Annotated in this window: 53 protein-coding genes, 1 other RNA gene and 1 pseudogene (1 of these 55 running past the window's edge); 15 read left to right on the top strand and 40 right to left on the bottom strand. The window is 60.4% G+C overall.

Going from position 1 to position 56510, the window contains the following annotated elements:
- Positions 1 to 666: the 3' portion of a polyprenyl synthetase family protein gene (locus MLC59_RS06860; RefSeq protein ID WP_248232509.1), read on the top strand. The gene continues 234 nt to the left of window position 1, outside the view; the window shows 666 of its 900 coding nt (coding positions 235-900); its start codon lies off the left edge, out of view; the stop codon is at positions 664 to 666.
- Positions 667 to 773: 107 nt separating this feature from the next.
- Entirely contained in the window at positions 774 to 2702 is a 1929-nt protein-coding gene (dxs, locus tag MLC59_RS06855; RefSeq protein WP_248232506.1) for a 1-deoxy-D-xylulose-5-phosphate synthase, read from the top strand.
- Positions 2703 to 2838: 136 nt separating this feature from the next.
- Here dxs and ribA read toward each other — a convergent pair whose 3' ends face one another.
- The 6 genes from ribA to MLC59_RS06825 all read right to left on the bottom strand — a co-directional run bounded on the left by ribA (position 2839) and on the right by MLC59_RS06825 (position 10348).
- A complete protein-coding gene (ribA, locus tag MLC59_RS06850; RefSeq protein WP_248232504.1) occupies positions 2839 to 3450 on the bottom strand; it encodes a GTP cyclohydrolase II in 612 nt (203 codons plus the stop codon).
- A gap of 229 nt (positions 3451 to 3679) precedes the next feature.
- Positions 3680 to 4156: a cyclic pyranopterin monophosphate synthase MoaC gene (moaC, locus tag MLC59_RS06845; RefSeq protein ID WP_248232497.1), complete on the bottom strand. Its 477-nt coding sequence runs from the start codon at positions 4154 to 4156 to the stop codon at positions 3680 to 3682.
- On the bottom strand, positions 4153 to 5130 hold the full coding sequence (locus tag MLC59_RS06840) for a Nudix family hydrolase (RefSeq protein WP_248232494.1): 978 nt from the start codon (positions 5128 to 5130) through the stop codon (positions 4153 to 4155). The genes moaC and MLC59_RS06840 overlap by 4 nt, the downstream gene beginning before the upstream one ends.
- Before the next feature lies 1 nt (position 5131).
- Positions 5132 to 6352 carry a bifunctional glutamate N-acetyltransferase/amino-acid acetyltransferase ArgJ gene (argJ, locus tag MLC59_RS06835; RefSeq protein WP_248232492.1) on the bottom strand — a complete coding sequence of 407 codons (1221 nt, stop codon included), beginning with the start codon at positions 6350 to 6352 and terminating at the stop codon, positions 5132 to 5134.
- 118 nt (positions 6353 to 6470) lie between these two features.
- Complete coding sequence (gene secA / locus MLC59_RS06830; protein ID WP_248232491.1) at positions 6471 to 9215, bottom strand: preprotein translocase subunit SecA; 2745 nt, start codon at positions 9213 to 9215, stop codon at positions 6471 to 6473.
- A 194-nt stretch (positions 9216 to 9409) separates the two neighbouring features.
- Positions 9410 to 10348 carry a M23 family metallopeptidase gene (locus MLC59_RS06825; RefSeq protein ID WP_248232489.1) on the bottom strand — a complete coding sequence of 313 codons (939 nt, stop codon included), beginning with the start codon at positions 10346 to 10348 and terminating at the stop codon, positions 9410 to 9412.
- Positions 10349 to 10628: 280 nt separating this feature from the next.
- On the opposite strand from MLC59_RS06825, the gene MLC59_RS06820 reads away from it, so the two are divergent.
- Positions 10629 to 11084, top strand: a complete 456-nt coding sequence (locus tag MLC59_RS06820) for a DciA family protein (RefSeq protein ID WP_248232488.1) — start codon at positions 10629 to 10631, stop codon at positions 11082 to 11084.
- 11 nt (positions 11085 to 11095) lie between these two features.
- On the opposite strand, the gene lpxC is transcribed toward MLC59_RS06820, so the two are convergent.
- The 18 genes from lpxC to rsmI form a co-directional block, all read right to left on the bottom strand.
- Positions 11096 to 12013: a UDP-3-O-acyl-N-acetylglucosamine deacetylase gene (gene lpxC, locus MLC59_RS06815; RefSeq protein ID WP_248232487.1), complete on the bottom strand. Its 918-nt coding sequence runs from the start codon at positions 12011 to 12013 to the stop codon at positions 11096 to 11098.
- A gap of 193 nt (positions 12014 to 12206) precedes the next feature.
- Positions 12207 to 13364 (bottom strand): cell division protein FtsZ, encoded by a 1158-nt coding sequence (gene ftsZ / locus MLC59_RS06810; protein WP_248232485.1) that lies wholly within the window; start codon positions 13362 to 13364, stop codon positions 12207 to 12209.
- An 80-nt stretch (positions 13365 to 13444) separates the two neighbouring features.
- Positions 13445 to 14680, bottom strand: a complete 1236-nt coding sequence (ftsA, locus tag MLC59_RS06805; RefSeq protein WP_248232484.1) for a cell division protein FtsA — start codon at positions 14678 to 14680, stop codon at positions 13445 to 13447.
- Positions 14681 to 14700: 20 nt separating this feature from the next.
- Positions 14701 to 15540, bottom strand: a complete 840-nt coding sequence (locus MLC59_RS06800) for a cell division protein FtsQ/DivIB (protein WP_248232480.1) — start codon at positions 15538 to 15540, stop codon at positions 14701 to 14703.
- Positions 15533 to 16507, bottom strand: a complete 975-nt coding sequence (locus MLC59_RS06795) for a D-alanine--D-alanine ligase (RefSeq protein ID WP_345799756.1) — start codon at positions 16505 to 16507, stop codon at positions 15533 to 15535. Before MLC59_RS06795 ends, MLC59_RS06800 begins: the two co-directional genes overlap by 8 nt.
- Complete coding sequence (gene murC / locus MLC59_RS06790; RefSeq protein ID WP_248232474.1) at positions 16500 to 17945, bottom strand: UDP-N-acetylmuramate--L-alanine ligase; 1446 nt, start codon at positions 17943 to 17945, stop codon at positions 16500 to 16502. Before murC ends, MLC59_RS06795 begins: the two co-directional genes overlap by 8 nt.
- Positions 17938 to 19017 carry an undecaprenyldiphospho-muramoylpentapeptide beta-N-acetylglucosaminyltransferase gene (gene murG / locus MLC59_RS06785; RefSeq protein WP_248232473.1) on the bottom strand — a complete coding sequence of 360 codons (1080 nt, stop codon included), beginning with the start codon at positions 19015 to 19017 and terminating at the stop codon, positions 17938 to 17940. The genes murC and murG overlap by 8 nt, the downstream gene beginning before the upstream one ends.
- A complete protein-coding gene (gene ftsW / locus MLC59_RS06780; RefSeq protein WP_345799755.1) occupies positions 19014 to 20210 on the bottom strand; it encodes a putative lipid II flippase FtsW in 1197 nt (398 codons plus the stop codon). The genes murG and ftsW overlap by 4 nt, the downstream gene beginning before the upstream one ends.
- Positions 20210 to 21550 (bottom strand): UDP-N-acetylmuramoyl-L-alanine--D-glutamate ligase, encoded by a 1341-nt coding sequence (murD, locus tag MLC59_RS06775; protein ID WP_248232471.1) that lies wholly within the window; start codon positions 21548 to 21550, stop codon positions 20210 to 20212. The genes ftsW and murD overlap by 1 nt, the downstream gene beginning before the upstream one ends.
- 14 nt (positions 21551 to 21564) lie before the next feature.
- The gene (gene mraY / locus MLC59_RS06770) at positions 21565 to 22650 is read right to left on the bottom strand and encodes a phospho-N-acetylmuramoyl-pentapeptide-transferase (RefSeq protein WP_248232467.1); all 1086 of its coding nucleotides are present in this window, start codon (positions 22648 to 22650) and stop codon (positions 21565 to 21567) included.
- A complete protein-coding gene (locus tag MLC59_RS06765; protein WP_248232461.1) occupies positions 22635 to 24020 on the bottom strand; it encodes a UDP-N-acetylmuramoyl-tripeptide--D-alanyl-D-alanine ligase in 1386 nt (461 codons plus the stop codon). Before MLC59_RS06765 ends, mraY begins: the two co-directional genes overlap by 16 nt.
- On the bottom strand, positions 24017 to 25501 hold the full coding sequence (locus tag MLC59_RS06760) for a UDP-N-acetylmuramoyl-L-alanyl-D-glutamate--2,6-diaminopimelate ligase (protein ID WP_248232459.1): 1485 nt from the start codon (positions 25499 to 25501) through the stop codon (positions 24017 to 24019). Before MLC59_RS06760 ends, MLC59_RS06765 begins: the two co-directional genes overlap by 4 nt.
- 3 nt (positions 25502 to 25504) lie before the next feature.
- Complete coding sequence (locus MLC59_RS06755) at positions 25505 to 27247, bottom strand: peptidoglycan D,D-transpeptidase FtsI family protein (RefSeq protein WP_248232456.1); 1743 nt, start codon at positions 27245 to 27247, stop codon at positions 25505 to 25507.
- Positions 27248 to 27256: 9 nt separating this feature from the next.
- Positions 27257 to 27673: a cell division protein FtsL gene (ftsL, locus tag MLC59_RS06750; RefSeq protein WP_248232450.1), complete on the bottom strand. Its 417-nt coding sequence runs from the start codon at positions 27671 to 27673 to the stop codon at positions 27257 to 27259.
- Positions 27670 to 28650: a 16S rRNA (cytosine(1402)-N(4))-methyltransferase RsmH gene (rsmH, locus tag MLC59_RS06745; protein ID WP_248232657.1), complete on the bottom strand. Its 981-nt coding sequence runs from the start codon at positions 28648 to 28650 to the stop codon at positions 27670 to 27672. The genes ftsL and rsmH overlap by 4 nt, the downstream gene beginning before the upstream one ends.
- Complete coding sequence (mraZ, locus tag MLC59_RS06740; protein ID WP_248232443.1) at positions 28650 to 29102, bottom strand: division/cell wall cluster transcriptional repressor MraZ; 453 nt, start codon at positions 29100 to 29102, stop codon at positions 28650 to 28652. The genes rsmH and mraZ overlap by 1 nt, the downstream gene beginning before the upstream one ends.
- A 397-nt stretch (positions 29103 to 29499) precedes the next feature.
- An RNA gene (rnpB, locus tag MLC59_RS06735) (RNase P RNA component class A) lies at positions 29500 to 29849 on the bottom strand.
- A 90-nt stretch (positions 29850 to 29939) separates the two neighbouring features.
- Positions 29940 to 30806 carry a 16S rRNA (cytidine(1402)-2'-O)-methyltransferase gene (gene rsmI, locus MLC59_RS06730; RefSeq protein ID WP_248232437.1) on the bottom strand — a complete coding sequence of 289 codons (867 nt, stop codon included), beginning with the start codon at positions 30804 to 30806 and terminating at the stop codon, positions 29940 to 29942.
- Positions 30807 to 30929: 123 nt separating this feature from the next.
- Between rsmI and MLC59_RS06725 the strand changes: the two genes are divergently transcribed.
- Genes MLC59_RS06725 through MLC59_RS06715 form a run of 3 tightly spaced genes read left to right on the top strand, consistent with a single transcriptional unit; the run spans position 30930 to position 33911 of the window.
- Positions 30930 to 32915 (top strand): penicillin-binding protein activator, encoded by a 1986-nt coding sequence (locus tag MLC59_RS06725; protein ID WP_248232435.1) that lies wholly within the window; start codon positions 30930 to 30932, stop codon positions 32913 to 32915.
- Between the two features lie 40 nt (positions 32916 to 32955).
- Positions 32956 to 33324: a YraN family protein gene (locus tag MLC59_RS06720; RefSeq protein WP_248232656.1), complete on the top strand. Its 369-nt coding sequence runs from the start codon at positions 32956 to 32958 to the stop codon at positions 33322 to 33324.
- A complete protein-coding gene (locus MLC59_RS06715) occupies positions 33321 to 33911 on the top strand; it encodes a D-sedoheptulose-7-phosphate isomerase (protein WP_248232427.1) in 591 nt (196 codons plus the stop codon). The genes MLC59_RS06720 and MLC59_RS06715 overlap by 4 nt, the downstream gene beginning before the upstream one ends.
- Positions 33912 to 34003: 92 nt before the next feature.
- On the opposite strand, the gene MLC59_RS06710 is transcribed toward MLC59_RS06715, so the two are convergent.
- The 11 genes from MLC59_RS06710 to MLC59_RS06660 form a co-directional block, all read right to left on the bottom strand.
- Positions 34004 to 34420 (bottom strand): ClpXP protease specificity-enhancing factor, encoded by a 417-nt coding sequence (locus MLC59_RS06710; protein ID WP_248232655.1) that lies wholly within the window; start codon positions 34418 to 34420, stop codon positions 34004 to 34006.
- A 69-nt stretch (positions 34421 to 34489) separates the two neighbouring features.
- On the bottom strand, positions 34490 to 35119 hold the full coding sequence (locus MLC59_RS06705) for a glutathione S-transferase N-terminal domain-containing protein (protein WP_248232419.1): 630 nt from the start codon (positions 35117 to 35119) through the stop codon (positions 34490 to 34492).
- Between the two features lie 109 nt (positions 35120 to 35228).
- Positions 35229 to 35984, bottom strand: coding sequence for a cytochrome c1 (locus MLC59_RS06700; RefSeq protein ID WP_248232417.1), 756 nt, complete (start codon positions 35982 to 35984; stop codon positions 35229 to 35231).
- On the bottom strand, positions 35981 to 37213 hold the full coding sequence (locus tag MLC59_RS06695) for a cytochrome b (protein ID WP_248232415.1): 1233 nt from the start codon (positions 37211 to 37213) through the stop codon (positions 35981 to 35983). The genes MLC59_RS06700 and MLC59_RS06695 overlap by 4 nt, the downstream gene beginning before the upstream one ends.
- Positions 37213 to 37809, bottom strand: a complete 597-nt coding sequence (petA, locus tag MLC59_RS06690) for a ubiquinol-cytochrome c reductase iron-sulfur subunit (protein WP_091853407.1) — start codon at positions 37807 to 37809, stop codon at positions 37213 to 37215. Before petA ends, MLC59_RS06695 begins: the two co-directional genes overlap by 1 nt.
- A gap of 243 nt (positions 37810 to 38052) precedes the next feature.
- Complete coding sequence (gene rpsI, locus MLC59_RS06685; protein WP_248232414.1) at positions 38053 to 38445, bottom strand: 30S ribosomal protein S9; 393 nt, start codon at positions 38443 to 38445, stop codon at positions 38053 to 38055.
- Between the two features lie 12 nt (positions 38446 to 38457).
- Complete coding sequence (rplM, locus tag MLC59_RS06680) at positions 38458 to 38886, bottom strand: 50S ribosomal protein L13 (protein WP_248232413.1); 429 nt, start codon at positions 38884 to 38886, stop codon at positions 38458 to 38460.
- 225 nt (positions 38887 to 39111) lie between these two features.
- Positions 39112 to 39885 carry a TatD family hydrolase gene (locus MLC59_RS06675; protein WP_248232405.1) on the bottom strand — a complete coding sequence of 258 codons (774 nt, stop codon included), beginning with the start codon at positions 39883 to 39885 and terminating at the stop codon, positions 39112 to 39114.
- A gap of 26 nt (positions 39886 to 39911) precedes the next feature.
- Complete coding sequence (gene prfC / locus MLC59_RS06670; protein WP_248232403.1) at positions 39912 to 41498, bottom strand: peptide chain release factor 3; 1587 nt, start codon at positions 41496 to 41498, stop codon at positions 39912 to 39914.
- 117 nt (positions 41499 to 41615) lie between these two features.
- The gene (rimI, locus tag MLC59_RS06665) at positions 41616 to 42116 is read right to left on the bottom strand and encodes a ribosomal protein S18-alanine N-acetyltransferase (RefSeq protein ID WP_248232397.1); all 501 of its coding nucleotides are present in this window, start codon (positions 42114 to 42116) and stop codon (positions 41616 to 41618) included.
- A complete protein-coding gene (locus MLC59_RS06660) occupies positions 42116 to 42946 on the bottom strand; it encodes a hypothetical protein (protein ID WP_248232390.1) in 831 nt (276 codons plus the stop codon). Before MLC59_RS06660 ends, rimI begins: the two co-directional genes overlap by 1 nt.
- A gap of 454 nt (positions 42947 to 43400) precedes the next feature.
- Here MLC59_RS06660 and paaG point away from each other — a divergent pair, with 454 nt between their 5' ends.
- The 9 genes from paaG to paaZ all read left to right on the top strand — a co-directional run bounded on the left by paaG (position 43401) and on the right by paaZ (position 52326).
- Entirely contained in the window at positions 43401 to 44192 is a 792-nt protein-coding gene (paaG, locus tag MLC59_RS06655; protein ID WP_248232387.1) for a 2-(1,2-epoxy-1,2-dihydrophenyl)acetyl-CoA isomerase PaaG, read from the top strand.
- A gap of 65 nt (positions 44193 to 44257) precedes the next feature.
- Complete coding sequence (gene paaI, locus MLC59_RS06650) at positions 44258 to 44704, top strand: hydroxyphenylacetyl-CoA thioesterase PaaI (protein WP_248232385.1); 447 nt, start codon at positions 44258 to 44260, stop codon at positions 44702 to 44704.
- A gap of 54 nt (positions 44705 to 44758) precedes the next feature.
- The gene (gene paaK, locus MLC59_RS06645; RefSeq protein ID WP_248232384.1) at positions 44759 to 46066 is read left to right on the top strand and encodes a phenylacetate--CoA ligase PaaK; all 1308 of its coding nucleotides are present in this window, start codon (positions 44759 to 44761) and stop codon (positions 46064 to 46066) included.
- A 393-nt stretch (positions 46067 to 46459) separates the two neighbouring features.
- Complete coding sequence (paaA, locus tag MLC59_RS06640; protein ID WP_248232383.1) at positions 46460 to 47455, top strand: 1,2-phenylacetyl-CoA epoxidase subunit PaaA; 996 nt, start codon at positions 46460 to 46462, stop codon at positions 47453 to 47455.
- Between the two features lie 13 nt (positions 47456 to 47468).
- Entirely contained in the window at positions 47469 to 47750 is a 282-nt protein-coding gene (gene paaB, locus MLC59_RS06635; protein WP_091853431.1) for a 1,2-phenylacetyl-CoA epoxidase subunit PaaB, read from the top strand.
- A gap of 23 nt (positions 47751 to 47773) precedes the next feature.
- Positions 47774 to 48538, top strand: coding sequence for a 1,2-phenylacetyl-CoA epoxidase subunit PaaC (paaC, locus tag MLC59_RS06630; RefSeq protein ID WP_248232654.1), 765 nt, complete (start codon positions 47774 to 47776; stop codon positions 48536 to 48538).
- Positions 48522 to 49097 carry a 1,2-phenylacetyl-CoA epoxidase subunit PaaD gene (gene paaD / locus MLC59_RS06625; RefSeq protein ID WP_248232381.1) on the top strand — a complete coding sequence of 192 codons (576 nt, stop codon included), beginning with the start codon at positions 48522 to 48524 and terminating at the stop codon, positions 49095 to 49097. Before paaC ends, paaD begins: the two co-directional genes overlap by 17 nt.
- A 12-nt stretch (positions 49098 to 49109) precedes the next feature.
- A complete protein-coding gene (gene paaE, locus MLC59_RS06620) occupies positions 49110 to 50189 on the top strand; it encodes a 1,2-phenylacetyl-CoA epoxidase subunit PaaE (RefSeq protein ID WP_248232375.1) in 1080 nt (359 codons plus the stop codon).
- 94 nt (positions 50190 to 50283) lie between these two features.
- Entirely contained in the window at positions 50284 to 52326 is a 2043-nt protein-coding gene (gene paaZ, locus MLC59_RS06615) for a phenylacetic acid degradation bifunctional protein PaaZ (protein ID WP_248232368.1), read from the top strand.
- Between the two features lie 258 nt (positions 52327 to 52584).
- Here the strand turns inward: paaZ and MLC59_RS06610 are convergent, their stop codons facing one another.
- The 5 genes and pseudogenes from MLC59_RS06610 to MLC59_RS06590 form a co-directional block, all read right to left on the bottom strand.
- Positions 52585 to 53289: an ABC transporter ATP-binding protein gene (locus MLC59_RS06610; protein WP_248232653.1), complete on the bottom strand. Its 705-nt coding sequence runs from the start codon at positions 53287 to 53289 to the stop codon at positions 52585 to 52587.
- A 204-nt stretch (positions 53290 to 53493) separates the two neighbouring features.
- Positions 53494 to 53943: pseudogene (locus tag MLC59_RS06605) on the bottom strand (hemerythrin domain-containing protein); the annotation flags it as partial.
- A 17-nt stretch (positions 53944 to 53960) separates the two neighbouring features.
- Positions 53961 to 54719 (bottom strand): ABC transporter ATP-binding protein, encoded by a 759-nt coding sequence (locus MLC59_RS06600; RefSeq protein WP_248232359.1) that lies wholly within the window; start codon positions 54717 to 54719, stop codon positions 53961 to 53963.
- A complete protein-coding gene (locus tag MLC59_RS06595) occupies positions 54716 to 55723 on the bottom strand; it encodes a branched-chain amino acid ABC transporter permease (RefSeq protein ID WP_248232356.1) in 1008 nt (335 codons plus the stop codon). The genes MLC59_RS06600 and MLC59_RS06595 overlap by 4 nt, the downstream gene beginning before the upstream one ends.
- Positions 55723 to 56510 (bottom strand): branched-chain amino acid ABC transporter permease (locus MLC59_RS06590; RefSeq protein WP_248232354.1); only part of this gene is annotated, 788 nt, incomplete at its 5' end. The genes MLC59_RS06590 and MLC59_RS06595, both read right to left, overlap by 1 nt.

The following is a 56510-nucleotide window of genomic DNA, read 5'->3' as shown; positions in this document are numbered from 1 at the left end:
ATCCATGCCTACTCCCTGATCCATGACGACCTGCCCGCCATGGATGACGATGACCTTCGTCGTGGGCGCCCCACCACCCACATCCGCTTCGACCAGGCGACCGCTATCCTGGCAGGCGATGCCCTGCAGGCCCTGGCGTTCGAGTGGCTGGCCGGCGCCCACTCACTGACCGCAGACACCCGCCTGGCAATGGTTCAGAAACTCGCCGCGGCCAGTGGCACTGGTGGCATGGTAGGTGGCCAGGCAATTGACCTGGGGGCTGTAGGAAGGGACCTGTCACTGGAACAACTCGAGCAGATGCACCGACGCAAAACCGGGGCACTGATCGAGGCCAGCGTCCGGCTGGGGGTTCTGTCAGTGCCGGCCGCAGCGGGAGGACCCTCGCACCATGATTCACTGGACCACTACGCCCGGGCTATCGGCCTGGCGTTCCAGGTTCAGGACGATCTACTGGACATCGAGGGCGACACCAGCATCATCGGCAAGCCCCAGGGCTCGGATGCTGCCCGCAGCAAACCCACCTACCCAGCGTTGATGGGGGTTGACGGCGCCCGGGCCTACCTTGCCACACTGTTGGAGCAGTGCCGGGACAGTCTGTCAGGGTTCGGTCCCGAGGCAGACGCCCTCAGGGGCATGGCGGAGTTCGTAGTGTCAAGGCGCTACTGACCCCCCGCTGCCCCATGGCCTATAATGCCCCTTTTATAGCCAGAAGGACTGCCGGCCGCTGAACCATGCCGAACAGCCCTGAAGTCACCGACACAAGACCCGGACGGATGCAGGACACATATATTTTCAAGGAAATCCCCGCTCAGCGGCCCCACACCCCGCTGCTGGACCGCATTGATGCACCGGACCAGCTGCGCCTGCTGTCGGATGATGAATTACCGACCCTGGCCCGGGAACTGCGGGCATTCCTGCTGTGGACCGTCGGTCAGACCGGCGGTCATTTCGGGGCCGGGCTCGGGGTGCTGGAACTGACCCTTGCCCTGCACTACGTCTTCAATACCCCGGAAGACCGCCTGGTCTGGGATGTAGGTCACCAGGCCTACCCCCACAAGATCCTGACCGGCCGTCGCGAACGGATGGGCAGTATCCGCCAGAAAGGCGGCCTCGCCGGCTTCCCCAAGCGCTCGGAAAGCCAGTACGACACCTTCGGCGTGGGCCACTCCAGCACTTCCATCAGCGCTGCCCTGGGCATGGCGCTGGCTGCACGGCAGCAGCAGAGTGGTCGTCACAGTATCGCGGTTATCGGTGACGGCGCCATGACAGCCGGTATGGCGTTCGAGGCGCTGAACCATGCCGGCCACCTGGACGCGGACATGCTCGTCATCCTCAATGACAACGACATGTCCATCTCCAAGAATGTCGGCGGGCTGTCCAACTATTTCGCCCGCCTGCTTTCCAGCCGCACCTACAACCAGATGCGGGACAGCAGCAAGCGCGTGCTGCAGGCAGCCCCGCCCCTGATGGCCCTGGCCCGCAAGACCGAGGAACACTTCAAGGGCATGATCGCCCCCGGCACCCTGTTCGAAGAACTGGGCTTCAACTACATCGGCCCCATTGATGGCCACGACCTGCCATTGCTGGTGGAAACCCTGGAGAATATCCGCGAGCTGGGCGGCCCCCAGTTCCTCCATGTGGTGACCCGCAAGGGCAAGGGCTTCGCCCCGGCCGAGGAAGATCCCATTGGCTACCACGCCATCAACAAGATCGAGCCGGTGCCTGCCAGCAAGCCGGAGCCGGTAAAGCCGAAACCCAAGCTTCCCAAGTACGCCAACGTCTTCGGCCAGTGGCTCTGTGACGCTGCTGAACAGGACGAGCGCATTGTCGGCATTACCCCCGCCATGTGCGAAGGGTCCGACCTGCTGGCGTTCTCAGAGCGCTTCCCGGACCGTTACCATGACGTGGCCATCGCCGAACAGCACGCGGTTACCCTGGCGGCCGGCCTGGCCTGCGACGGCGCCAAGCCGGTAGTGGCCATCTATTCCACCTTCCTGCAGCGGGCCTACGACCAGCTGATACACGATGTGGCAATCCAGAACCTGGACGTACTCTTCGCCATTGACCGGGCAGGCCTGGTGGGCGAAGACGGCCCCACCCACGCCGGCGCGTTTGACCTGAGTTACCTTCGCTGTATTCCGAACATGGTGGTCATGACACCCTCTGATGAAAACGAGACCCGCCAGTTGCTGCAGACCGGGCTGATGCACGAGGGCCCAGCAGCCGTTCGCTACCCACGGGGCACGGGCCCGGGCGCAGTCATTGAACAGCAACTCCAGCCTCTGCCTGTCGGTCGTGGTCGTGTTGTGCGCGAGGGGGAGTCGATAGCTATCCTGAACTTCGGCACCCGCCTGCCAGCCGCCCTGGAGGCCGCTGACAAGCTCAATGCGACGGTTGCCGACATGCGCTTTGTGAAGCCACTGGACGAAGCCCTGGTGAAGGAGTTGGTGAGCACCCATGAGGTGGTGGTTACCCTGGAGGAGAATGCCATTGCCGGGGGCGCCGGCAGTGCGGTGACCGAATTCCTGAACCGGGAAGGTATCGCGAAGGCGGTATTGCAATTGGGCCTGCCGGATCGCTATGTGGACCATGGCAAGCACGGCGAGCTATTGGCGGAAGTGGGACTGGGTGCTGCGGGTATTGAGGCGTCGATTCGCAAGCGGCTGGTTGGGCGTGAGCCTGACCTCAAGGCTGCTCCCTGATAAGCCGCCTCGGTGCTTCCCTCGCCCCACTACCGGCAAACTATTGAGTTAACGCTTACTGACCGCATATGGCGGGGTGAAATCGGCTAGTCAGGTCCTGGAGTCTGCGCGGCAGAAAGTCCCCCGGATTCCCATACTACTGGGGATCGTCGTCCTGATGGGTCTCCAGCCAGTGGCCCAGCTTGCTCTGCTTGGTGTTGAGGTAATGCTCGTTGTGGGGGTTGCGCCCCACATGGAGCGGGACCCTCTCAGCGATATCGATGCCCAGCGAACGCAACGCATCCACCTTGCGGGGATTGTTGGTCATTAGTTTCAGGCTACTGATGCCAAGATGACCCAGCATGTCCTTGCACATGGTGTAGTCCCGCAGGTCAGCGGCAAAGCCCAGGCGCTCATTGGCCTCCACCGTATCGGCCCCTTCGTCCTGCAACTTGTACGCCCGGATCTTGTTCAACAGACCGATGCCACGGCCTTCCTGGCGCAGGTACATCAGAATACCACGCCCCTCCCGGGCGATGCTCCGCAAGGCTTCCTCGAGTTGGTAGCCGCAGTCACAACGCATGCTGTACAAGGCATCGCCGGTCAGGCATTCAGAATGGGTACGGGCCAGCATGGGCTCGTCACTGTTCAAATCACCCAGGGTCAGGGCAATATGCTCCTTGCCGGTATCCGGTTCCTCGAAACCGTGCATGTCAAAGACACCGAAAGGGGTAGGCAGGCGACAGGTCTGGATGTAGCGAACAGCCACAGTGGTTCCTCATGAGTGCTGGTTCAGTAAGCGGGGCATTCTAGCAGATGGCGGCCACCCGGCGTAGTTCCAGATAGCCGATATCCTCTAACACCACCTGCGGAGATACGAACGCCCTCTGATACGCGAGACAGGGAGGTTCGGATGACCTACTCGGACTTCGAGGCCGGGTGCCGGGTAGGGCTTTCCGGCACCTGCCCTCCCCCAAGGCCAATTGCACGTAGCGAAATCATTCAGCTTGCCAATGCCCACTGCGGCCGCCCTTCTTCTCCAGCAACCGCACCCCGGTAATCTCCATGCCCTTGTCCACGGCCTTGCACATATCGTACAGCGTCAACGCGGCCACACTCACTGCGGTAAGGGCCTCCATCTCCACCCCGGTCTGACCGGACAACTTGCAACGGGCCTCGATGTGAACCGAGGAAGGATCCTGCTCCGGCGTAAACGCCAGTTTTACAGAGGAGAGATTCAGCGCATGGCACAGCGGAATCAGCTCATGGGTTTTCTTGGCCGCCATAATGCCCGCAACCCGGGCCACCGCCAGCACATCCCCCTTGGGATGCTCACCATCCAGAATCATGGCAAGGGTTCTCGGGTCCATCAGGATACGCCCCTCCGCAACCGCTTCCCGTTGCGTGACCGACTTGTCACCCACATCCACCATGCGAGCTGCGCCCTGGTCATCCAGGTGGGTCAGTTTGCTCATCGTGCCTCCGAATCAGTTGTGCGTGCCGGCCACCACCAGGAAATCCCCGCGATGCCCTGCCCCCCGGCCTGTAAGGCCGTTTGTAGATGCCCTGGCCCAACCCCACCCAGGGCATAGACCGGGATGACCGCATGGGCAGCCATGTCTGCGAAATGTTCCCAGCCTGTGCCGGCATTTCCCGGGTGGGACGGTGTCGGCAACACCGGCCCCAGGGTCGCATAGTCCGCACCTACCGCCGCCGCATGGGCCAGCTCCTCGCTGCTATGGCATGAAACGCCAAACCAGCAATCCGCCGGTACAGGGCGCTCCTTCAATGCGGCAGCCCGGCGCCAACTCAGGTGCACGCCTGCGACCGGCAGGTCTGCCAGCAACTCCGGGCGATCATGGACCATCAGCGAGGCTCCAGGCAAACGCCTAAGGCACTGCCTGACGGTGTCAGCGTAGTCCCGGGCAGACATGGACGGCAGCCTCAGAATCGCCAGCGGCGTATCCGTATGGCTCCAGCGATCCAGAAGGCGCCCAACCACCGCTTCGGGTGACACCTCATCGCCGCTGATGGCAAGCCTGCCTGGCAGGCGGACGGCGGAGATAATGGGCCGGTTGGCGGCTGGAAAATCCCCTGCCTGCAACTGCCCGGGAGCCATCCAGAATACCGGTTGGCCCTCCAGGCCCCGGGGCTCACCTGTGGATATTTCCGCCGCCCAGACATCCAGGAAGACCTCCTTGTCGCCGTAATCGTGGCGAATGCCAATCAGTGGCTGCAGGTTTTCAGCGCACACCGTAATGGCAGTTTCCTCGAGGAGCTCCCGAACCAGCGCCTGCTGCACAGTCTCGCCTGGCTCCACCTTGCCGCCGGGGAACTCCAGCAGACCACCCTGGTGGGCCGCCTCCGGGCGGCGGGCGATCAGAACGCAACCGTCGCGCCAGATCACCCCGACAGCGACATGGATCACCTTGCGGTCAGCTGACGTCATATCAGGTGCGGTATTCGGCATTGATGGTGACGTAGTCATGGGAAAAATCACAGGTCCATACCCGCTCTTCGATACGGCCCCGCTTAAGGTCAATGCGAATGGTGATCTCCTGCTGGTCCATGACGGCCTGGCCCCGCTCTTCCGTATAGTCATCAGCCCGGCCGCCACTTCTCACCAGGCACACATCGCCCAGGAATATCTCAATAGCGTCCAGGTCGAGCCCTTCCACACCTGCTCGTCCGACGGCGGCGAGGATTCGCCCCCAGTTCGGGTCCGAGGCGAACAGGGCCGTCTTTACCAGCGGGGAATGGGCCACGGTGTACGCCACGTCCAGAGCCTCTTTCTGGCCAGCAGCGCCAGCTACCTCAATGGTGACAAACTTGGTTGCCCCCTCACCGTCTTTCACAATGGCGTGGGCCAGTTCCATATAGACCTCCCGCAGGGCCTCCCTGAGAACCGGGTAGTGTTCACCCTCGACTGTGGCCACACCCGCCCCGGCCTCGCCGGTGGCAATCAGCATACAGGCGTCGTTGGTGGACGTATCGCCATCGATCGTAATCCTGTTAAAGGACTCCTCTCCCAGCTCGCTGGCCAGTTTCTGCAACACCCGCGGGGAGATCGACGCATCGGTGGCGATAAAACCCAGCATGGTGGCCATGTTGGGACGGATCATCCCGGCGCCCTTGCTGATACCCGAAATATTGATGGTCTTGCCGTCAATCTCGACCTGCCGCGAGGCCCCCTTTGGGCGCGTGTCCGTGGTCATGATGCCGGCTGCGGCCTCGGCCCAGTGACTCTCGGAAAGGTCCTCCAGTGCCGCAGGCAGTGCCTTGACGATCTTGTCTACCGGCAGGGGTTCGCCGATAACCCCGGTCGAAAATGGCAACACTGAGTGCGCCTTGCTGCCTGCCTCTCGGGCCAGGGCCTCACAGCAGGCACTGGCATCACGCATGCCGGTCTCCCCGGTACCCGCGTTGGCATTACCGGTATTGATCAGCAGGTAGCGGGGTTCCCCTTCCTCAAGGTGAGCCCGGGCAACATGTACCGGGGCAGCACAGAACTGGTTGGTGGTGAAGATACCAGCCACCCGGCTGCCCTTGGACAGTTCAATAACCACCACATCCTTGCGACCGGGCTTCTTGATACCCGCGCTGCTGATACCCAGCCGGACGCCGGCTACCGGAAAAAAACGCTCGGGCAATGTTGCGGGACCAACCGCCATACTCTCCTCCTTGGGCGTCGCCGGTAGCGACCGCCGGAATAACATGAGTCACTATCAAAAAACCCGCAGCCCCGTCTTCACGGAGGTGCGGGCTTGTCGTTTTGCAAACTGCGTGTCGTCAGGCGACCTTACCGCAGCACTGCTTGTACTTCTTGCCAGACCCGCACGGACAGGGCTCATTGCGCCCCACCTTTCGGTCCTGGCGGACAAAGGTTTCCGGTATCGGCCCCTGGCGCTCTTCGCTCTCGTCTCGCTCGGCCTGTTCCGCCTGGGTAGCGCTGGTCTGTTCGTGGCGCATACGGGCGGCCGCCAGCTCTTTCTCAAGCTGCTCACGGCGCTGGCGTTCCAGCTCTTCCATTTCCTCACGGGTCTGCACCTTCACATGGCACAGCACGCGGGTGATGTCGCGCTTCATGGTGTCGAGCATAGACTCAAACAGGTTAAACGCCTCACGCTTGTATTCCTGCTTGGGGTTCTTCTGGGCATAGCCCCTCAGGTGGATACCACGGCGCAGGTGGTCCATGTTCGACAGGTGCTCTTTCCAAAGGGTATCGAGAACCTGGAGGAAGACCTGCTTCTCGAACTTGCGCATGGATTCTGCGCCAACAACTTCTTCCTTGGTGCGGTAAGCCGCAACAATCTCTTCCAGGATCCGCTCTCGGAGCTTTTCTTCGTAGAGCTTCTTGTCCTCATCCAGCCATTGCTGGACAGGCAGCTCGATGGCCATTTCCGAAGCCAGGTGCGACTCCAGGCCCGGGACATCCCACTGCTCGGGCATACTCTGGGGCGGGATGAACTCGCTGACGGTTTCTTCCACCACGTCAGCACGGATGCCATCAATGATTTCCGAGATGTTTTCCGATGCCATGACCTCGTTGCGCTGCTCGTAGATCACCGTACGCTGGTCGTTGGCCACATCATCGTATTCCAGCAACGTCTTCCGCATATCAAAGTTGCGGCCCTCTACCTTGCGCTGGGACTTCTCGATGGCGTTGGTGACCATGCGATGCTCGATGGCCTCGCCCTTCTTCATACCCATGGCCTGCATCAGCTTCTTCACCCGGTCGGGGGCGAAGATGCGCATCAGGTTATCTTCCAGGGACAGGAAGAAGCGGGACGAACCCGGGTCACCCTGACGACCAGCCCGACCACGGAGCTGGTTATCGATGCGACGGGATTCGTGGCGCTCGGTACCAATGATGTGCAGGCCGCCCGAGGCGAGTACCTGCTGGTGGCGCTCTTCCCACTCGGCCTTGACGGCAGCAAGCTGTTCCTGGGTGGGGCTCTCCAGGGCGGCAACCTCGGTCTCCCAGTTACCACCCAGCATGATGTCAGTGCCGCGGCCAGCCATGTTGGTCGCAATGGTGACTGCGCCGGGGCGACCAGCCTGGGCGATGACCTGGGCCTCGCTTTCGTGGTGCTTGGCGTTGAGTATCTTGTGGTCGATCCGTGCCTTCTGGAGCAGTGTCGACAGCACTTCCGAGGCCTCCACCGACGCCGTACCTACCAGGACCGGACGTTTCTCTGCCGTTACGTCCTTGATTTCATCGATAATGGCGTGGAATTTCTCTTCCTGGGTCAGGTAGATCAGGTCGTTATAGTCGGTCCTCTGAATCGGCTTGTTGGGCGGAATGACCACCACGTCGAGACCGTAGATCTGACGAAACTCGAACGCTTCCGTGTCTGCCGTACCGGTCATGCCAGCGAGCTTGTCGTACATGCGGAAGTAGTTCTGGAAGGTGGTCGATGCCAGGGTCTGGCTCTCGGCCTTGATCTCAACGCCTTCCTTCGCCTCGATCGCCTGGTGCAGGCCTTCACTCCAACGGCGCCCCGGCATGGTCCGCCCGGTGTGCTCGTCCACAATCACCACCTGGCCGTTCTGTACCAGGTAGTCTATCTCCCGGTGGAACAGGTGGTGTGCCCGCAGGCCGGAGTGGATATGGTGCAACAACGCCAGGTTTGCGGCGGAGTAGAGGTTCTCGCCTTCTTTCAGCAGCCCGCGGCTGAGAAGCAGCTGCTCTACCTTTTCATGGCCGGCCTCCGTCAACTCTACCTGGCGGGACTTTTCATCAAGGGTGAAGTCGCCGCTGGGTTCGCCCTCTTCTTCGGACACTTCGCCCTTCTCCAGGGAGGGGATGAGCGCGTTGATTTCCCGGTAAAGCTTCGAGCTGTCTTCTGCAGCCCCAGATATGATGAGCGGTGTACGCGCCTCATCGATAAGGATGGAGTCTACCTCATCCACGATGGCGTAGTTCAGCGGTCGCTGAACCTTGTCCTGCATGCTGAACGCCATGTTGTCACGCAGGTAGTCAAAGCCAAATTCGTTGTTGGTGCCATAGGTGATGTCTGCCTGGTAGGCCGCCCGCTTCTCTTCCGGTGGCTGACCAGAAACTACCACACCCACGGTCATGCCCAGGAACCGGTAGAGCTTGCCCATCCACTCCGAGTCACGGCTGGCCAGGTAGTCGTTCACTGTCACCACGTGCACACCACGACCGGCAAGGGCATTCAGGTAGACTGCCGCCGTTGCGACGAGGGTTTTGCCTTCCCCGGTTTTCATCTCGGCGATATGCCCCTCATGCAGGGTCATGGCACCGATAAGCTGGACGTCGAAATGACGCATCCCCATGACGCGGCGGCTGGCTTCACGCACCGTGGCAAAGGCTTCCGGTAAAAGCTGGTCGAGGGTTTCGCCTTTCCCGAGCCTGTCACGGAACTCGGTGGTCCGTGCCTGCAACTGTTCGTCGGTCAGTGCGATGAGCGACTCTTCGAGCTCGTTGATGCGATTCACAACTTTTCGCATCCTTTTGATCTCGCGGGCGTTTTTACTGCCGAACATCTTCGTTGCAAGCTTCGTGAACATAGACCACTGCTTCTTTGATTAAACGGAGGAAGCCGGCATTCTAACCTTATTTTGCAAGAGGACAAAAGGCGGTCAGGCTCTGCCGGGCAGGTAAACGCCCCGGAAACCGGGGCTGGGTCACAGGGATGGTGGCGGGAACGGGCTCCGGAGGTCGCCGGCGAAACCTTGCAGGCCAGGCAATCTAGACATGGTGCCTAGGAGTCTGCGCGCTGGATATATCTGACCGGGTCCTGCGCCTTGCCACCCTGCAAGACTTCAAAGTGCACATGGGGCCCCGTCGAGCGCCCGGTCGAGCCCATGCGGGCAACCGCCTGTCCCTTTTGCACCAGCTGACCGACGCTCACTTCGACGGTCTTGGCGTGGGCATACCGTGTCATCAATCCGTCGCCGTGATCAATCTCCACCAGGTTGCCATAGCCGGGACGCTCACCGGCAAAGGTCACAACTCCGGCAGCCACCGCAATAATATCGCTGTCTTCCTTGCCGGCCAGATCAACACCATTGTGCCAGGTACGCTTACCGGTAAAGGGATCGGAGCGGTAACCGAAGCGGGAGGACAACCAGCCCCAGGTGATAGGCCGCCCCGCGACAAAGCGCTCCTCTTCCAGGCGCTCATTGGAAATCAGCGTATCCAGCAGGCGTAGCTGCTTTTCCCGGTCGCGGATTTTCTGGTCCAGCTCATCAATCATGGCTGTCAGCTCCGGGGTGCTGAAAGACTCAGCATTTGCGGCTTCGTCTTCGGGCCCGCCCACCGCAGGGGCTTGATCGAAGTTGAACTCATCACTGGCGACGGCCCCGGTTTCAATGAAGCGCTGACCAAGGGCATCCAGCCGAAGCAGGCGCCCTTGCATTTCGCCCAGCCGCAGGGTCAGGGCATCCACCTGCTCGCTGGCATCTCGCTCCAGTAGTGCCAGCTGCTGTTGCTGCTCTTCAATGGTGTCCTGCCACTGGGCCAGCAGGTAGGGCGGCACCACAGGGCGGTCCCCAACCTGGTTCATGGCCGCGCGATATCCCGCCCAGGCAGAGAGCGCCACCAACAGCAGGGCAACCAATCCAGCCACCACCAAAACACGGGGACTTAGCCTGAAGACCCTCCGGCGGCTGTGTTTTCGACCGATAACAATGGTATTCATAATGTCTGACCAATTTGACTGTAACCGACACCCCTGTCCTGACAATGGGCGTCCTGTGGTTAACAAAAAAACAAAGATCTGCGCGATTACAAACCAGCCCGGACCGTTAAAAGGAGGCAGCCTACTTCCTTTTTTCCCACAGGCTGTTACGCTTTGTTAAAGTCGTACCCGCCCTGGTACGGCTACGGTTCACGTGAGGCTGCCTGAAGCGGCGGCCGGTGAGTGTATAAAATGCCGACCCGTTTCGTCGAGTTACACACCCATTGCATTCAATACAACTATGAAAGCCCGCCCCTCACTGTCCCTGTCCGCCGAAGATCGCGATCATCCCAGGCACCTTCGCGACCTCATGGCCAGGGCTGCCCTGCACCACAAGGCCGAGCAACACATACTCGCAGCGGTCCCGGATCGCCTGGTGTCCGGTGTGCGCTTCGTGAGCTACCACGATGGTGAACTGGTTCTGCAATGCGATAACGCCACCCAGGCCAGTCAGCTTCGATACCAGCAACGGGAGATCATGGCGAAGCTAAGGGAAGAGGAGGCGTTCGAGTTTGCCTGGAAACTGAAGGTCAAGGTCCAACCCCGGCGCTACTCCCTGAAAAAACCGACCGAACCCATGACGCTCAGTAAAGAAAATGCCCGGCTCCTCCAGGAAGAGGCCGGGCACACGAAGGATAAAGCTTTACGCGAGGTTCTCGAAAAACTCGCCAGTCACGCCAGCGACCGGTCGGACTGAGGATTCCTGTCTCAGGCCGGCGCCGCCAGCACAGGCTTCATGTAGGAGATCGGGGCAGTGGCTTCGTCATCAAAGGTCACCACTTCCCAGGCATCTTCCTCAGCCCGCAGCTTGCGTAACAGCTTGTTGTTCAGGTCATGACCGGATTTCACACCACGGAACTCACCAATCAGGCTGTTCCCCAGCAGGTACAGATCACCGATGGCATCCAACACCTTGTGCTTGACGAACTCGTCATCATAGCGCAGACCATCCTCGTTGAGGATCTTGTAGTCATCCACCACAATGGCGTTGTCAACACTGCCACCCAGGGCCAGGTTCATGGCGCGCAGCTTTTCGATATCACGCATGAAACCGAAAGTACGCGCCCGGCTGACCTCCTTCACAAAGGAAGTGCTGGAGAAATCCACCGTGGCGGTCTGGGCGCGGCCCTTGAACACCGGGTGGTCGAAGTCGATGCCGAAGCTCACCTTGAAACCTTCGAAAGGCAGGAAGGTCGCCTTCTTGTCGCCTTCTTCCAGCGTCACTTCACGTTTGATCCGGATGAAGCGCTTGGCCGCGTCCTGCTCCGCGATGCCGGCTGACTGTAGCAGGAACACAAAGGGACCGGCGCTGCCATCCATGATGGGCACTTCAGCCGCGCTGAGCTCGACGTAGCAATTATCGATGCCCAGGCCAGCCATGGCCGACAGCAGGTGCTCGATCGTAGCAACACGGACGCCATCCTTGACCAGCGTCGTCGACAGCATGGTTTCGCCCACGTTTTCCGCACAGGCCCGGATCTCGACCGCCGGGTCGAGGTCGGTACGACGGAAAACAATCCCCGTTTCCACGGGTGCAGGCTTCAGGGTGAGATACACCTTTTCACCGGAATGAAGGCCCACGCCAGTGGCTCGAATGGTGTTTTTAAGCGTCCGTTGTCTGATCATCGGTACATATATCCGTCACAAAAGAACGATATCATCGTGCAAAAAACTGCGCGGATGATACCAAATAACGAAAGTGAATACCATTTAACCAATGGCCTCGTGACAAAATCGTCACATCTTTCGCTGGTCGCGTGTGTCAGGTTACAGGGCGGGCCGTAGCCCGCACCCTGTCAACTGCATTTGCGACAGATTATCAGTCAGCCTGACGACGCAGGAATGCGGGAATATCGAGATAGTCCACGTCCTGCTCATCTGAGTCATGGCTCTGATCGACTGCCACATTGCCCTGGGATACAGCGCGACGGCGCAATACCGCCGGGCGGTCTAGCTGGTTGTAATCGGTCGTGCCGTCCAGGGTACGGGTATTGTCCACTACCTTGGTGGGCTTCTCCCGCTCGCCCCCCAGGCCGGTAGCCACAACGGTCACCTTCAGCTCATCGGTCATTTCCGGGTCGATCACAGTACCCACAACCACCGTGGCAGAGTCGGAGGCAAACTCGCGAACGATGTCACCCACTTCGGAGAACTCGCCCAGGTTCAGGTCCATGCCAGCAGTAATGTTGACCAGGATACCCTTCGCGCCCTGCAGGTTGATATCTTCCAGCAGCGGGCTGCGAACAGCCGCCTCGGCCGCCTCGCGGGCACGGTTTTCGCCGGTGGCGCGGGCAGTACCCATCATCGCCATACCCATCTCCGACATCACGGTCTTCACGTCGGCAAAGTCGACGTTGATCATGCCGTTGCGGGTGATCAGGTCAGCAATACCCTGAACCGCACCGAGCAGTACATCATTCGCAGAGCCGAAAGCCTCCAACAGGCTGGTCTTCTTGCCAAGGACCGCCAGCAGTTTCTCGTTCGGAATGGTGATCAGCGAGTCAACGCTTTCTTCCAGGTCCTTGAGGCCGGACTCGGCCACGCTCATGCGCTTGCCACCCTCGAACTGGAACGGCTTGGTGACTACCGCCACCGTAAGGATGCCCATTTCACGGGCCACCTCGGCGACAATCGGCGCAGCACCGGTTCCGGTACCACCACCCATGCCGGCGGTAATAAAGACCATGTCGGCACCCTTGATGGCATCGGCGATACGGTCGCGGTCTTCCATCGCGGCCTGGCGACCAATCTCCGGGTTTGCACCGGCACCAAGACCCTTGGTGATGTTGCCACCGAGCTGGATCACCTGCCTGGCATCCAGGTCGTGCAGGGCCTGCGCATCCGTATTGGCGCAGATAAACTCAACGCCTTCCACATCGCTGTTAAGCATGTGCCGCACGGCATTACCGCCGCCACCGCCAACACCGATTACCTTGATCACAGCGTTTTGCTGGACATTATCGACTAGTTCAAACATTCCCCTTCTCCTTCGTGCTGTTTTCAGCCAGTTCCCGGCCGATTATTTTCTCGAGATACCTTCGTATGATGCGTCGTTATTCAGAAATGCCCGGTAAACCAGGCTTTCATACGCTCCAGCAAGGAGGGCGCATCTTCCCCCTTGAGAACGGGTCCCTGACCCAGATCCATCTGGCGGAAACCATGGATCAGCAACCCCACGCCAGTGGCGTAGATCGGGTTGTTGACCACCTCCGTCATCCCGGACACCGCCTGCGGTGATGCAAGCCGTACCGGCATGTGGAAGATCTCCTCGGCCAGCTCCACCACCCCTTCCATGGTGGAAGAGCCGCCGGTGACGACGATGCCTGCCGGAACCATGTCCTCGAACCCGCTGCGGCGCAGTTCTGACTGCACCAGGGTAAAAAGCTCCTCGTACCGGGGCTCCACCACCTCCGCCAGGGCCTGGCGGGAGAGGTTCCGGGGTGCGCGGTCGCCCACACTGGGCACCTTGATGGTTTCTTCTGCCCCGGCCAGCTGGGTCAGGGCGCAGGCATACTTGGTCTTGATGTCTTCGGCATTCTGCGTCGGTGTACGCAGGGCCATGGCAATGTCATTGGTGACCTGGTCGCCGGCAATGGGGATCACCGAGGTGTGACGGATAGCACCGCCGGTAAAGACAGCGATATCGGTTGTCCCACCGCCCATGTCCACCAGGCAGACACCCAGCTCCTTTTCGTCTTCCGTCAGGACGGAATGGGCCGAGGCGAGCTGCTCGAGGATGATGTCATCCGCTTCCAGGCCACAGCGACGGATACATTTCTCGATATTCTGGGCCGCGTTGACCGCACAGGTGACCAGGTGCACCTTGGCTTCCAGGCGCACACCAGACATGCCCAGGGGCTCCTTGATGCCTTCCTGGTTATCGATCACGAACTCCTGGGGCAGGATGTGCAGAATCTTCTGGTCCGCCGGAATAGCTACTGCCTGCGCCGCATCGATTACCCGGTCAATGTCCGCCTGGGTCACTTCCCGGTCACGGATGGCCACGATGCCGTGGGAGTTCAGGCTCTTGATGTGACTGCCTGCGATACCCGCATAGACCGAATGGATACGGCAGCCGGCCATCAGCTCGGCTTCCTCCACCGCCCGCTGGATGGCCTGCACAGTGGTCTCAATATTGACCACCACACCACGCTTGAGCCCACGGGACGCATGGGAGCCGATGCCGACCACTTCGATGGTTCCGTCCAGTTTGCGCTTGCCGACAATGGCCACCACCTTGGAGGTGCCAATATCCAGTCCGACAATCATGTTTTCCGTATCAACCGATGACATGCAGTTCACCAATAGCCATTCTATGAATTGTTGTCGGAAGCCCCGGCCAGGGGCTTCCACCGCACCGCCACGCCGTTGGTATAGCGGGCATCAATCCGTTCGACCTGGTCTGCGCGGTTCGCCAGCTGTTCGCCATAAACCGTCAGAAACCGTTCAAATCGTTGCTCAACCTGGTCACGGCCCAGCGCTACCTCGATACCGTTGGCGAGCTTCAGGGTCCAGGCGCCGCGCTCTTCAAGCCCGATACCGGCAAACCCGATACCCCGGGCGTCCAGCCTGTCGGCCATAAGGCGTCCCATATCGATCACTTCCCGAACGCGCCCCTCCGGGCCCTTCAACCTGGGCAGCAAACCAGCCACTTCCCGGTTGGGCGGCGAGAATACCTCGCCGGTACGGCTGATCAGCTGGGTGTCATTCCAGTACGCCAGCGGCCTGTGTTCACGGACCTCCAACACCAGTCCGTCCGGCCAGGCCCGCCGGACCGCAGCACTCTCGATCCAGGGGCGCTGCTCCAGGGATCGCTTGATATCCGCAAGGTCGGTTGTAAAAAAGCTTTCCCCCAGCCAACGGGCCGCGTGGCGTTCCAGCGCGTTCTGGCTCTCGCCCTTGAGAGAACCCTGCACCTCCACATGCATAAACTGCCGGTCCATGGCCGCCAGCAACTGCCCGGTGCCCCAGGGCAGCAAGGCCGCCACGAACAGCACCACGGCACCGATACCGATTTTCCCCCAGGGTATGCTGGCCAGCACCTGCACCAGCACATCCAGCAGATTCTGCTCAGGCGCGGACGAAGTCGCCCCGCGCCGCCTTGGCGGCTCGGACGGCACGAACCGGCCTTTCAGCAGCATCTGCTCAAGCATCAGCCCCCTCCCCGGTCGGCAACGTATCCTGCAGGATCCTGACTACCAGCTCTGACATGCCAATACCAGCAGCCTGGGCGGCCATTGGCACGAGGCTGTGGTCAGTCATTCCCGGAACCGTATTCACTTCCAGCAACCAGAACCGGCCCTCCTGGTCCTCCATGATGTCCACCCGTCCCCAGGTACGCCCTCCGACCACCCGGAAAGCTTCCACGGCGAGGTTCTGGAGCAGTGCTTCCTGCCACTCATCAAGGCCACAAGGCACCTGGTAGTGGGTATCATTGGCCAGGTACTTGGCGTCATAGTCATAAAAATCATGGTCCGTGCTCAGGCCGATCACCGGCAAGGCCTGGCCCTGCAGGAGACTCACTGTGTACTCCGGCCCTTCGACCCATTCTTCCACCAGCACCAGGGGGTCGTGGCTGGCCGCATCCCGGTAGGCAGCGACCAGCTCATCCCGGGTACGCACCTTGCGAACCCCGATACTGGAACCTTCCCGGGCTGGCTTGACACTGAGGGGAAACTTCAAATCAGCAACAATGGCCCCGACCTCGTCTTCACTGTTCATGGCGCGAAATGCCGGCGTTGGCAGCCCGCAGCCAGCAAACACAAATTTGGTGCGCAACTTGTCCATGGCCAGGGCGGAGGCCAGCATTTCGCTACCGGTGTAGGGAATACCCGCCTGGGACAGGATCGCCTGCAGCGTACCGTCTTCACCGCCACGCCCGTGGAGGGCAATGAACACCCGGTCGAAATCCGGGTTCTTGATGGTGTCCAGCAGGCAGCCGGTAATGTCCCGGGCAAAGGCATCCACACCCGCTTCCTGCAGCGCGAGGGTTACCGCCTGTCCGCTTTTGAGGGAAACTTCACGCTCGGCGGAATCCCCCCCCATGAAGACGGCCACGCGGCCCAGTGCCGCCCGGGTCTGCGGGTCTACCTGAAAAGTCCTGTTTCTGGCCTCAGCCACGTCCAATAACTCCATTCGCTGCAAGTTTTGCGGCCACGCCGCCGATATCGCCGGCACCCTGGGTCAGCAGAAGGTCCCCCTCCTGCAGTATGTTGGCCAGCAGGTTTTCAAGGTTGCCGGCGTCTTCCACGAACACCGGGTCGACCTGGCCACGCTGACGAATACTGCGGCACAGGGCCCTGCCGTCGGCACCGGGGACCGGTGCTTCGCCGGCGGGATAGACGTCCATCATCAGCAGGGTGTCCACCTCGGACAGCACCCGCACAAAGTCTTCGTACAAATCCCGGGTACGGGAGTACCGGTGGGGCTGGTACAACATGACGATCCGCCGCCCAGGCCAGGCGTCCCTCGCTGCACGGATAACCGCTTCCACCTCGGTGGGGTGATGGCCATAGTCATCCACCAGGGTCACGGCGCCCTTGCCCACCGGGTAGTCCCCATAAACCTGGAAGCGGCGGCCGACACCGGCGAACCCGGCCAGTCCACGACAAATGGCGGCATCTGCCACGCCTTCGTCGGTTGCCACGGCAATGGCTGCCAGGGCATTGAGAACGTTGTGGCGACCGGGCATCCGCAGCTCCACCGGCAGATCGCTTCGACCGCCCGGGCGCTTGACGACAAAGCGGGTACTCAGGCCATCGGACTGGATAGCCGTGGCGCGATAATCCGCATCTTCCCGCTCGATTCCGTAGGTGATGATGGCCCGGGAAATACGCGGCAGGATCTCTGCCACATAGGGATCATCCAGGCACATGACCGCGACACCGTAGAACGGCAGGTTGTGGAGGAATTCCACAAAGGTCTTCTTCAGCTGCGCCACATCGCCACCATAGGTGTCCATGTGGTCAGCTTCGATATTGGTCACCACGGAAATTACCGGGGTGAGGTGCAGGAACGAGGCATCACTCTCGTCCGCCTCTGCCACCAGGTAACGGGATCCGCCGAGCTGGGCGTTGGTACCCGCACTGTTAAGCTTGCCACCGATCACAAAGGTGGGATCCAGGCCAGCCTCGCCAAGCACCGACGCAATCAGACTGGTTGTGGTCGTCTTGCCGTGGGTACCGGCAACCGCGATGCCATGGCGGTAACGCATGATCTCCGCCAGCATTTCCGCTCGCGGCACGATGGGAACGCGACGGGACCTGGCCGCAGCGACTTCCGGGTTGTCCGCATTCACCGCCGACGAAACGACCACCACGTCAGCCACGTCGCTGTTGCTCTCCCGGTGGCCAACATGAATGGTCACCCCGAGCCCCTTGAGACGCTCGGTGACCGGACTTTCTTTCAGGTCAGAACCGGACACCTCATAGCCCTGGTTCTTGAGGACCTCCGCAATGCCACACATGCCGGCACCGCCGATACCCACAAAGTGGATATGGCGGATACGGCGCATTTCGGGCACCTGGTATACCAGCGGCGGATTGGTGAGCTCAGACATCGGCAGCCTCCAGACAGTAATTCACAACTCGCTCCGTTGCATCGGGGCGCGCCAGCGTACGGGCTGCACGGGCCATGTCAACCAGGCGTTGCGGCTTTGTCAGCAGGTCCGCCAGGGTATCCGCCAACAGGGTTTCAGTGAGTTTGTGCTGCGGCATCAGCAATGCGGCACCCGCCTTGACCATGTAGTCAGCATTTCGGGTCTGGTGGTCGTCTACCGCATGGGGGAAAGGCACCAGCAGTGCGCCCACACCCGCAGCACAGAGTTCAGAAATGGTCAGCGCACCAGCGCGGCAAATCACCAGGTCTGCCCAGCCGTAGGCCTCGGCCATATCCTTGATAAAGGGTTCGACCGAAGCATTCAAACCCGCTTCCCCGTATGCCGCCAGGGCGGTTTCGTGGTTCCTTTCGCCACACTGATGGCGAATCTCCGGCCGCAGGGCTTCCGGCAACAGCGCAATCGCGGCCGGCACTTTCTCGTTGATGGCGGTAGCCCCCAGGCTGCCCCCCAGAACCAGCAGTCGGCGTGGTGCCTCGCGATCACCCATGCGCTGGTCCGGTTCCGGTAACTCTGCCACATCGGCTCGTACCGGATTCCCCGTGCAACGGGTAATGGCAGCAGGTCCGAAGCTGCCGGGAAATGCCTCCATCACGGTTTCAGCAAAGCGGGCAAGGATGCGGTTGGTCATCCCGGCGATGGCGTTCTGTTCATGGACCAGCAGGGGCCGCCGGGTCAGCCAGGCCGCCATGCCACCGGGCCCTGTGACAAAGCCGCCCATTCCAATCACACAGTCCGGCTTTACCCGCATAACCACGCGTAAGGCCTGCCACAGTGCCCTGGCAAGCCGGAACGGAGCCAGCACCAATGCCAGCGGACCCTTGCCCCGAAGCCCGGACACACTGATGGTCGACAACGGGATATCGGTTTCGCCGATCAGTCGCTCCTCCATACCACCGGCAGAGCCCAGCCAGTGCACCTCATGGCCCTTGTCCTGCAGCTTCCGGGCTGTAGCCAGGGCCGGGAATACATGGCCACCGGTTCCGCCGGCCATGACCAGGAATCGCTTCGTCATGATGCCCCCCTTACCCGGCGGGCGGGGTTCTGATCTGCGCCAGCGGCTGCCAGCTGCTGTTGCCGCTCCATTTCAATGCGGACCAGGATGCCGATGCTGACGCAGACCACCAGGAGGCTTGAACCGCCGTAGCTCATCAGCGGCAGGGTCAGCCCCTTGGTGGGCAGCAGGCCGGTATTAACGGCCATATTGATCATGGCCTGCAGGCCGAGCAGGAGCGTCAGCCCGTAGGCGAAGCAGGCCGCAAAGCCCATGCCCTGACGCTCGGACTTGCGGGCAATCACGAACCCGGACAGCACCAGGATGGCGAACAGGGCCAGGACCATCATTGAACCCAACAGACCAAACTCTTCCGCGGTAATCGCGAAGATGAAATCAGTGTGCGCCTCGGGCAGATAGAACAGTTTCTGGATCGAGTTACCCAGCCCGACCCCGGACCACTCACCACGGCCGAAAGCAATCAACGACTGCGTGAGCTGGTAGCCTGTGTTGTACTGGTCCTGCCAGGGATCGAGATAACTCACCACCCGCTTCAGTCGGTAGGGCTGGGTAACAATCAGGACGGCACCAAGCACCACGCACACGGCGATCAGGGGCACGAAACGTGTCAGCCGTACGCCACTGAGAAAAATCATGCCCAGCGCCGCCGTCATCAGCACCACGGTGGCACCAAAGTCCGGCTGGGTCACCAGCAGCGCAGAGGCCACACCCAGTACCAGAACCGGCTTGCCAAACCCCCACCAGGTATTGACCAGTTCCTCCCGGCGACGAACCACGTAACCGGCCAGGTAGGCGATCAGGCACAGCTTGGCAACTTCCGATACCTGAACGTTAAACAGACCCAGGGGAATCCACCGGGTGGAACCGTTCACCGTCTTGCCAAGCGGTGTCAATACCAGCACCAGCGAGGCCATGCCCAGGGCAAGCAGCAGCCAGCCACTGCGGTACCACCAGGAAACGGGCACATTGGCAGCGGCAATCGCCAGCGCACACCCCAGGCCGGCAAAGATCAGCTGTCGAATGGCGTAGTGGTAGCTGTTGCCCAGGTTGGCCGCCGCCATGTCCATGGACGCTGAGGCGATCATGACAATACCGATCATCAGCAACGCGGCCGCACTTACCACCAGCCAGGGCAGCGGCTGGGACAGAAGTCCTTGGGGCAGACGAGGCTGGGCGACGCTGGATACCTGCATCACAAGCCCTCCACTGCCTGGCGGAACTGGTTGCCCCGGTCTTCATAGCCGGAGAACATGTCGAAACTGGCGCACGCCGGGGACAACAGCACCCGGTCTCCACTGCACGCCAGTTTTGCTGCCAGTCCGACGGCTTGCGCCATCGAGTCAGCCTTTTCCACGGGCACCGAACCGTCCAGGGCCCCTGCGATAAGATCGGCATCCCGGCCGATAAGCACCACCGCCCGACAATGTTCGGCAACGGGCCTGGCCAGTGGCTCAAAGTCGGCGCCCTTACCGTCACCCCCCGCGATGAGAACGATGCGCTCACAGCCCGGAGCGAGGCTGTCCAGTGCGGCGACGGTCGCCCCTACGTTGGTGCCCTTGGAGTCGTTGATGAACTCCACGCCGTCAATCGTTTCCACCGGCTCGCAGCGATGTGGCAGGCCACGAAACTCACAGGCGGCGCCGAGCATGACATCCAGGGGCCAGCCCGCTGCGTGCCCGATTGCCAGTGCGGCCATAACATTGCTCACATTGTGCAGGCCCGCCAGCTTCAGGTTCTTTGTATTCAGGAGGTTATCCAGCCCCCATGTAATCCAGAGGCCCTCGTCGTCCTCACGGGTACTGAACGTTTCCGGGTTGATCCGGTTAAACCCGTAACAGATGAAGTTCAGGGTATCCCGGGCCATCGGCGTACTCAGGGCGTCATCCAGGTTGACCACGGCATTGCGCGCACCCCGGAAGATCCGTTGCTTGGCCTGGTAGTAGGCCATTTTCGACGGATAACGATCCATATGGTCGTCCGAAACGTTCAGCACGGTGGCCACATCCGCATTCAGTTCCCGGGTGGTTTCCAACTGGAAACTGGACAGCTCGAGGATGTAGACCTCCGGCTGCGCCTCCAGCAAGTCAAGGACCGGTGTGCCAATATTGCCGCCGACAGCCGCGTTAATGCCGCAGGCCTGCGCCAGCTCGCCCACCAGCGTGGTGACGGTGGTCTTGCCGTTGGAGCCGGTAATTCCGATGATCGGGGCATCGGCGGCCTCTGCGAACAGGTCGATGTCGCCCCGGATAACGGCGCCGAGCTCAGCCGCTGCGGCAATGGCCGGCTCACTGACGGCAATGCCCGGACTGACCACCAGCTCGTTAAAGCTGCAGAACCACTCCGGCTCGAAACCACCGGTACGCACGTCCACCTCCGGCCATTGCTGCTGCAGCTCTTCAAGGCCGGGTGGCCGGGCACGGCTGTCCGCCACCGACACCTCGCGCCCGAGGCCGGTCAGATAGCGCACGCAGGAGAGCCCGGTCTTACCCAGGCCTACTACCAGTGTGCGACGATCCGAAGCGATAACAGCCATGCTCTATTCGTTCCTTAACGCAGTTTCAGGCTTGAGAGCCCGATCAATACCAGGATCACGGTGATCACCCAGAAACGGACGATAACCCTCGGCTCCGGCCAGCCTTTAAGCTCAAAATGGTGGTGCAGCGGAGCCATCCGGAAAATCCTCCGCCCGGTGAGACGAAACGAACCCACCTGCAGAATGACCGAGATGGTCTCCATCACGAACACCCCACCCATGATGAACAGCACGATTTCCTGGCGCACGATCACGGCCACCACGCCCAGGGCCGCACCCAGCGCCAGGGCACCCACATCCCCCATGAAGACCTGGGCCGGATAGGTGTTGAACCAGAGGAACCCGAGTCCGGCCCCCACCAGGGCGCCGCAGAAAACAATCAGTTCACCGCTGCCAGGCAAATGCGGGATCAGCAGGTAATTGGCAAATTGCGCATGGCCTGACAGGTAGGCAAATACAGCCAGCGCCCCGGCCACCATCACCGTCGGCATAATGGCGAGGCCATCGAGGCCGTCCGTCAGGTTGACCGCGTTACTGCTGCCAACAATCACGAAGTAAGTCAGCAGGATAAAGAGCACCGGGCCCAGGGTGATCGATACGTTCTTGAAGAACGGCAAATACAGGGACGTCTCCTGAGGCAATGCAGAACTGTAGAACAGCCCTACGGCAGCTATCGCTCCAATCACTGATTGCCAGAAATACTTCCAGCGTGCCGGCAGCCCCTTCGGATTACGCTCAACCACTTTACGGTAATCATCCACCCAGCCGATGGCACCGAACCCGAGGGTGACCAACAAAGTGACCCAGACATAGCGGTTGCCCAGGTCTGCCCACAACAGGGTGCTGACTGCGATCGCCACCAGGATCAGGGCGCCCCCCATAGTCGGCGTCCCGGCCTTGCTCAGGTGGGTTTGCGGACCATCATCCCGCACCGCCTGGCCGATCTGGTACTGACTCAGCTTGCGAATCATCATGGGCCCGATCAGCAGCGAGATCAGCAAGGCCGTAAGGATGCCGAGGATCGCCCGCAGGGTGAGGTACTGAAACACCGTCAGCTCGTTGATATATGGTGCCAGCAGTTCTGTCAGCCAGAGCAGCATGAATGTCCTACCTTTTCTTGTAACAACCTGACTGCCTGGTCCATGGCAGAACTACGGGACCCCTTGACCAGCACGGTCAGGGGGCCAGTGACTTTTTCCAGCAGCCAGTCCACTGCCTGCTCATGGGTATCAAAGCACCGGGCCACGTCGCCAAACCCGGTTGTAAGAGCAGCACAGTCGCTCCCGGCACCGACCACCAGCAACTGCTCCACGCCCAGCTTGCGAGCATGGGTTCCAACCTCCTGGTGCAACTGCGCTGATCCTGGCCCCAGTTCGGCCATGGCTCCGAGCAAGGCAACACGCGTTGCCGGGGCACCTGCCAGAACCTCCAGTGCTGCCTTCATGGAGCTTGGGTTGGCGTTATAGCTGTCATCGATCACGGTGACCCGCTCACTCAGCACTTTGCGCTCGAGGCGACCCGCCGCCGTTTTCACAGCAGCAAGGCCACCGCGCACCGATGCTTCGCTCGCTCCCAGCGCCTCTGCCGCAGCCATGGCCAGCAGGGCATTGGAAATGTTGTGCTCACCCGACAACGCGATCTCGAGCTGACATTCGCGGCCGCCCCTGATCGCTACCGTGATCCGGTAACCCTCACCAAGGGATTCAAAACCGGTACAGCAGTAATCCGACTCGGCACCGCTGGCACTGACAGAAACCACCTGACGGGCACCTGCACGTTGCTTCCAGCGCCGGTACGCGGGGTCATCGGCATTGAGCACCACCGTGCCACTGGCCCCCAGGCCATCGATGATTTCACCCTTGGCCTGAACAATGTTGTCGTAGCTGCCAAAGCCCTCCAGGTGGGCTTCGCCTGCGTTGGTAATGACAGCCACGTCGGGCCTTGCCGCAGCCACGGTATGCGCTATTTCGCCAAGCCCGCTCGCCCCCAGTTCGATCACCGCAAACCGGTGCTCAGGTGCAACCCGGAGCAGGGTCAGGGGGGCGCCAATGTGATTATTCAGGTTGCCCTGGGTCGCGAGCGTTTCGCCTTCGTTGAGCAGGATGGCTGCAAGCATCTCCTTGAGGGTGGTCTTGCCGCTGCTCCCGGTGATGGCCACGACACCTGCCCGGCTTTGCTCCCGGTTGAAACGAGCCAGGTCTGCGAGGGCCTGGACGGTGTCCGGAACCACCAACTGGGGGAGAACACTATCCGGATTTGTGGTATCGACCACCGCGGCGGCCGCCCCTGCTTCCCGTGCAGCTTCAAGGAAGCCATGACCATCGAAGCGATCCCCTCGCAGCGCAACGAAAAGGTCGCCCTGGCGCAGGGTGCGGGTATCGGTGACGACCCGCTCAACCCGGGTGTTTGCAGACGGGGCGGCAGTGCCGAGTACGCCCGCCAGTTCCTGCAACCGGAATGCGCGCATCATGCCACACCCCCGTTCAGGCCCAGGGCCTCCTGCGCGTGGGCCACATCGCTGAATGGCGTGCGCTTGCCGTTACGCTCCTGCCAGGCCTCATGCCCCTTACCGGCAATCAGTACCAGGTCGCCCGGCCGCGCCATGTCCACTGCGGTATGGATGGCATCGCCTCGATCATGGATGACCCTGGCCGCATCTGCATTCGCAAGTCCGGCCAGCATGTCCTTTACGATGCTCTCCGGCGATTCTGTGCGGGGATTGTCATCCGTAATAATGAGGTGATCGGCGCCTTTCTCTGCCTCACGCGCCATTTCTGGCCGCTTGCCCTTGTCCCGGTCACCACCACAACCAAAGACACAGATCAGCTGGCCATCGGTGTGGGGGCGCAGAGCTGACAAGGCATTGGCCAGGGCATCCGTCGTGTGTGCGTAGTCCACGACCACGCGCACACCATCCGGTCCACTGAAGCTCTCCAGTCGACCCGGCGGAGGCGTCAGCCCTGACACGGCCTGCTGAACCTGTTCAACGGATACGCCCAGGTTCAATACAGCAGCCACTGCCGCCAGCAGGTTGCTGGCGTTGAAGCTGCCCATTAATGGGGCGGACAGGGTAAAGGCGCCCCACTGACCGTCCACATCCGCCTCAAACCCGTCAGGGCCGGGCGCAAAACGGGTGAGCCAGAGTTCCGTCTGTGATTCGTGGAGGCTGTAGCGGACGCGATCACACAACCCTTCTGTCTGCTCAAACAGCTGGCGGCCGAAAGGGTCATCAAAGTTGATCACCGAAAAGTGGAGACCTTCCCGTGTAAAGAGGGATGCCTTGGCCTGGCCATAGGCATCCATGGTGCCGTGGTAATCCAGGTGATCCCGTGTCAGGTTGGTGAATACAGCACCGATCATGGCAACGCCATCGATGCGACCCTGATCCAGGGCATGGGAGGAGACTTCCATGGCAACGGCCCGGGCGCCCTTGCGGGCCATCTCAAACAGGGCACGATTAACCGATACTACATCCGGGGTGGTATGGGTCGCTTCACTGAGTTCCCCCGGCATGCCATAACCCAGGGTACCCAGAACACCACAGGGCAGCCCTGCTCCCGCCAGCAACTGGGAGATAAAACTGGTCACAGAGGTTTTGCCATTCGTTCCGGTCACACCGATTACCCGAAGGCGACGGGACGGATGTTCATAGAAACGATCGGCAATCTGGCCCAGGCGTTTACGCAGCGCGGGCACAGGCACCACCAATGCGCTGCGATACTCGTAACAGGGCGCGGAGGTCTCTGAGTCGAGGATGATCACGATGGCCCCGGCATCAATGGCATCATCCACGTAACGATCAGCTGCTGTCTGCGCGCCCGGAAGCGCCAGGAAGGCATCTCCGCCAACGACCCGCCGACTATCGGTTCGCAGGCCGTGAATGGTGACATCAAACACCGATGGAACGTCTACAATGCCCTGCAGCAGGCTGCCAAGAGAGGTCATACACATAGCTTACCCTCGCTCCCCGGTCGGGCCGGGCGTCCGGGTGTCCGCTTCCGCAGCGGTCAGTTCTGGCCTGACATTCAGCAGCCGCAGGGCGTCGCTCATGACCCGGGCAAACACCGGCGCTGCCACTTCACCACCGTAATAATCTCCACCCTGGGGCGCATCCACGGCAACAACCAGAACGATCCTTGGATTATCCATGGGTGCCATGCCGGCAAAGAGGGCCTTGTACTGGCTTTCTTCGTAGCCCTGTGCGCCTACCAGGTGCACTGTGCCGGTCTTCCCCCCGGCACTGTACAGCGCCGGGTTCGCGCGCTTGCCGGTGCCCTGCTCGACAGCGGTCTGTAGCATTTCGCGAACCTGGGCAGAGACGGTTTCCGACATCACGCGCTCACCCGCTGGCGCCTGGTCCCGCCGCATGACAGTGACCGGGTAGCGGATACCACCGTTGGCAACCGCCATATACGCCTGTGCCAGCTGCATGGCATTCACGCTCATGCCATAACCGTACGACAGCGTCGCCTCCTCTACCGGCCGCCACCGGTCGGTCATGGGCAATACGCCCACGGCTTCCCCCGGGAACCCGATGCCGGTAGGCTGGCCAAGCCCCAGCCGGAAATAGAAGTCACGAATCACATCACCGCCTATATCGTTGGCGATCATACTCATGCCAACATTACTTGAGCGGGAAATAATCTCCGTGACCGGAAGTTCGCCATAGTTGCGATGATCCCGGATCGTAAAACGGCCATACCGGCGATAACCCGGCGAGGTATCAATAATGGTGCCAGGCTTGTAGCTGCCTTCTTCCAGGGCAGCGGCCACCGCCAGCGGTTTGATGGTCGATCCCGGCTCAAACAGGTCGGTCAGTGCCTTGTTGCGCAGACGGCCCGGGCTCAGTGAAGACCGGTCATTGGGGTTGAACGATTGCTGGTTCACCATGGCCAGCACTTCACCGGAAGAAACATCCAGCATCACCAGTGTGCCACCCCGCGCCTTGTGGGCCTGGACCACGGCCTTGAGCTCACGGTAGGCGAGGTATTGCAGGCGCAGGTCCAGGCTCAGGGTCAGTTCCTTGCCCGGACGGGCATCGCGGATGAGCGACAGGTCGCGAATCAGCCTGCCACGATTATCCCTAAGAACACGCTTTTTACCGGGCACGCCGCTGAGCCAGTCGTTATAGGACAGCTCAATGCCTTCCTGCCCCCTCTCGTCAATATTGGTGAAACCCACCAGGTGCGCAGCCACCTCACCGGCCGGGTAGTAACGCTTGTACTCAAGGCGGCTGTACAGCCCGGGAATATCCAGGGCTAACACTTCCCGGGCAAGGGAGGGCTGGATCTTCCGGCTAACGTAGATGAATTCGCGGGAGGCATAGTCCCTCAGGCGCTGCCGCAGGCGGGCCTCGGAAATCCCCAGCAGACTGGCTGCAGTCGCGAGGCGCGGATCCTCGGAATCAACCTCACCCGGGTTGGCCCAGAGGGTCTCCACCGGCGTACTGACCGCCAGCGGCTCGCCGTAACGATCGGTAATCATGCCCCGGTGGGCGTCAATCGAATCCACCCGGATAGTCCTGACATCCCCCTGCTTGCGCAGGAACTCCTGGTCCACCACATGCAGGTCAACAAGTCTCCAGCCCAGCGCCGCCACTACCGCCAGGAATACACCCACAACCGTACCAAAGCGCCAGGCCTTGAGGCCGACGGCAAGCTTTTGCAGGGATGAAGGCTTATCCTGTCTGGTGGACATATCGGACTCTTAGTTCCCGACCGACGCAAGCCGGTCTGCATTGGAGTAGGGCACCAGCACGATGTGCTCCCGTCCTGGTACCACCATTTCAAAATCCTCCACGGCCTTGCGCTCGATGCGACCGTGGGCACTCAGGGCACTCTGCTCAAGCAACAACTGACTCCACTGGCGCTGATAGGCATCCCTCTCTGCCTGCAGTACCGAAAGCGAGTTATAGAGCTCCCGGTTCTGGTGCGCACTGATCGCCACCCCGATGGCGGAGCCGATCAACAATGCAGCCAACCCCAGGGTGACCACGATCTTTGGTTCTGCCAGGGTGCGAAAGATGCGAGCTGACAGCCTGAAAGCATCAGAAACCCTCCCGCGCACGTTTTCCCGTGTCAGGACCGATGTTTTCGCTGGCTTTTCAAGTGTGACAGCGCTCATGATGCGTTTTCTCCTTTGGCGTCAGTGCGGCGTTCAAGAACCCGCATAACGGCGCTCCGGGCCCTGACGTTCTGATCGATCTCCGGGTCACTGGCCTTCAGCGCCTTGCCCACCAGCCGGAACGGCGGCTCCACATCCTGCGCCTTTACCGGCAAGCCGCGAGGCAACTGCGGCCCGCGGGACAAATCCCTCATAAACCTTTTGACAATCCGGTCCTCGAGGGAGTGAAAGCTGATAACAACCAGCCGGCCGCCCGGCTCCAGCAAGTCCACGGCCTGCTCAAGGCCGGCTTCCAGGTCCTCAAGCTCGCGATTGATAAAGATGCGCACCGCCTGGAAAGACCGGGTCGCCGGATGCTTGTGTTTTTCCTTTTTCGGGACCGACTGCCGAACCAGTTCGGCGAACTGGCGGGTGGTCTCCAGCGGCTCCTCGGCACGCTGCGCAATCACCGCCCGGGCGATGCGGCGCGAGAAACGTTCCTCGCCATAACGCCAGATGACATCGGCAATCTCTTTCTCTGCTGCAGAGTTCAGCCACTGGGCAGCACTTTGCCCACGGGTCGGATCCATTCTCATGTCCAGCGGTCCATTGCTCATGAAACTGAAACCACGACCGGGATCATCAAGCTGGGGCGAGGAGACCCCGAGATCCAGTAACACACCGGACACAGTCCCCCAGCCCTGAGCAGCAACTGCATCAGACATGTCAGCAAATGAGCCGTGATAAACGACGAAGCGGCCGTCCTCGGCCGCCAGGGTTTCTCCGAACCGGACCGCCTCCGGGTCCTTGTCGATGCCGATCAGCCGGCCTTCCTTCCTGAGATGCCGGAGAATCAGGCGGCTATGCCCACCCCTTCCAAAGGTGCCATCCACATAGCGCCCATCACCACGCACCAGCAACAAGTCCACGGCCTGGTCCAGCAGCACCGAACGGTGCAGTGCCTGGCCTGCCGTGTCACTGGAAAAGTCAGCCGGCATCATAGTGACAGGGCCTCCATTTCCGGCGGCATTTCATCGTCGTCATCATCTTCGTCCAGGAAGGCGAACCAGCGCTCTTCGCTCCACAACTCGAGCTTCTTGCCCTGACCGATCAGCATCAGCTTCTTCTCCAGGCGGGCATAGCTTCGCAGTGTGGGTGGCACAAGTATGCGGCCGGCGGAATCCAGCTCCAGTTGCGTGGCATGCCCGATAATCAGGCGCTGCAGACGACGGGCCTTCTTGTTCATATTGGGAAGCGCAAGCACCTGGGTGCGTACGCTTTCGAAAACCGGCTCCGGATACAGCAACAGGCAGCGCTCCTCATCGGCGTTGGCGGTCAGAACAATGCGTCCGCCGCACTCTTCCTGCAACTCTTCACGCACACGGGCAGGAATCGCCAGGCGACCCTTTGCGTCCATGTTGATTGCGTGACTGCCAAGAAAGTTGCTCATCGCTGAAAGCGCAGACCCTGTTTGTTGTGTTTCTTCTTTGTGGCGGCTCGGTGTCACCAATTTCCACTCGACACCACCCAGAAACCACTAAAAACCACCAATTTCCACTTTTTCCCACTCCTGCACACTATAGGAACACGCCAATCACAATGCAAGCACCAGAAGGGGCGCGAACATTACAAAAGTTTCTTTAATGACAATGAGTTAGATGAAAGAAACGGAGGCCGGAACACAGAAGTCAGCAAGAAATTCCAGCAAATCAAAAGCCTGCAAAATGTTTCGAAGGAAATGTGCGAGGTCTAAGATTTTTTTGCTATAACAAAGACGGTTGTGAAACTGCTCATTTCACAGAATGCTGCCCTGGCAGGCGGACAGGCCGGAAACCAGGGAAAGGAAGGAGGCGAGCTCGCCGATAAGCCGGGTTCTGTCTTGGACAGTCATTCATCTAGGGCCTGCGTCACCACAGGCCTCAAGCAACCTACCCGAATCCAGCGCGGGCCACGCCATTGGATTCCTATTTGGTCTTGCTCCAGGTGGGGTTTACCATCGCCGTGGACTGTTGCCAGCCACGCGGTGCGCTCTTACCGCACCGTTTCACCCTTACCGGCGCCAAAGGCGCTTAGGCGGTATACTTTCTGTTGCACTTTCCGTCGGCTTGCGCCGCCCAGGCGTTACCTGGCACCTTGCCCTGCGGAGCCCGGACTTTCCTCCCCCGGCAATACCGGCGGCGACTGTCTGGCGAGCTCAGGCGAGACAATACCTGCGCACCCCGGCTGGCGCAAGGAAATTCTGGGCCCGCCCGATGACGCACATGCAATGTTCAGCCAGGGGCTTCACTTACTGATCTTTCAGCTCGAGGGCCCGCTGGTATAGCTCGTTGCGGGGAACCCCGGTCAGCTCCGCTGCCACCTTAACCGCTTTCTTCAGGGGCAGCTCCGGCACCAGCAGCGACAGCACCCGGTCAGCATCCACAGCAACCCGCGCCTGACCTGCAGAGGGTGAGCCACCAACCATGACCACGTATTCGCCCTTGCCGGAATGCGCGTCAGCCCGGAGCGCGTCAACCACATCGGTTACAGAACCGGAATACCAGGTTTCGAAGGCCTTGGTGAGCTCCCGGGCCAGCACCACCTCCCTGCCCTCTCCCAAGGTATTGCAAATATCCTCAAGCAGGGCCACCACCCGACGAGGGGACTCATAGAACACCAGCGTCGACTCCTCCCGGGAAAGGGACTCAAGCACCTTGCTCCGGGCCACGGTTTTCACCGGCAAGAAGCCTGCGAACAGGAAGCGGTCAGTGGGCAGGCCGGCGGCACTGAGGGCGGCCACCATGGCACAGGCCCCCGGAACGGGCACAACACGGATGCCTCGCTGCCGGGCTGCTCGCACAAGTACATAGCCCGGATCGGAAATCAGCGGGGTCCCGGCATCAGAGACCAGCGCGACCGACTCACCGCCGGCTATCCGGTCCAGCAAGGCGCCGGAACGCTCCCGCTCGTTGTGATCATGGAGCGGCCACATCGCCTTGTTGAGGCCCAGGTGCTGGAGTAATCGGCCACTGTGGCGCGTATCCTCCGCCGCTACCAGGTCCACCGAGGCCAGCACCTTCTCAGCCCTCCGGGACAAGTCGTCAAGGTTGCCTATCGGCGTGGCCACGATAAAAAGCGTGCCGGTCGCGGGAGCCGGAGTACTGACTGTTTGCAATCGAAAATCCCCGATGTGAACTGTGAAAAGACCGCCAAGCTGGTAAACTTGCTGCCCTGACACCATTTACCAGTGAGACACTATGCCGGCCTGAGGCCGGTACCTCAAGGAGCCCTGCCTGATATGAGTTGTCACCTGCCAACTTTGCGCCGACTTGCCCTGGCATCGGCCCTGGCCGCCGCACTGGCCACTGGCTGCACCCCCATCCAGTTGCAGGACGATGCCCTGCAGACTGCAAGCGATGCGCTGAATGCAGCTCAGGAAATGTCACCCGGTGAAGAGACCCAGCGCTTCCTGCTTCGCTCCGCTGCCCGGTTCCAGGACCAGGGTTCCCATGACGATGCCCGCAACATCCTTCGCTCCGACGCATTCGCAAATCCGACGGACGACCTCGCCAACCAGTACCTGTTGCTGAGCATGGCCAGTGCCGTCACCCTGAAAGACCAACAGTGGGCGCAGGAGCTGGTCAGCAAGCTGGACCCGGCACAATTCAGTGAATATCCCGAGGATGTTCGGCCGCGGGCAGCCAGGCTACAACTGTCTCTCTACGAACTGGCCGGTGCACACCTGGACAATGCGCAGTTGCTGATGGGAATCGATCCGGCGTTACTTGGCACAGACCGCCAGGAACTCAATGACCGTATCTGGCGGGCACTGAAAAAAACCTCCGACGACCAGCTCGAGGAGGCGGCCACCTCCGCCATCGGCTTCGAGAACCAGGGCTGGTACGAGCTGGCGGTAACTCTCCGTCAGCCGGGCCTGACCTTTGACGAACAAGGGCGCGCGGTGCGTAACTGGCAGTTCAACTGGAGCGGGCACCCGGGCACAGAGGCCCTGCCCGGCGAGCTGACCATCCTGACCCAGGTACTGGAACAGCGCCCGGACCGGATCACGCTGGCCCTGCCCTTGTCTGGCCCCCTGTCTGCAGCCGGGAATATTGTCCGGGAAGGCTTTCTCGCCGCTTATTATGCTGACTCGGAGCAAAACCGCGAAGATACCTCGAGAATCCCCGCGCGCAATGACGAGGCCCGGCCTACACCGAACAATGGTGACGGCGAAGCCCGGACCGAAAATCCCGGCGAACGGAATACCGACGCCCCCCACGAGATCACCCTGACGATCGTCGACACCCATGGCCGGTCCATCGATGAGCTGATCCCTGAGCTGATGGCGGGCAAGCCAGACCTCATTGTCGGGCCCCTGGCCAAGGAAGATGTCGCCATTCTGGCAAGCAAGGACTCACTCCCGGTTCCGTTCCTGGCCCTTAACTATGCGCCTGAACAAGGTAGCCCACAGCCAGCGCGGCTTTTCCAGTTTGGCCTGTCTGTCGAGGACGAGGCACGGCAGATCGCTGAAAAGATCCAGCAGGAGGGCCTGAACAGCGCACTGGTACTGATTCCACGGGGCGACTGGGGCGACCGTATCGCACGGGCCCTCAAGCAGCGCATGGACGAGCTCGGTGGCGTCATCCTGAACATGGACCGCTACTACGAGGAAGACAACCTGCGCAATGTGACTGCGGAGCTGCTGGGCATCAATATCAGCCGCGAAAGGGCCATAGAGCTGGAGCGTACCATCGGCATCAATGTTGAGTTCGAAGCCCGCCGGCGGCAGGACGTCGACGCCATTATCATGGTCGCCGAGCCCATCGTGGCCCGCCAGTTCAAGCCACTGTTCGCGTATTACTACGCGGGTGACGTGCCCGTGTTTTCCCCCTCCATTATCTACAGCGGGCGCCCGAATCCGACCAGGGATCGTGACGTAAACGGCGTGTTCGTTACTGACCTGCCCTGGATCCTGGACCGGGAACCGGAGTTCCGCCAGAAAGCCTATGAGCAGTTCGACAACCTCGATGGCCCCCTGGGACGACTGTTTGCCATGGGCGCGGATGCCTGGGCCCTGAGCACCCGGCTACCCCTTATGCAACAGGTATCGGATACCCGCCTTGACGGACATACTGGCGAGCTCTGGCTGGATCGCAACAACCGGGTCCACCGCTCCCAGATGTGGGGCGTCTTCCGGGAAGGCGTCCCTGTCATCGCCGCCGAGGATGGGCAGGCACCGGAAGAAATTGTTGAGCCAATGGAAAACGACAACGTTATCGACTGACATGACAGCCACGGACGGCAATGGGAACAGCGGGCAGCGAATGCCCAACCGCAAGGCGCTTGGCGACCAGGCCGAGGCAGTTGCCGGGCGCTATCTGCAAAGCAAAGGCGTGAGGATACTGGAACGCAACGTCTACAACCGGGGCGGCGAGATTGACCTTATCGGACAGGATGAGGAAACCCTGGTGTTCTTCGAAGTCCGCTTCCGCAAACAGGGCGGACTGACTGACGGGGCTGAATCCATTGGCTGGCGAAAACAGCAAAAGCTGCTTCGCGCCGTATCATTCTACCTGCACCGGCACGGACTCTGGGATCACCCCTGCAGGATCGATGTGGTCGCCATCGCACCCGGCACCACCCACCAGTACCGCATCCGCTGGATCAGAAACGCAATTCAGGCAGATCTATGAACAGCAGTGAAGACAACATCAGCCACTGGTTTGCCAACCATATGGAGCACACGGCGATGGCAGGCAGCCTTGCGGCCCCCCTAATTCCTGCCGCCGCTGACCTCATCGTGCAGACATTGCTGAATGACGGCAAGGTCCTGGCATGCGCCAACGGCAGCGCCAATACCCTCGCTCAATATCTCTGCACCAGCCTGCTTGGCCGCCTTGACCAGGACCGCCCCGGGCTTCCAGCGGTAAACCTGGGCGCCGATGCGACCACCTATTCCGCTATCTGTCGCGACAACCGTTTCAATGAAACCTTTGCCCGGCAGGTAACCGCGCTGGGCAAGCCCGGCGACACGTTGATGGTGTTCGTGGATGACGGCCATAAGGCCAACCTGATCCAGGCCATCCAGGCCGCACACGACCGGGAAATCAATGTCATTGTCGTCAGCGCCCGGGAGAAAACCGATATCAGCACCCTGCTCCAGACTCCTGACCTTGAGATCACCCTGAACGACCTGGACCCGGTTTCCGCGACACCCATAATGATGCTGATCACGGGTGCACTCTGCCGGCTGGTCGAGCACAACCTGTTTGGAGGATAGGATTGGGGGTGACCAGGAATGCCGGACGTGGCACAGCGACCGGACAGCGCCGGTCGCCACGAAATGACAAAGGGAAAGCTACAAAGAAAGGGTTATTTAACGACTTTCAGGCTCGGCCGACCACTGGGCCGTTCACCCTCGGACTTACCTTCCCGGTCGGAGTCTGTCGACCTGGCGGTTCCATCCGGGTCCGGAGAGCCAGGCTCACTGCCAAAGACCATCCCCTCACCATTCTCACGGGCATAGATCGCCATTACTGCCTGCAAAGGAATATATACCTGCATGGGTACGCCGCCAAAACGGGCGCTGAACTCCAGGGCATCGTCCCCGATAATCAGCGCCTTTACTGCTGAGGGGCTGACATTGAGAACGATCTGCCCGTTGGCAACATGGTCAGCCGGCACCTGGACCCCCTGAATACTGGCATCCACCACGATATGCGGCGTGCAGTGATTATCCAGGATCCAGTCATTGAAGGCCCTCACCAGGTAAGGGCGACTGGAGCTCATTGTCACCTTGTGCTCAGACACATTGCTCTCCCGGACCGGAAGGGCGCCGATCAGCGACGCCCTTGTCAGTTAACTGCGGATGTCTTCTTCCAGGTCAGACAGGCTTGCCTTGAAACCTTCCCGACTGAAAATCCGCTCCATATACTTGGTAATCTGCTTCGACTGCTTGGGATCCAGCTCAATACCCATGGCAGGCAGACGCCACAGGATCGGCGCGATACAGCAGTCTACAATCGTGAACTCCTCGGACAGGAAGAATGGCATTTCGCCAAACAACGGTGCCGTCGCCTGCAAGCTCTCACGCAACTCCTTGCGGGCGGCATCAACACCCTTCGCCGAGGGTTCTTCCAGAATCCTGTCCACCAGCCCGCACCAGTCTTTCTGGATACGATGAATCATCAGGCGGCTATTGGCCCGCGCGACGGGATAGACCGGCAGTAACGGTGGATGGGGGAACCGCTCGTCGAGGTACTCCATCATGATATTGGGCTCATAGAGCACCAGGTCACGGTCTACCAGGGTAGGAAGAGCGTTGTACGGATTAAGGTCCGCCAGTTCCTCGGGCGGGCTGTCGGGATCGACGTCCACCACATCAACGGTTACACCCTTTTCGGCAAGCACAATACGAACCCGATGGCTGTAATGGCTGGAAGGGTCCGAGAAAAACGTCATTGATGACCTCTTGGTCACAACGCCCATAGAACGACTCCAAGATAAGATAAGACCAATACCCGTTGCTGAACGCAAAAAACCAGCGGGCCATAAACAGCCCGCTGGATACTGTCAGCGTCGATTATACGCTAAAACGTCAGTGTACGTCTTTCCAGTACTCGCGATTGAGCAGGTACGCAAAGATGAAGAACACGGCAACGAAGATCAGGACCAGGATACCCAGACGCTCCCGCTCTACCTTGACGGGATCGCCCATGTAGGAAAGGAAGTTGGTCAGGTCATACATGGCCGCATTGAATTCGCCTGGCTCCATGGAGCCCTCGATAGCCCAGTCATCACAGATGTCCGTGCCGCGCACGTTGCCACTGAGCGGGTCAACACTGGGATTTGTTCCAATCTTCGGGGGCACGGCGCAAAGACCCTGCTGCGCAACCATAACATGGGGCATACCCACATTATCGAACACAGCATTGTTCACACCGAGCGGGCGAGAATCATCCTTGTAGAAAGCCCGGAAGTAGGAATACAACCAGTCTTCGCCACGAACCCGGGACACCAGGGTGAGGTCGGGCGGCGCATTACCAAACCAGCCTGCCGCCTGATCCTTGTCCATGCCGATTTCCATCAGCTCGCCAATCTTGGCGCCGGTAAAGATCAGGTTTTCCTCGAACAGCTCAGCAGGGATCTCCAGATCGTCGGAAACACGCTTGTAGCGGGCGTATTCCATAGAGTGGCAACCTGCACAGTAGTTCATAAAGGTCGCCGCACCACGCTGCAGGGAAGCCTTGTTGGTGTGATCCGCCTCCATGGTATCCAGGGGTACGCCCGGGGCGGCTGCCAGCGCCAGGGCTGGCAGGACTGTCATGAAAAGACCCAGAATCAGCTTTTTCATCCTGTCACCCTCTCTGGTACTGGCTTGGTTTTTTCCATGCGTGTGTAGAACGGCATGAGAATGAAATACAGGAAGTAGAACGTTGTCAGGATCTGAGCCACCATGGTGCGCCCTTCCGTTGCCGGCACGATGCCCAGGTAACCCAGGATCACGAAGCTGACCGCAAAGATCGCCAGGGCAATCTTGCTCAGCCAACCCTTGTAACGGATAGAGCGAACCGGGCTTCGATCCAGCCATGGCAGCACGAACAGGATGGCAATGGCAGCACCCATAACCACAACGCCCCAGAACTTCGCGTCAAGGCCGAACAGGTCTACCGTTACCGCTCGCAACATGGCGTAGAAAGGTGTGAAGTACCATACCGGCGCAATGTGATCTGGCGTCTTCAACGGGTTGGCCGGCTCAAAGTTCGGCTTCTCGAGGAACAGACCGCCCATCTCAGGGAAGAAGAACAGCACCAGGAAGAACACGAAGAAGAACACGGCCACGCCAAGCAGGTCGTGCACGGTGTAGTACGGATGGAACGGGATACCATCTTTCGGGATGCCGTTTTCGTCCTTGTTCTTCTTGATATCGATACCGTCGGGGTTGTTTGAGCCCACTTCGTGCAACGCCAGGATATGCAGAACAACCAGGCCAAGCAGGACAATAGGCAGGGCCACCACGTGCAGGGCGAAGAAGCGGTTCAGGGTAATACCGGAGATCAGGTAGTCACCACGAATCCACAGGGAAAGGTCGTCACCGATAACGGGGATCGCACCAAACAGGTTAACGATAACCTGGGCACCCCAGTAGGACATTTGCCCCCAGGGCAGCAGGTAGCCCATGAAGGCTTCAGCCATCAGCACCAGGTAGATCAGCATACCGAAGATCCAGATCAGCTCACGGGGCTTCTGGTAGGAGCCGTACATCAGGCCCCGGAACATGTGGAGGTAAACCACCACGAAGAAGGCCGAAGCACCGGTGGAATGCAGGTAACGCAGCAGCCAGCCCCACTCCACATCACGCATGATGTATTCGACGGAGGCAAAGGCACCTTCTGCTGAGGGGTTATAGCTCATAGTGAGCCAGATACCCGTCACCAGCTGGTTCACCAGGACCAGCATGGCCAGGGAGCCAAAGAAGTACCAGACGTTGAAGTTTTTCGGCGCGTAGTACTTCGCCAGGTGCTTGTTCCACGCGTCAACGACTGGCAGACGCTCATCAACCCAGTTAATCAGCTTGTTCATTACGCAGCCCCCTCAGGATCCAGACCGACGGTCAGGGTGTTTTCGTCGTCAAACCGGTGGGGCGGTATTTCCAGGTTGGTCGGAGCCGGCTGGTTGGGGTATACCCGACCGGCCAGGTCATACCGTGAGCCGTGACAGGCACAGTAGTAACCGCCAAGCCAGTTTTCACCCAGATCGGCCGGAGCCACTTCCGGACGAAACTGGGGTGAACAACCCAGGTGAGTGCAGATACCGATCAGCACCGCATAGTTTTCGTTGAGAGAGCGCAGCTCACCGGTCACGTACTCCGGCTGTACAGCATCCTCGGACAAGGGGTCCTTGACCCGATCGTTCATCTCCCGGATACGCTCAATCATTTCATCTGTGCGGCGGACAACCCACACCGGCTTACCCCGCCATTCTACGGTCATTTGCTGACCCGGCTCGAGCTTGCTGACATTGGCGGTGACCGGTGCGCCTGCCGCTTCCGCCTTGGCACTGGGATTCCAGGACGCCACGAACGGAACAGCCGCACCGACGACGCCGATACCCCCAACAACCGAAGTCGCGCCGATCAGGAATCGGCGTCGGCCCTGGCTAACGTCGCCATTGTTCATTATGGTTTTCTCCCATCAGGCAATGTAGTGAACGCCCATATCAGGCCGCGCACACATTGAAAAAGGACTTCACAACCCAAAATTATAAGCGCACAAATGGTAATGAAATTACCGGCTCCTTACAAGCCGAGAACCCGCCTGCAGACAACAATCTCGCGACCGGGCGTGACCTGAATCAAAACCGTGCAACCAATAAAAAACCCGGCACGGGGCCGGGTTTTTGCACGCTCTCCGGAATCCGGATTAACGCTTGGAGTACTGCGGACGCTTACGCGCCTTGCGCAGACCCACTTTCTTACGCTCAACCTGGCGAGCGTCACGAGTGACGTAGCCGGCCTTGCGAAGCGCGGGGCGCAGGGTCTCGTCGTAATCCATCAGGGCACGGGTCAGGCCGTGACGGATCGCGCCCGCCTGGCCACTGGTGCCACCGCCAGCGACGGTAATCTTGATATCGAAACGATCAGTGGATTCCGCCAGAACCAGCGGCTGACGAACGATCATGCGCAGGGTCTCACGACCGAAGAACTCTTCGATCGTGCGTCCATTGATAGTGATGTTACCGCTTCCCGGCTTGATAAAGACGCGAGCCGTGGAATTCTTGCGGCGACCAGTACCGTAATTTTGTGTTACAGACATATCCGCCTTCCGTTAGATGTCGAGTTCTTTGGGCTGCTGGGCTGCATGGGGATGCTCAGCACCGGCATAGACTTTCAGCTTCTTGAACATGGCGCGACCGAGGGGACCCTTCGGCAGCATGCCCTTCACAGACTTCTGGATGATCTGCTCGGGCGCCTTGTCGATCAGCTTCTCGAAGTTGATGGACTTGATACCACCGGGAAAGCCGGTATGGCTGTAGTACATCTTGGCATTGGCCTTCTTGCCGGTCACCCGGACCTGGCTTGCGTTGATGACTACGATGTAGTCGCCAGTGTCGACGTGAGGGGTGTACTCAGGCTTATGCTTGCCCCGCAGACGACGGGCGATCTCGGTTGACAGACGACCCAGCGTCTTGCCGGCTGCGTCTACAACGTACCAGTCACGCGTTACGGTTTCTGGTTTCGCACTCAGAGTCTTCATTGAATCCGCCTTGAACGCTACAAAAAATAAACGTTTAAAAACCCGCACGTCGGCACTGTGGGAGTGGCGCCAGACCGGGTTTTATACCTGTTGGCCAGCCAATCTGTTCGATTGACGGCTCGGGACAATGCCGTTCGGGGCTGAGACGACACTATCACCATGAAAAGCCAGGGCGCGGAGTATATATTAACCAACCCGCTGTGCCAAGCCTTTCGCCGATCCCGCTCAGATCGACGGCCATCCGTAGAGGCGCCCCACATTCTGCGCCAGCTGCTCCGCCAGGCGCTCCTCCCCTTGCCCCTTAAGCTCCGCCAGCGCGGTCAGTACTTGCCGAAGGTTAGCAGGCTCGTTGTCGCCCCTGGCAACGCCGGCAGGCGGCATATCCGGGGCATCCGTCTCCAGCACCATGGCCTCAGCAGGCAGGCGGGGCACCGCCCCACGGGTCTTGCGAGCACGGTCATGGGTAATCACACCACCAATCCCGAGGAAGCACCCCAGATCCACCAGCGCCTTGCCTTGCTGATAACTGCCGGAAAATCCATGTACCAGAACCGGCACGTCCGGACGGCTGCGACGCAGCACCGCTGCCACCTCATCGTGGGTTCGCACCGAGTGAACCACAAGGGGCAGCCTCAGCGACCCTGCCAGCGCCACCTGTGCCTCGAACCAGGGCATCTGGGCGTTCAGCTCACCGCGGAGGCGGTCAAGCCCGCACTCACCCAGACCCACGCACCGATCACCAGCCCTGCGCAGGGCTGACTCCAGGTCATCAAGGGCCGCATCTCCATGCTCTTCGACAAACCAGGGATGTATGCCCAGGCAATACCACCAGTCGTCACACCCGGCGGCAACCTCCTGTACCCGGCGCCAGTCAGGCTGCCGCACGCCCGGAACCACCAGCCGGGTCACACCAGCCTGGCGGGCTCGCTGCCAGACCTCCTGGCGACGACCGTCAAAAACCGGAAAGTCGAAGTGGCAATGGGCATCGACCAGTTGCATGACTCCTCCGCAGACCTGGCGCCCGGTCAGTGCTCCCGCGTCTTGTGGAACTGAACGTCGGGATAGCGCTCCTGCGCCAGCTGCAGGTTAACCATGGTAGGTGCAATATAGGCCAGCCGGTCAGCGCCATCCAGGGCCAGGTTGTCATTGGCCTTGCGCTCGAACTCGTCCAGCTTGCGGGGATCGTCGCAGGTCACCCAGCGGGCCGTCGCCACGTTGATGGGCTCGTAGATGGCCTCCACCTTGTATTCGCTCTTCAGACGGCTGACCACCACATCAAACTGCAATACACCGACGGCACCCACGATCAGGTCGTTATTGCGCATGGGGCGAAACACCTGCACAGCACCCTCTTCTGAAAGCTGGATAAGCCCCTTCTGAAGCTGCTTGGTTTTCAGTGGATCCTTGAGACGGATGCGGCGGAACAGTTCCGGCGCAAAGTTCGGAATACCGGTGAACTTCATATTCTCGCCAGCGGTGAACGTATCCCCCAGCTGAATGGTGCCATGGTTATGCAGGCCGATAATGTCACCGGCATACGCTTCATCGGCATGCTCCCGATCACCGGCCATAAAGGTCAGCGCGTCGGAGAAGCGTACTTCCTTGCCGATCCGCACATGGCGGGCCTTCATTCCTTGCTGGTATTTACCCGACACAATTCTCAGGAACGCCACCCGGTCACGGTGCTGGGGATCCATGTTCGCCTGGATCTTGAAGACAAAGCCCGAGAAGCGGTCCTCGGCCGGCTCAACCGTCCTTACATCTGTCTCCCGGGGCAGCGGCGAGGGCGCCCACTCCACCAGTCCGTCCAGCATATGGTCCACACCAAAGTTGCCCAGGGCTGTACCGAAGAAAACCGGGGTCAGCTCACCCGACATGAACAGCTCATGATCGAACTCATGGGAAGCCCCCTTGACCAGTTCAATCTCGTCCCGCAGATCGTCAGCGTAGTTGCCGATGGCCTCGTCAAGCTCGGGATTGTCCAGGCCGGAAATTACCCGCCGGTCCTGAATGGTATGCCCCTGCCCGGTCTGATAGAGAATGACCTCGTCCCGCAACAGGTGGTAAACGCCCTTGAAGCCCTTGCCCATGCCAATCGGCCAGGTAATAGGCGCACAGGCGATCTTGAGAACGTCCTCTACCTCATCCATCAGTTCCACCGGATCACGGGTATCCCGGTCCAGCTTGTTCATGAAGGTGAGGATTGGCGTGTCCCGCAAGCGGGTGACCTCCATCAGCTTGATGGTTCGCTCCTCGACCCCTTTCGCGGCATCGATGACCATGAGGCAGGAGTCCACCGCGGTCAGTGTGCGGTAGGTGTCTTCCGAGAAGTCCTCGTGGCCCGGGGTATCCAGCAGGTTCACCAGCCGGCCACCATAGGGGAACTGCATAACGGAGGTGGTCACGGAGATACCACGCTCCTTCTCCATCTCCATCCAGTCAGACTTGGCGTGCTGGCCTGACTTCTTGCCCTTGACGGTCCCGGCCTTCTGGAGAGCCTGGCCAAACAGCAGCACCTTCTCGGTGATGGTGGTCTTACCGGCATCCGGGTGCGAGATAATGGCAAAGGTGCGCCTGTTGGACACTTCGCTGGCAATTTTACTATCGGACATAGCCTCACGCCTGGTTGGTCTGAATAGCCGGAGGGACGTTATGCGGGTAACGGCCCGCCAGGGTCAGTGGTGAAAAGCTGCGCATTTTCGCTGATCAGCGGGCAGGATACAAACGCTTCAGGCTGTAGGATCGGCAGGCCCGGCAAGCCCCAGCGCCATGACCACCGCATCCTCTCGCCCGGCGCCATCCGGATAATAGCCCGGACGCTTCCCGACGACGACAAAGCCTTCGCTCTGATAGAGGTGCCGGGCCGGCTGATTGCTCACGCGGACCTCCAGCACCAGCCGCTGCAGCCCACGGCGAGCCCCATCCATCAACAGTTCACGCAGTAACCGCCTGCCATAGCCCAACCCGCGACTGGCTGGCCGGGTACACAGGTTGAGCAGGTGGGCCTCGTCAAACAGGGTGGCAAGCACGGCATAGCCCTCAAGCCGCCCTGCCTGCTCTATGCCGATCACCTGGTAACCGGAGCGAAAGGCATCCCGGAAGACACCCTCGCTCCACGGGTGCGAATACCCCTGGTGTTCGATATCCAGTATGGCCGGGAGATCGCCCTGAACCAGCGGCCGCACCCTCACCGCGGGATAATGCTCCGCCGTCCTGCCGGGCAGGCGCATCAGCCGGCCTCGACACTCTGGAGTGATCGCCACAAACGCCGCTTACTGGCAGGATCCGAAGATAACGCCGCAAGGCTATTAGGAAACGAAACCGCAGCCTCCCCCAGCGGCGCCAACAACGACCGCCACAAAACGGCGTCGCCGGATTCGGGGTTATCCGGCTCCAACCCCAGCCAGAGCTGTCGCGAAACCTGGACGTCCTTAGCCAGGGCGCCCAGGACCTCCACCGCGCCTGCAGCATCGTTGCCCGGCACCGCAGGATTGCTGAACACCGGCCAACGCAAGGTCTCGGTGCGCTCTACGGTATCGCCCAACGCCTTCAGGATATTCGTCGCCAGCCGGTCTTCGAGACCGTACCCGGCCTCATGCGGACTGCTACTCACAAGCAACCAGCGGCCTCCATGCCAGAAACGCCAGTGCAACGACACCGCCTTACCGGCCAGCATGCTACCAGCGGAACTGACCTCCACCGCCTGCGCAGTCTCTTCCACGTCAGGGACTGCAGGCGGAGGTGAGGCAACCGCCTCCGACGATGAAACAGCAGGCGGCTCATTGCCTTTGGTTTCCCGTACCCGGCGTGAACCATCTTCCGCAAGCAAACCCTGAAGACGGGCAAGCCCCTGACGGGATGCAGCAGAAGGCGTCCGCTGGGGTGGCGATGAAGCTGTCCTGGCTAACTCTGTTACAGACTCTGCACCTTCAATCTCAGTCCCGCCTTCTTCACCGAAGTCGTATTCCGGGCTGGGTGCTGCACCGGGCAGCGGTGACCTGGCGTACCACAACCGCACGCCGGCCACGCCGAGGGCAAACTGGCGAAGCTCTTCATTCACAGGCCACCTCCTCCGCTGGTTCCGGGCATGCGCCAGGCACTGCAGAAACAGGAACATGGAGATGGAGGTAGTGCATGAACATGGACTCCCAAGGATTCCCAGCGGGCTCACCGGCCAAAAGCGCAGTATAGCAGCGCCATCCCGGCGTCGTTACCCCCGTGACAACGACCAGCCCCGCTAGCCAAACTACACATCAAAAAATTATAAAAGCCATTTTCTTGTATCACGAAGTACTTGAGCAAACTTCCACCAGCTCCCCCAAAAAAAGACTTTTATCAATTATGAAAGCAACTTACCGATTCATGACCACACTGAAAACCTTCAACTTGCTAACCAATCTACGACCAAAAGCGATACATAAATCAATTTTCATATTATTGACGAGTGTCAATTAGGGCCTATACTGATACCACACTTCGCCTGACTACAGGCCACAAGAACAATGGAGCTCACCATGTCCCAAGACAGCATCCTCCTTACCATCGAGCAAGGAGTCGCCAGCATCACGCTCAACCGTCCCGAGAGCCTGAACAGCTTCAATGCCGAGATGCATGAAGCCCTGCGCACCGCCCTCGAAACGGTACGCCAGGACGATTCCGTTCGCGTTCTGGTATTGACCGGGGCCGGCCGCGGCTTCTGCGCCGGCCAGGATCTGGGCGATCGCAACGTGGCGCCCGGCGAGGCTGCGCCGGACCTCGGTTACTCCATTGAAACCTGGTACAACCCGTTGATCCGCACCCTGCGAGACCTTCCGGTGCCAGTGATCTGTGCCGTTAACGGCGTTGCCGCAGGTGCCGGCGCCAATATCGCCCTGAGCTGTGACATTGTGCTGGCCGCCCGCTCCGCCAGCTTTGTACAGGCGTTCTGCAAGCTGGGACTGGTACCCGACTCCGGCGGCACGTGGATACTGCCCCGCCTTGCCGGCATGGCCCGCGCCAAGGGCATGGCCCTGCTGGGCGACAAGATCAAGGCGGAGCAGGCAGAAGCCTGGGGCCTGATCTGGCGTTGCGTGGATGACGAAGCCCTGGCAGAGGAAACCCGCCAGATGGCCGAACACTTCGCCAGCCAGCCCACCGCCGGCCTGGCGCTGATCAAACAGGCGCTGAACGCCAGCACCACCAATACCTGGGATGAGCAACTCGACCTGGAAAGGGACCTGCAGCGCAAGGCAGGCCAGAGCGAAGACTACCGGGAAGGCGTGGCCGCTTTCATGGAAAAACGACAGCCCCAATTCAAGGGCCGTTGATTCAAAGGGGCGCCCGATTGCGCCCCGCCACCCGCTTCAAACCAATTCACGGGGAGCCAACAACAATGACCGAAACCGACCCCCAGACCCTGGCAAGACAGTGCGCCGACGCGATGTTCAGTCGCGACCATGCCAGTCAGAACCTGGGCATGCAGATAACAGCCATTGGCCCCGGCACCGCCACCCTGACCATGACTGTCGACGAGCGCATGATCCAGGGCCACGGCAACTGTCACGGGGGCTATCTGTTTACCCTCGCCGACTCAGCGTTCGCCTTCGCCTGCAATACCTACGACAAGGCCACGGTTGCGGCCGGGTGCAGCATTGAATACATGGCCGCTGGCCAACTCGGCGACACCCTCACTGCGATCGCCACTGAGCGTGCAAGGGGTCGCCGTACCGGCGTCTATGACATTGAAATCACCAACCAGGATGGCAGGACCGTCGCACTGTTCCGCGGCAAGTCCTATCAGGTCCAGGGCAGCGTTCGCGAACAGGGCGAAACGCAATAAAAACGATCAAGCGGACCCGTCACTCATCAACAAGTCCAAACCGGGAATAGCATCATGACCTTACCCATGCAAAAAATCGGTCCCCTCGACCCCCTGGAAACCGCCAGCATTGACGAACTGCGCCACGAACAGCTTCAGCGCCTGCGGTGGAGCATCAACCACGCCTACACCAATGTGCCGTTTTACCGGGAAGCGTTTGACAAGATCGGCCTCAAACCGATGGACATCAACACCCTGGAGGACCTGGCCAAGGTTCCGTTTACCATGAAAGGCGACCTGCGGGACAACTATCCGTTCGGCATGTTCGCCACTCCCATGGAGCAGATTGTCCGGGTCCACGCCTCCAGCGGCACCACCGGCAAGCCAACCGTAGTGGGCTACACCCAGAAAGACATCGACACCTGGGCCAACGTGGTCGCCCGCTCCATCCGCGCCGGCGGTGGCCATGCCGGTGACAAGGTCCATGTGGCCTACGGCTACGGCCTGTTTACCGGCGGCCTGGGCGCCCACTATGGCGCCGAGAAGCTCGGCTGCACCGTAATCCCCATGTCCGGCGGCCAGACCGAGAAGCAGGTGCAACTGCTCAAGGACTTCCAGCCGGACATCATCATGGTCACGCCGTCCTATATGCTGAACCTGGCGGACGAAATTGAGCGCCAGGGCATCAACCCCCACGACCTGCCCCTGCGCCTGGGCATCTTCGGGGCCGAACCCTGGACCAATGCCATGCGGGTAGAGATCGAAGAGCGCCTGGGCATCGACGCCCTGGATATCTACGGCCTGTCCGAGGTGATGGGGCCCGGCGTGGGCATGGAATGCATCGAAACGAAGGACGGCCCCACCATCTGGGAAGACCACTTCTACCCCGAGATCATCAATCCGGAAACCGGCGAAGTGCTGGCCGATGGCGAGTATGGCGAGCTGGTGTTCACTACCCTTACCAAGGAAGGCCTGCCGATCCTGCGCTACCGCACCCGCGACCTGACCCGCCTGCTGCCGGGCACCGCGCGCCCCATGCGCCGCATCGACAAGATCACCGGCCGCAGCGACGACATGCTGATCATCCGTGGCGTAAATGTATTCCCCAGCCAGATCGAGGAGCAGATCCTGAGGGTTCAGGAGCTGTCACCCCATTACGAGATCGAGGTCTACAAGGACGGCAACCTGGACTGCATGGACATTCGCTGTGAGCTCAAGCCGGAGCATGGCAGTGCCGATGACGGCGAGCGGGAAAAATACGCCAAGACCCTCGCCCACAACATCAAGTCGTTCATTGGCATCAGCACCCGCATCACCATCACCGAGCCGAACCGCCTGGCACGTTCCGAAGGCAAGGCCAAGCGGGTCTTTGATCGTCGCTAGTAACCAGGAAGAGTAACGAGTCATCGTGTAGAGCAGACCTCCTGTTGCTCTGACCTTGCCCCGTTCACACGGGGCTTTTTTTCTACTTAGGGCGTCATTTTTGACACATAGGCCTTCAACCAATGTATCAGGAATGAAAGACCGAGACGAAACACCAAAAATCTCGATAAAACCTCGATATAGAGCCTATCGAATTGACCATTATCTGGTTATGACGAGATGATCTTAAAGAAAACATGATACAGAAATGATACGCTTGATATTTCACAAGGTATCATAAATAATTGTTCAAACGTCCAGCAGGTCTTGTGGGCTGAGGAGATTCAGGTGCGCACCAGCGGTGTCGCACCCGCCCGGGAACAAGAACCTATTTACCGGAACCGGAGGTACACCATGTACGCACAGCTCGTTGAAACCGGCGCCAAGCGCGTCAAGTCCCTCGAGGAGATGTCTCCCGAGGAGCGCGAGTTCCAGCTCAAGATTGACGCTGAAACCAAGATCGAAGCCAAGAACTGGATGCCGGAGGGGTACCGCAAGACCCTGGTCCGCCAGATCTCCCAGCACGCCCACTCGGAAGTGGTCGGCATGCTGCCGGAAGGCAACTGGATCACCCGCGCACCTACCCTCAAACGCAAGCTCCAGTTGATGGCCAAGATCCAGGATGAGGCCGGCCACGGCCTGTACCTGTACAGCGCCATGGAGACCCTGGGGGCGGACCGAGACGAAGAAATCGACAAGCTCCACGAAGGCAAGGTGAAGTACTCGTCGATCTTCAACTACCCGACCCTGAGCTGGGCAGACATGGGGACCGTCGGCTGGCTGGTGGATGGCGCTGCCATTGTCAACCAGGTCGTGCTGCAGCGCACCTCCTACGGCCCATACTCCCGCGCCATGATCCGCATCTGTAAGGAAGAGAGCTTCCACCAGCGTCAGGGCTACCAGATCCTGCTGGACCTGATGCGTGAAGGCACCGAGGAGCAGAAGCAGATGGTGCAGGATTCCATCAACCGCTTCTGGTGGCCCTCACTGATGATGTTCGGCCCGTCTGATGACCAGTCTCCGAACTCCCAGCAGTCCATGGCCTGGAAGATCAAGCGCAAGAGCAACGACGAACTGCGCCAGATGTTTATTGACCAGACGGTTCCGCAGCTTGAATTCCTGGGCTGCACCGCGCCGGACCCGGACCTGAAATGGAACGAAGAGCGTGGTCACTACGACTTCGGCGAAATCGACTGGCAGGAATTCTACGACGTGCTCAAGGGCAATGGCCCGTGCAACAAAGAGCGCGTTGAAACCCGCAAGAACGCCATCGACGGTGGCGCCTGGGTACGGGAGGCCGCCAAGGCCTACGCCGAGAAACAGCAACAAAAACAGCAGAACGCTGCCTGAGAGGAGATAGATTATGGCTGACTGGCCCCTTTACGAAGTTTTTGTACGCAGCAAGCACGGCCTCAACCACAAGCACGTAGGCAGCGTTCACGCCGCTGATGCGGAAATGGCCATGGAAAACGCCCGCGACCTGTACACACGTCGCAGTGAGGGTGTCTCCATCTGGGTGGTGCCATCCTCCGCGATTACCGCGTCTTCCCCGGACGAGAAGGAAATCCTGTTCGATCCGTCGGATGACAAGGTTTACCGTCACGCATCCTTCTACAAGCTGCCCGACGAAGTCGGCCACATGTAAGGGAGACCGGCATGAGCAAGACAATGACACAGCAAGAGGCGTTGCAGGAATACCTGCTGCGCCTGGCAGACTCCGACATGATCCTTGGCCAGCGCCTGTGCGAATTGTGCGGCAAGGCCCCGGCGCTGGAAGAAGAGATGGCGCTGATGAACGTCGCCCTCGACCTGGTGGGCCAGGCGCGCAACTGGTACGAGTACGCGGCGGAACTCATCGATGATGGTCGCAGTGCCGACGAGCTGGCGTTCCGTCGTGATGCCCATGACTACCGCAATGCCCTGATGGTTGAGCAGCCCAACGGCGATTACGCCGTCACCATGGGGCGCCAGTTCTTCTTCGACGCCTGGCACTACTTCACCATCGCCGCGCTGACCAAGGCGCCTGATGAGCGTATCGCCAGCATCGCTGCCAAGGCCGCCAAGGAGGTTCAGTATCACCTGCGTCGTTCCTCCGAGTGGGTCAAGCGCTTTGGTGACGGCACCGAGGAAAGCCACCAGCGGATGCAGACCGCCGTGGATGACCTGTGGCGCTTTACCGGTGAAATGATCGAGGCTGACGAGGTCGAACAGACCCTGTTCAAGGCCGGTATTGGCCCGGACCCGGAGCAGCTGGTCGCTGACTGGAAAGGCCTGGTGAACGAGGTTCTCGCCGAGGCCACCCTGACCCCACCACCTGAAGACGCCTGGATGTACCGCGGCGCCAAGGTGGGTCACCACACCGAGCATCTGGGCTTTATCCTGGCCGAGATGCAGTTCCTGCAAAGGGCCTATCCGGATGCCAAGACCTGGTAAACCTGAGCCGCGCTCCCTGCTGGAAGACCAGCCGGTGATCGCCAGCGACCGCATTCCCGCCCGTGACCGCAGCAAGCCGGTCACCGAGGCGGACGTCTGGGCCTTGCTCGACGAAGTAAAGGACCCGGAAGTGCCAGCGGTCAGCGTGGTGGAGCTGGGCATGGTCCGGCGCATTGCCGAGGAAGGCGGCGAGTGGGTGGTGGACGTAACCCCCACCTACTCCGGCTGCCCGGCCACCGAGATGATCGAGGATTCCATTGAGGAGGCCCTGCAACTGGCCGGCATCCGCAATGGCCGGATCCGCCGGGTACTGACCCCGGCCTGGACCACAGACTGGATCACCGAGGAGGGCCGGCGCAAATTGCAGGAATTCGGCATTGCCCCGCCGGTGGGCAGCTCCAGCAAGCTGACTCTCAAAGGTGTGGAGGAAGTCATCACCTGCCCCCACTGTGGCAGCGACCATACCGAACGGGTCAGCGAGTTTGGCTCCACCGCCTGCAAGGCCCTCTACCGGTGCCTCGACTGCCGTGAGCCCTTTGACTACTTCAAATGTATCTAGAGCAGAACAATTATGAACAAGTTCTACCCTCTCACCATTCGTGAAGTCCGGCCGGAAACCCGGGACGCCGTATCCCTGAGTTTTGACCTGCCGGAAGACCTGAAAGAAACCTTCAACTACCACCAGGGCCAGCATCTGGTGCTGCGCACCACCCTGGACGGCGAGGAAGTCCGTCGTTCCTACTCCATCTGCACTGGCGTGAAGGATGAGGAACTGCGCATCGCCGTCAAGAAGGTGCCCGGCGGCCGCTTCTCTACCATCGCCAATGAGCAGCTCAAGCCAGGCCAGACCCTGGAAGTCATGCCACCTCAGGGCCACTTCTATGTGGAACTGGACCCGGAGCGGGAAGGCGAGTACCTGGCCGTGGCCGCAGGCAGCGGCATCACACCGATCCTGTCTATCGTGAAAACCACGCTGGAAGCCGAGCCGAAGAGCAAGGTCACCCTGTTCTACGGTAACCGCTCCACGGCGACCACCATGTTCCGGGAGCAGCTGGAAGACCTGAAAAACCGCTTTATGGGTCGTTTCAACCTGGTCTTCCTGTTCAGCCGTGAGGAGCAGGATATCGATCTGTACAACGGCCGCATCGACTCCGACAAGTGTGATGCCCTGTTTGATCACTGGCTCAGCGCCGACAAGCTCACTGCCGCCTTCATCTGCGGTCCGCAGATCATGACCGAGACCGTGCGCGACTCCCTGCAGCGCCATGGCCTGGCGAAAGACAAGGTCCACTACGAGCTGTTCACGCCCGCCGGCGGCGGCAAGGCGCCCCGCAAGGACCGGGCAGAAACCACAGTGGATCCGGCAGCCGTGAGCGAAGTCACTGTCCGTGCCGACGGCCGTGCGCTGACCTTCGACCTGACCCGCAACACCGAAAGCATCCTGGATGCCGGTAACGAGATGGGTGCCGACCTGCCCTTCTCCTGCAAGGCCGGTGTCTGCTCCACCTGCAAGGCCAAGGTGGTAGAAGGGGAAGTGGAAATGGACGCCAACTTTGCACTGGAAGACTACGAAGTGGAGGCGGGCTACGTGCTCTCCTGCCAGTGCTATCCGGTCAGCGACAAGGTCGTGCTCGACTTTGACGAAGTGTAAGAACCGTTTGCAGTAGTCTCAGAGCCGGCGCCCGCGCCGGCTTTGCTTATCCTGAGACACATTCAGATAACAACGTAATTCCGGGAGAACGCCAATGTCAGTCCTACAGAGTTATATCGCAGGCCAGTGGTTCGGTGAGACCGCCGCAAAGGCCCTGCCCAGCGCCGTCAACGGCGAAATCGTCGCCCACACCCACGAAGAAACCATCAACTTCGGTGAGGCCGTCGACTACGCCCGCAACACTGGCGTGAAAAGCCTGCTGGCCCTGGACTTCCAGCAGCGCGCCGCCATCCTGAAGGAGCTGGCCATCTACATCCAGGGCCGCAAGGATGAGCTCTACGCCACTTCCCTCCACACCGGCTGCACCAAGGCCGATTCCTGGATCGACATCGACGGTGGCTTTGGCACCCTGTTCACCTATGCCTCCACCGGCCGCAAGGAACTGCCCTCCGGCAACGTGGCCCACGAAGGCCCGGTCAACCAGCTGGGCAAGAACAACCACTTCAACGGCACCCATATCCTGGTGCCCCGTCGTGGTGTGTCTGTCCACATCAACGCCTTCAACTTCCCCATCTGGGGCATGCTGGAGAAGTTCGCGCCGGCGTTCCTGGCGGGCATGCCCTGCATCGTCAAGCCGGCAACCGCCACCAGCTACCTCACCGAAGCCGCAGTACGCGTTATCAATGACTCCGGCCTGCTTCCGGAAGGCGCCCTGCAGCTGATCATCGGCGGTACCGGCGACCTGCTCGACCGTCTGGAGGAGCAGGACTTTGTCACCTTTACCGGCTCTGCCAGCACTGCCCTGAAGTTGAAGAACCATCCCAACATCATGGCGAAGAGCATCCCCTTCAATGCCGAGGCGGATTCCCTCAACAGCGCCATCATGGCCCCGGACGTCACCCCGGATGACGACGAGTTCGACATCTTCGCCAAGGAAGTCTCCAAGGAAATGACCGCCAAGGCCGGTCAGAAATGTACCGCCATCCGCCGTGTACTGGTGCCGGCCGAGCACCTGGACGCCCTGGCTGACCGTATCAAGGAGCGCCTGGGCAAGCTCACCTTCGGCAACCCCGCCGAGGAAGGTGTACGCATGGGGGCCCTGGCTTCCCAGGACCAGCTGCGGGACGTCAACGACGCCATCGATCGCTTGCTGGAATCCAGCGAATGCGTCTACGGCAAGACCGAAGGCCTGAAACCCGTCGGTAACGGTGTAGAAAATGGCGCGTTCATTGCCCCGCACCTGCTGATCAACCGCAACCCGCTGAACGACGGCGGCGCCCACGACATCGAGGCCTTCGGCCCGGTCGCGACCCTGATGCCCTACAACGGCATCGAAGAGGCCCTGACCATTGCCGCCAAGGGCAAGGGCAGCCTGGTCACCACCCTGACCACCAAGGACCCGGCCATCGCTGCGGAAATGATCCCGGTACTGGCCGCCCAGCACGGCCGCCTGCAGATCCTCGACGCAGAAGCATCGAAAGAGTCCACAGGCCACGGCTCCCCGCTGCCCATGCTCAAGCACGGTGGCCCGGGTCGCGCCGGCGGCGGTGAGGAACTTGGCGGTATCCGCGCGGTACACCACTACCTGCAGCGTACAGCCATCCAGGGCTCTCCCACCATGGTGTCCGCAGTGACCCGCGAATACGTCCGCGGCGCCAAGGTCATCGAAAACGACATCCACCCGTTCCGTCGCCACTTCGACGACCTGCAGGTGGGCGAGTCCCTGCTGACCCACCGTCGCACGGTAACCGAGGCGGACATCGTCAACTTCGGCTGCCTCTCCGGCGATCACTTCTACATGCACTTTGACGAAATCGCCGCGAAGGAAACCCAGTTCGGCCGTCGTATTGCCCACGGCTACTTCGTCCTGTCCGCTGCCGCTGGCCTGTTCGTCTACCCGGGTGAAGGCCCCGTGCTGGCCAACTACGGCCTCGACACACTGCGGTTCATCACCCCCGTAGGCGCCGGCGACACCATCCGCGCCCGCCTGACCTGCAAGCGCAAGATCGACCAGGGCCGTACCTCTCCCGAGGGTCACCCCCAGGGCGTGGTCATGTGGGACGTGGAAGTAACCAACCAGAACGACGAGCTGGTAGCCAGCTATGACATTCTGACGTTGGTGGCCAAGAAGCAGTAAGTTTGGGGTTGGGGAGTTAACCGCTCCCCACTCCCCGAGCTGGGCAAACGAGCCAATAAAAAGCCGGACTGGCTAACAACCAGTCCGGCTTTTTTTGTGAGCCCCCCCCCAGTGTCAGAAGGACAGGGACCGGGTAGGGCGTTCCGGGACCTTCGAAAACATGGACGTTTTCGAAGAGCCTCCAGGGACGGATTCACGGCGTGTCGCGGAACGCCCTACCCGGGCACTGGCCCTGCACCCAATCAATAGGGCCACAAATCACATCCCGAGATAGGCCTCCCTGACCTTCTCGTTACTGAGCAACTCCCGCCCGGTACCCTCAAGCACCACACGACCAGTCTCCAGCACATACCCCCGGTCAGCCAGCGCCAGGGCCTGCGACGCATTCTGCTCAACCAGGAACACCGTAATGCCCTCCTCCTTCAGCTCACGGATGATCCCGAAAATCTCCTCCACGATCAGCGGCGCCAGCCCCATGGAAGGCTCATCCAGCAGCAACAGCCGCGGCTTCGCCATCAATGCCCGACCGATCGCCAGCATCTGCTGCTGCCCACCGGAAAGCTCACCGGCAAGGTTGTCCCGCTTCTGCTCCAGGATCGGAAACTTGCCGTAAACCTTCTGCAGATCCCGCTCCACCTCAGGCCCCTGCTTGCGGGTATAAGAGCCAAGACGAAGATTGTCGTGCACGCTCAGATCCTTGAACACCTGGCGGCCCTCCGGCACCTGGACGATGCCATTGGAAACCCGCTTGTCCACCGGCATACGGTTCAGGTCCTGGCCCTCGAACGTCATCTTCCCGCTATCGAGGGGCTGAAGCCCCGAGATAGCCATTAGCAACGTCGACTTGCCGGCGCCATTGGCGCCCACCAGCGACACAATCTCACCGGAGTGGATCTTCAGGTCGATCTCGTGCAGCACCTCAATCTGGCCATAGGAGGAGACCAGCCCTTCAATGCCCAGCATCTCCTTGCCGGTTTCAGGACGACTGGTGGGGTGTGACAGCCCCAGCCCACCGAAGCGCTCGGGCGTATAGCTGACGATCTGGTGTCGCAGCTCCCGAAACTCATCCCGGACCCGGTCACCGAACAGGGGATCGTTCTGCTGATCCCGCGCCTCGGCGATTTCCGTCCAGTCCGCTTCGCTGAGCACCTCCTTCGCCCGGGGGATCACTACCCCCTCTTCCTTCTTGATGTGCTTGCGCAGTGCCTGGGTAAAGCGGCTCAGGGCGTGGCTGAAGTCTTCGCGGCCATTGGGCCAGCCCCTGACGCAGGTTGCCAGTAGTTCGCGAAGCTCATTGATCTTCTCGTGGCCGATCACATAGCCGCGCTCCAGCTTGTCCAGCAGCGGGCCACTTTCCGGTGACTTCTCGCGAAGCTTCTTGTACAGCACGATCTCCGTGGGCTGGCTGTGCACCCGGTTTGAGAAATGCTGGATATAGTCAAAAATGGTATTGAACAGCACCTCGTCCGGGCGCTGATCGTTGACATTCATGTCCTGCTGAAGCTGCTCCAGCAGATCGATTACCCGCCACAGTCCCTGGTGCTCGCGGATGATGATGCCGACTGCCTGTTCGCTGCGCGACCGGGCAGGAGTCGTGGTCTGGTTCTGTTCACTCATGATGCTTGCCCTTTCACTCAGCCACCCAGGTAGGCAGCGATGACATCTGGGTTATTGCGGATTTCCTCAGGGGTGCCCTCAGCCAGCTTGCGACCATAGTTGATCACCAGCAGACGGTCGGAGATACCCATCACCAGTTTCATGTCGTGCTCTACCAGCATGACCGTCACCCCCTGTTCCGCCACCTTGCGGATCAGCTCTTCCAGCTCCGCCGTTTCGGTGCCGTTAAGACCGGCAGCCGGTTCGTCGAGCAACAGGATTTTCGGGTCCGCCGCGAGGGCACGGGCAATCTCAAGACGCTTGAGGGCGCCGTAAGACATGGCCGAGGCCTCCGTATTGAGATACTCGCCACAACCCACAAACTCCATCAGCTCTTTCGAGCGCTCACGGCACGCCTTTTCCTCACGCAGCAGCGAGGGAAGCCGGAACATGGAAGTGAGCAGGTTGGAACGAATCTTCAGGTGGCGCCCCAGCATTACGTTTTCCAGTGCCGTCATGTTCATGCAGATCTGCATCTGCTGGAAGGTACGGCACATACCCCGTTCTGCCAGCCGGTTGGGATCCATACCCACCACGCTCTCACCGTTGAGCGTAATCTCGCCCCGGGTGGGCGTGTAGAAGCCGGTGATCAGGTTGAAGAGGGTGGTCTTGCCAGCACCGTTAGGCCCGATCACAGAATAGATCTGCCCCTGCTCCACCGAGAATTCGAGCCCCTCAATGGCATGCACGCCGCCGAATTCCTTGTCGAGGCCTTTGACATCGATCATGACCGTCATGCCTTACCTCCCGACGACTTCCCGAGCTTGTTGCGAATGGCGTTCATGGCCGTCGGGTAAAAGCCCTTGGGCATGAAAATCATGGTGGCCATCAGAATGAAACCAAAGATCGCTGTCTCGTACTCCTGGAAACCGGCCAGGAACTGGGGCAGCAGCTTGAGTACCACGGCACCCAGGATGACACCCATGGGCGAGGCCATGCCGCCCAGCACCACCATGGTGATCAGTACGATGGAGTAATCAAAGCCTGCAATGGCGGGAGTGATAAAGCCGGTGAAGTGAGCAAACACACTCCCCATGATACTCGCGTAAACCGCCGAGATAACGAAGACCATGCTCTTGTAGCGCGCGGTATCCACACCCACCGTACGGGCGGCAATCTCGGAACCGTGGATGGACCGCAAGGCCCGGCCAAGGGGGGAATCAATCAGGTTCTGAGCGATGACAACCGCAACCAGCAGCAGGACCCCGGCCACCAGGTACCAGGCAATGTGGCCCGGAATCTCCAGACCGAACATGGAATACAGTCCGAACGTGCTCAACTCCCAGCCAAACAGACTGAATGGAGCGACCACCATGCCATCCGGGCCACCAGTCAGTTCACTCTCGTTATTGATAATAATCGCGATGATAAAGCCAACCGCCAGGGTGGCCATGGAGAGATAATGACCTTTCAGCTTCAGGATGGGACGCCCCACAATCCAGGCGATAAGTCCTACTACTGCAGCCGCCACAAGCATCGCCAGTAGCGGAGGCCAGCTCCAGGTCGTCGTCGCAACGGCGCTGAAATAGGCACCCATGCCATAGAAGCCGGCATGGCCGAGACTGATCTGCCCAGCATATCCCACCAGCAGGTTCAGACCCACCACGGTCGCGGCAATAATCAGGATCTGGGTTGCCAGGTCAAAATAAAACGGGTTCTCCATCAGGAGAGGAATCACAAAAACGATGACGGCGAGCACCAGCACGTAGTTCATCCGCCATTCAAGGAAACGATCAAACATTACACACGCTCCACGGTTCGGCCGCCGAACAGACCACGGGGCATGAAAAACAGGACCAGGAGAATCATGGAGAAGGCAACGGCATCCTTGTATTCCGAAGAGATGTAACCGGCCGTCATGGCCTCGACCACCCCAAGCAGAATGCCTCCAACGACAGCACCCAGGCCACTACCCAGGCCACCCATGGCGGCCGCCACGAAACCTTTGAGCGCAAGCAAAATACCGATGTCATAGGCGGTGAAGGTGATAGGAGCGACGGTAACCCCGGCGACGGACCCCAGCAGTGCGGACAGACCGAAAGCCAACATCAGTACCATCTGGGTTTTCACACCCACCAGTTGGGCTGCCAGCTTGTTCATCGAGGTACCAAGAATAGCGCGACCGATCAGTGTTCGGGTAAAGAACAGGATCAGGGCCACAACCAGTACCGCACCAACACCCAGCACCCACAGGCTCTGGGAATTCAATACGGCACCGCCCAGACGAATCGGCTCATCACCACTGAAGGCCGGGACGACGTGATAGTCCTTACCCCATACAACCTGGGCGATGCCGCGAATGAAGATCGATGCACCGATCGTGATAATGATGAGCGTGACCACATCGGCATTCCTGGCCGGCGCGATCGCCAGGCGCTGCAGGGCAATACCCACCAGGCAGGCCAAAAGAACGGCGAGGATGATAGCGAAGAACATGGGAATACCCAGCCCTGCGTAAACCGCTGAAGGTTGCCACCCATTCCACGTGAAGCCTGCCACCCGGACCGGAGCAAGGCTGCCACCCATCG

Source organism: Marinobacter bryozoorum (genome assembly GCF_023156245.1).
Taxonomy (GTDB): domain Bacteria; phylum Pseudomonadota; class Gammaproteobacteria; order Pseudomonadales; family Oleiphilaceae; genus Marinobacter; species Marinobacter bryozoorum.
This window is presented reverse-complemented; position numbering and strand designations above follow the sequence as displayed.

What these genes read in the sequence shown, in the direction of transcription:
- dxs (WP_248232506.1), top strand. Translation starts at nt 774, where the DNA reads ATGCAGGACACATATATTTTCAAGGAAATCCCCGCTCAGCGGCCCCAC.
- moaC (WP_248232497.1), bottom strand. Translation starts at nt 4,156, where the DNA reads ATGAGCAAACTGACCCACCTGGATGACCAGGGCGCAGCTCGCATGGTG.
- MLC59_RS06840 (WP_248232494.1), bottom strand. Translation starts at nt 5,130, where the DNA reads ATGACGTCAGCTGACCGCAAGGTGATCCATGTCGCTGTCGGGGTGATC.
- argJ (WP_248232492.1), bottom strand. Translation starts at nt 6,352, where the DNA reads ATGGCGGTTGGTCCCGCAACATTGCCCGAGCGTTTTTTTCCGGTAGCC.
- secA (WP_248232491.1), bottom strand. Translation starts at nt 9,215, where the DNA reads ATGTTCACGAAGCTTGCAACGAAGATGTTCGGCAGTAAAAACGCCCGC.
- MLC59_RS06825 (WP_248232489.1), bottom strand. Translation starts at nt 10,348, where the DNA reads ATGAATACCATTGTTATCGGTCGAAAACACAGCCGCCGGAGGGTCTTC.
- MLC59_RS06820 (WP_248232488.1), top strand. Translation starts at nt 10,629, where the DNA reads ATGAAAGCCCGCCCCTCACTGTCCCTGTCCGCCGAAGATCGCGATCAT.
- lpxC (WP_248232487.1), bottom strand. Translation starts at nt 12,013, where the DNA reads ATGATCAGACAACGGACGCTTAAAAACACCATTCGAGCCACTGGCGTG.
- ftsZ (WP_248232485.1), bottom strand. Translation starts at nt 13,364, where the DNA reads ATGTTTGAACTAGTCGATAATGTCCAGCAAAACGCTGTGATCAAGGTA.
- ftsA (WP_248232484.1), bottom strand. Translation starts at nt 14,680, where the DNA reads ATGTCATCGGTTGATACGGAAAACATGATTGTCGGACTGGATATTGGC.
- MLC59_RS06800 (WP_248232480.1), bottom strand. Translation starts at nt 15,540, where the DNA reads ATGCTTGAGCAGATGCTGCTGAAAGGCCGGTTCGTGCCGTCCGAGCCG.
- murC (WP_248232474.1), bottom strand. Translation starts at nt 17,945, where the DNA reads ATGTCTGAGCTCACCAATCCGCCGCTGGTATACCAGGTGCCCGAAATG.
- murG (WP_248232473.1), bottom strand. Translation starts at nt 19,017, where the DNA reads ATGACGAAGCGATTCCTGGTCATGGCCGGCGGAACCGGTGGCCATGTA.
- ftsW (WP_345799755.1), bottom strand. Translation starts at nt 20,210, where the DNA reads ATGCAGGTATCCAGCGTCGCCCAGCCTCGTCTGCCCCAAGGACTTCTG.
- murD (WP_248232471.1), bottom strand. Translation starts at nt 21,550, where the DNA reads ATGGCTGTTATCGCTTCGGATCGTCGCACACTGGTAGTAGGCCTGGGT.
- mraY (WP_248232467.1), bottom strand. Translation starts at nt 22,650, where the DNA reads ATGCTGCTCTGGCTGACAGAACTGCTGGCACCATATATCAACGAGCTG.
- MLC59_RS06765 (WP_248232461.1), bottom strand. Translation starts at nt 24,020, where the DNA reads ATGATGCGCGCATTCCGGTTGCAGGAACTGGCGGGCGTACTCGGCACT.
- MLC59_RS06760 (WP_248232459.1), bottom strand. Translation starts at nt 25,501, where the DNA reads ATGTGTATGACCTCTCTTGGCAGCCTGCTGCAGGGCATTGTAGACGTT.
- MLC59_RS06755 (WP_248232456.1), bottom strand. Translation starts at nt 27,247, where the DNA reads ATGTCCACCAGACAGGATAAGCCTTCATCCCTGCAAAAGCTTGCCGTC.
- ftsL (WP_248232450.1), bottom strand. Translation starts at nt 27,673, where the DNA reads ATGAGCGCTGTCACACTTGAAAAGCCAGCGAAAACATCGGTCCTGACA.
- rsmH (WP_248232657.1), bottom strand. Translation starts at nt 28,650, where the DNA reads ATGCCGGCTGACTTTTCCAGTGACACGGCAGGCCAGGCACTGCACCGT.
- mraZ (WP_248232443.1), bottom strand. Translation starts at nt 29,102, where the DNA reads ATGAGCAACTTTCTTGGCAGTCACGCAATCAACATGGACGCAAAGGGT.
- MLC59_RS06725 (WP_248232435.1), top strand. Translation starts at nt 30,930, where the DNA reads ATGAGTTGTCACCTGCCAACTTTGCGCCGACTTGCCCTGGCATCGGCC.
- MLC59_RS06720 (WP_248232656.1), top strand. Translation starts at nt 32,956, where the DNA reads ATGCCCAACCGCAAGGCGCTTGGCGACCAGGCCGAGGCAGTTGCCGGG.
- MLC59_RS06715 (WP_248232427.1), top strand. Translation starts at nt 33,321, where the DNA reads ATGAACAGCAGTGAAGACAACATCAGCCACTGGTTTGCCAACCATATG.
- MLC59_RS06710 (WP_248232655.1), bottom strand. Translation starts at nt 34,420, where the DNA reads ATGAGCTCCAGTCGCCCTTACCTGGTGAGGGCCTTCAATGACTGGATC.
- MLC59_RS06705 (WP_248232419.1), bottom strand. Translation starts at nt 35,119, where the DNA reads ATGGGCGTTGTGACCAAGAGGTCATCAATGACGTTTTTCTCGGACCCT.
- MLC59_RS06700 (WP_248232417.1), bottom strand. Translation starts at nt 35,984, where the DNA reads ATGAAAAAGCTGATTCTGGGTCTTTTCATGACAGTCCTGCCAGCCCTG.
- MLC59_RS06695 (WP_248232415.1), bottom strand. Translation starts at nt 37,213, where the DNA reads ATGAACAAGCTGATTAACTGGGTTGATGAGCGTCTGCCAGTCGTTGAC.
- petA (WP_091853407.1), bottom strand. Translation starts at nt 37,809, where the DNA reads ATGAACAATGGCGACGTTAGCCAGGGCCGACGCCGATTCCTGATCGGC.
- rpsI (WP_248232414.1), bottom strand. Translation starts at nt 38,445, where the DNA reads ATGTCTGTAACACAAAATTACGGTACTGGTCGCCGCAAGAATTCCACG.
- rplM (WP_248232413.1), bottom strand. Translation starts at nt 38,886, where the DNA reads ATGAAGACTCTGAGTGCGAAACCAGAAACCGTAACGCGTGACTGGTAC.
- MLC59_RS06675 (WP_248232405.1), bottom strand. Translation starts at nt 39,885, where the DNA reads ATGCAACTGGTCGATGCCCATTGCCACTTCGACTTTCCGGTTTTTGAC.
- prfC (WP_248232403.1), bottom strand. Translation starts at nt 41,498, where the DNA reads ATGTCCGATAGTAAAATTGCCAGCGAAGTGTCCAACAGGCGCACCTTT.
- rimI (WP_248232397.1), bottom strand. Translation starts at nt 42,116, where the DNA reads ATGCGCCTGCCCGGCAGGACGGCGGAGCATTATCCCGCGGTGAGGGTG.
- paaG (WP_248232387.1), top strand. Translation starts at nt 43,401, where the DNA reads ATGTCCCAAGACAGCATCCTCCTTACCATCGAGCAAGGAGTCGCCAGC.
- paaI (WP_248232385.1), top strand. Translation starts at nt 44,258, where the DNA reads ATGACCGAAACCGACCCCCAGACCCTGGCAAGACAGTGCGCCGACGCG.
- paaK (WP_248232384.1), top strand. Translation starts at nt 44,759, where the DNA reads ATGACCTTACCCATGCAAAAAATCGGTCCCCTCGACCCCCTGGAAACC.
- paaA (WP_248232383.1), top strand. Translation starts at nt 46,460, where the DNA reads ATGTACGCACAGCTCGTTGAAACCGGCGCCAAGCGCGTCAAGTCCCTC.
- paaB (WP_091853431.1), top strand. Translation starts at nt 47,469, where the DNA reads ATGGCTGACTGGCCCCTTTACGAAGTTTTTGTACGCAGCAAGCACGGC.
- paaC (WP_248232654.1), top strand. Translation starts at nt 47,774, where the DNA reads ATGACACAGCAAGAGGCGTTGCAGGAATACCTGCTGCGCCTGGCAGAC.
- paaD (WP_248232381.1), top strand. Translation starts at nt 48,522, where the DNA reads ATGCCAAGACCTGGTAAACCTGAGCCGCGCTCCCTGCTGGAAGACCAG.
- paaE (WP_248232375.1), top strand. Translation starts at nt 49,110, where the DNA reads ATGAACAAGTTCTACCCTCTCACCATTCGTGAAGTCCGGCCGGAAACC.
- paaZ (WP_248232368.1), top strand. Translation starts at nt 50,284, where the DNA reads ATGTCAGTCCTACAGAGTTATATCGCAGGCCAGTGGTTCGGTGAGACC.
- MLC59_RS06610 (WP_248232653.1), bottom strand. Translation starts at nt 53,289, where the DNA reads ATGCTGGGCATTGAAGGGCTGGTCTCCTCCTATGGCCAGATTGAGGTG.
- MLC59_RS06600 (WP_248232359.1), bottom strand. Translation starts at nt 54,719, where the DNA reads ATGACGGTCATGATCGATGTCAAAGGCCTCGACAAGGAATTCGGCGGC.
- MLC59_RS06595 (WP_248232356.1), bottom strand. Translation starts at nt 55,723, where the DNA reads ATGTTTGATCGTTTCCTTGAATGGCGGATGAACTACGTGCTGGTGCTC.